This is a genomic window from Mycobacterium neumannii, from assembly GCF_002245615.1.
GTDB classification, from domain to species: domain Bacteria; phylum Actinomycetota; class Actinomycetes; order Mycobacteriales; family Mycobacteriaceae; genus Mycobacterium; species Mycobacterium neumannii_A.
This window is the reverse complement of record NZ_NKCO01000018.1, coordinates 55,445-109,587: the sequence shown is the minus strand read 5'-3', so window position 1 is coordinate 109,587 and position 54,143 is coordinate 55,445. Positions and strand designations below refer to the sequence as shown.

56 protein-coding genes, 4 tRNA genes and 2 pseudogenes (1 of these 62 cut by a window edge) are annotated in these 54,143 nt (G+C 67.1%); 27 read left to right on the top strand and 35 right to left on the bottom strand.

The window, feature by feature from the left end; genetic code table 11:
* Positions 1-177 precede the first annotated feature (177 nt).
* Both CEX88_RS19480 and CEX88_RS19475 read right to left on the bottom strand, forming a co-directional pair.
* Entirely contained in the window at positions 178-2,322 is a 2,145-nt protein-coding gene (locus CEX88_RS19480; protein ID WP_094294718.1) for a 3-hydroxyacyl-CoA dehydrogenase NAD-binding domain-containing protein, read from the bottom strand.
* Positions 2,323-2,350: 28 nt separating this feature from the next.
* Positions 2,351-3,562: an acetyl-CoA C-acetyltransferase gene (locus CEX88_RS19475; protein WP_064425002.1), complete on the bottom strand. Its 1,212-nt coding sequence runs from the start codon at positions 3,560-3,562 to the stop codon at positions 2,351-2,353.
* Between the two features lie 203 nt (positions 3,563-3,765).
* Here CEX88_RS19475 and CEX88_RS19470 point away from each other — a divergent pair, with 203 nt between their 5' ends.
* Together CEX88_RS19470 and CEX88_RS19465 are read left to right on the top strand one after the other, a co-directional pair.
* Positions 3,766-5,247 carry an FGGY-family carbohydrate kinase gene (locus CEX88_RS19470; RefSeq protein ID WP_094294717.1) on the top strand — a complete coding sequence of 494 codons (1,482 nt, stop codon included), beginning with the start codon at positions 3,766-3,768 and terminating at the stop codon, positions 5,245-5,247.
* Between the two features lie 25 nt (positions 5,248-5,272).
* Positions 5,273-6,469 (top strand): pyridoxal phosphate-dependent aminotransferase, encoded by a 1,197-nt coding sequence (locus CEX88_RS19465; protein ID WP_094294716.1) that lies wholly within the window; start codon positions 5,273-5,275, stop codon positions 6,467-6,469.
* Here CEX88_RS19465 and CEX88_RS19460 read toward each other — a convergent pair.
* The 4 genes and pseudogenes from CEX88_RS19460 to CEX88_RS19445 form a co-directional block, all read right to left on the bottom strand.
* A complete protein-coding gene (locus CEX88_RS19460; protein WP_064397507.1) occupies positions 6,462-6,902 on the bottom strand; it encodes an SRPBCC family protein in 441 nt (146 codons plus the stop codon). The genes CEX88_RS19465 and CEX88_RS19460 overlap by 8 nt on opposite strands.
* A 58-nt stretch (positions 6,903-6,960) precedes the next feature.
* Positions 6,961-8,039 (bottom strand): annotated as a pseudogene (locus tag CEX88_RS19455) (CaiB/BaiF CoA transferase family protein).
* A gap of 10 nt (positions 8,040-8,049) precedes the next feature.
* Positions 8,050-8,493 (bottom strand): SRPBCC family protein, encoded by a 444-nt coding sequence (locus CEX88_RS19450; protein ID WP_094294715.1) that lies wholly within the window; start codon positions 8,491-8,493, stop codon positions 8,050-8,052.
* Between the two features lie 38 nt (positions 8,494-8,531).
* Positions 8,532-8,972, bottom strand: coding sequence for an SRPBCC family protein (locus tag CEX88_RS19445; protein ID WP_094294714.1), 441 nt, complete (start codon positions 8,970-8,972; stop codon positions 8,532-8,534).
* 31 nt (positions 8,973-9,003) lie between these two features.
* Here CEX88_RS19445 and CEX88_RS19440 point away from each other — a divergent pair, with 31 nt between their 5' ends.
* The 3 genes and pseudogenes from CEX88_RS19440 (at position 9,004) to CEX88_RS19430 (ending at position 10,086) form a co-directional block, all read left to right on the top strand.
* Positions 9,004-9,447 (top strand): nuclear transport factor 2 family protein, encoded by a 444-nt coding sequence (locus tag CEX88_RS19440; RefSeq protein WP_094294713.1) that lies wholly within the window; start codon positions 9,004-9,006, stop codon positions 9,445-9,447.
* A gap of 66 nt (positions 9,448-9,513) precedes the next feature.
* Positions 9,514-9,868, top strand: a pseudogene (locus CEX88_RS26395) (UBP-type zinc finger domain-containing protein).
* A gap of 29 nt (positions 9,869-9,897) precedes the next feature.
* The gene (locus CEX88_RS19430) at positions 9,898-10,086 is read left to right on the top strand and encodes a hypothetical protein (RefSeq protein ID WP_094294712.1); all 189 of its coding nucleotides are present in this window, start codon (positions 9,898-9,900) and stop codon (positions 10,084-10,086) included.
* Between the two features lies 1 nt (position 10,087).
* Here the strand turns inward: CEX88_RS19430 and CEX88_RS19425 are convergent, their stop codons facing one another.
* The 3 genes from CEX88_RS19425 to CEX88_RS19415 are packed head-to-tail and all read right to left on the bottom strand — an operon-like array spanning position 10,088 to position 13,321.
* A complete protein-coding gene (locus tag CEX88_RS19425; RefSeq protein ID WP_094294711.1) occupies positions 10,088-11,074 on the bottom strand; it encodes an NAD-dependent epimerase/dehydratase family protein in 987 nt (328 codons plus the stop codon).
* Positions 11,075-11,113: 39 nt separating this feature from the next.
* On the bottom strand, positions 11,114-12,676 hold the full coding sequence (locus CEX88_RS19420) for a phytoene desaturase family protein (protein WP_094294710.1): 1,563 nt from the start codon (positions 12,674-12,676) through the stop codon (positions 11,114-11,116).
* A gap of 48 nt (positions 12,677-12,724) precedes the next feature.
* Positions 12,725-13,321: a TetR/AcrR family transcriptional regulator gene (locus tag CEX88_RS19415; protein WP_094294709.1), complete on the bottom strand. Its 597-nt coding sequence runs from the start codon at positions 13,319-13,321 to the stop codon at positions 12,725-12,727.
* Positions 13,322-13,392: 71 nt separating this feature from the next.
* Between CEX88_RS19415 and CEX88_RS19410 the strand changes: the two genes are divergently transcribed.
* From CEX88_RS19410 to CEX88_RS19400, 3 genes are read left to right on the top strand one after another with little or no spacing between them, the layout of a single operon-like run.
* Positions 13,393-13,887 (top strand): DUF2834 domain-containing protein, encoded by a 495-nt coding sequence (locus CEX88_RS19410; protein WP_064397526.1) that lies wholly within the window; start codon positions 13,393-13,395, stop codon positions 13,885-13,887.
* Between the two features lie 25 nt (positions 13,888-13,912).
* Complete coding sequence (locus CEX88_RS19405; RefSeq protein WP_094294708.1) at positions 13,913-14,371, top strand: ester cyclase; 459 nt, start codon at positions 13,913-13,915, stop codon at positions 14,369-14,371.
* Complete coding sequence (locus tag CEX88_RS19400) at positions 14,368-15,156, top strand: MBL fold metallo-hydrolase (protein ID WP_094294707.1); 789 nt, start codon at positions 14,368-14,370, stop codon at positions 15,154-15,156. Before CEX88_RS19405 ends, CEX88_RS19400 begins: the two co-directional genes overlap by 4 nt.
* Here the strand turns inward: CEX88_RS19400 and CEX88_RS19395 are convergent, their stop codons facing one another.
* The 4 genes from CEX88_RS19395 to CEX88_RS19380 all read right to left on the bottom strand — a co-directional run bounded on the left by CEX88_RS19395 (position 15,157) and on the right by CEX88_RS19380 (position 16,502).
* Positions 15,157-15,996: an SDR family NAD(P)-dependent oxidoreductase gene (locus tag CEX88_RS19395; protein WP_094294706.1), complete on the bottom strand. Its 840-nt coding sequence runs from the start codon at positions 15,994-15,996 to the stop codon at positions 15,157-15,159.
* A 202-nt stretch (positions 15,997-16,198) separates the two neighbouring features.
* Positions 16,199-16,275, bottom strand: a tRNA-Phe gene (locus CEX88_RS19390).
* A 44-nt stretch (positions 16,276-16,319) separates the two neighbouring features.
* Positions 16,320-16,396 (bottom strand) — tRNA-Asp (locus CEX88_RS19385).
* A 33-nt stretch (positions 16,397-16,429) separates the two neighbouring features.
* Positions 16,430-16,502 (bottom strand) — tRNA-Glu (locus CEX88_RS19380).
* 122 nt (positions 16,503-16,624) lie between these two features.
* Here CEX88_RS19380 and CEX88_RS19375 point away from each other — a divergent pair.
* Positions 16,625-16,697: transfer RNA gene (locus CEX88_RS19375), tRNA-Lys, on the top strand.
* 464 nt (positions 16,698-17,161) lie between these two features.
* Here the strand turns inward: CEX88_RS19375 and CEX88_RS19365 are convergent.
* Positions 17,162-18,196: an oxygenase MpaB family protein gene (locus CEX88_RS19365; RefSeq protein WP_094294704.1), complete on the bottom strand. Its 1,035-nt coding sequence runs from the start codon at positions 18,194-18,196 to the stop codon at positions 17,162-17,164.
* A 70-nt stretch (positions 18,197-18,266) separates the two neighbouring features.
* On the opposite strand from CEX88_RS19365, the gene CEX88_RS19360 reads away from it, so the two are divergent.
* Entirely contained in the window at positions 18,267-18,851 is a 585-nt protein-coding gene (locus CEX88_RS19360) for a TetR/AcrR family transcriptional regulator (protein ID WP_068198437.1), read from the top strand.
* A 6-nt stretch (positions 18,852-18,857) separates the two neighbouring features.
* Here CEX88_RS19360 and CEX88_RS19355 read toward each other — a convergent pair whose 3' ends face one another.
* The 3 genes from CEX88_RS19355 to CEX88_RS19345 form a co-directional block, all read right to left on the bottom strand.
* The gene (locus CEX88_RS19355; protein ID WP_094294703.1) at positions 18,858-19,274 is read right to left on the bottom strand and encodes a PASTA domain-containing protein; all 417 of its coding nucleotides are present in this window, start codon (positions 19,272-19,274) and stop codon (positions 18,858-18,860) included.
* 158 nt (positions 19,275-19,432) lie between these two features.
* Positions 19,433-19,855 carry a hypothetical protein gene (locus CEX88_RS19350; RefSeq protein WP_231987774.1) on the bottom strand — a complete coding sequence of 141 codons (423 nt, stop codon included), beginning with the start codon at positions 19,853-19,855 and terminating at the stop codon, positions 19,433-19,435.
* A gap of 121 nt (positions 19,856-19,976) precedes the next feature.
* Entirely contained in the window at positions 19,977-20,435 is a 459-nt protein-coding gene (locus CEX88_RS19345) for a PASTA domain-containing protein (protein ID WP_066844245.1), read from the bottom strand.
* Between the two features lie 212 nt (positions 20,436-20,647).
* Here CEX88_RS19345 and CEX88_RS19340 point away from each other — a divergent pair, with 212 nt between their 5' ends.
* The 4 genes from CEX88_RS19340 to phoU all read left to right on the top strand — a co-directional run bounded on the left by CEX88_RS19340 (position 20,648) and on the right by phoU (position 25,869).
* Positions 20,648-21,646: an acyl-ACP desaturase gene (locus tag CEX88_RS19340; protein ID WP_066844248.1), complete on the top strand. Its 999-nt coding sequence runs from the start codon at positions 20,648-20,650 to the stop codon at positions 21,644-21,646.
* Positions 21,643-22,803: a tRNA dihydrouridine synthase DusB gene (gene dusB, locus CEX88_RS19335; RefSeq protein WP_094294702.1), complete on the top strand. Its 1,161-nt coding sequence runs from the start codon at positions 21,643-21,645 to the stop codon at positions 22,801-22,803. Before CEX88_RS19340 ends, dusB begins: the two co-directional genes overlap by 4 nt.
* A 185-nt stretch (positions 22,804-22,988) precedes the next feature.
* On the top strand, positions 22,989-25,106 hold the full coding sequence (locus tag CEX88_RS19330) for an LCP family protein (RefSeq protein WP_094294701.1): 2,118 nt from the start codon (positions 22,989-22,991) through the stop codon (positions 25,104-25,106).
* A gap of 94 nt (positions 25,107-25,200) precedes the next feature.
* Positions 25,201-25,869 (top strand): phosphate signaling complex protein PhoU, encoded by a 669-nt coding sequence (gene phoU / locus CEX88_RS19325; protein ID WP_068198449.1) that lies wholly within the window; start codon positions 25,201-25,203, stop codon positions 25,867-25,869.
* An 18-nt stretch (positions 25,870-25,887) separates the two neighbouring features.
* Here phoU and pstB read toward each other — a convergent pair whose 3' ends face one another.
* The 6 genes from pstB to CEX88_RS19295 form a co-directional block, all read right to left on the bottom strand.
* Positions 25,888-26,664, bottom strand: a complete 777-nt coding sequence (pstB, locus tag CEX88_RS19320; RefSeq protein WP_094294700.1) for a phosphate ABC transporter ATP-binding protein PstB — start codon at positions 26,662-26,664, stop codon at positions 25,888-25,890.
* 9 nt (positions 26,665-26,673) lie between these two features.
* Positions 26,674-27,588 carry a phosphate ABC transporter permease PstA gene (gene pstA / locus CEX88_RS19315; RefSeq protein WP_064397551.1) on the bottom strand — a complete coding sequence of 305 codons (915 nt, stop codon included), beginning with the start codon at positions 27,586-27,588 and terminating at the stop codon, positions 26,674-26,676.
* Positions 27,585-28,628 carry a phosphate ABC transporter permease subunit PstC gene (gene pstC / locus CEX88_RS19310; RefSeq protein ID WP_094294699.1) on the bottom strand — a complete coding sequence of 348 codons (1,044 nt, stop codon included), beginning with the start codon at positions 28,626-28,628 and terminating at the stop codon, positions 27,585-27,587. Before pstC ends, pstA begins: the two co-directional genes overlap by 4 nt.
* A gap of 48 nt (positions 28,629-28,676) precedes the next feature.
* A complete protein-coding gene (gene pstS / locus CEX88_RS19305) occupies positions 28,677-29,810 on the bottom strand; it encodes a phosphate ABC transporter substrate-binding protein PstS (RefSeq protein WP_202931573.1) in 1,134 nt (377 codons plus the stop codon).
* A 124-nt stretch (positions 29,811-29,934) separates the two neighbouring features.
* Positions 29,935-30,828, bottom strand: a complete 894-nt coding sequence (mshD, locus tag CEX88_RS19300; RefSeq protein WP_094294698.1) for a mycothiol synthase — start codon at positions 30,826-30,828, stop codon at positions 29,935-29,937.
* Positions 30,825-31,604 (bottom strand): winged helix-turn-helix transcriptional regulator, encoded by a 780-nt coding sequence (locus CEX88_RS19295; protein WP_066844484.1) that lies wholly within the window; start codon positions 31,602-31,604, stop codon positions 30,825-30,827. Before CEX88_RS19295 ends, mshD begins: the two co-directional genes overlap by 4 nt.
* Before the next feature lie 160 nt (positions 31,605-31,764).
* On the opposite strand from CEX88_RS19295, the gene lmeA reads away from it, so the two are divergent.
* The 8 genes from lmeA to CEX88_RS19255 all read left to right on the top strand — a co-directional run bounded on the left by lmeA (position 31,765) and on the right by CEX88_RS19255 (position 36,042).
* Complete coding sequence (gene lmeA, locus CEX88_RS19290; protein ID WP_238382117.1) at positions 31,765-32,580, top strand: mannan chain length control protein LmeA; 816 nt, start codon at positions 31,765-31,767, stop codon at positions 32,578-32,580.
* Complete coding sequence (locus CEX88_RS19285) at positions 32,577-32,999, top strand: thioredoxin family protein (protein ID WP_066844272.1); 423 nt, start codon at positions 32,577-32,579, stop codon at positions 32,997-32,999. Before lmeA ends, CEX88_RS19285 begins: the two co-directional genes overlap by 4 nt.
* Before the next feature lie 5 nt (positions 33,000-33,004).
* Positions 33,005-33,121 carry an Ms5788A family Cys-rich leader peptide gene (locus tag CEX88_RS26620; protein WP_420799233.1) on the top strand — a complete coding sequence of 39 codons (117 nt, stop codon included), beginning with the start codon at positions 33,005-33,007 and terminating at the stop codon, positions 33,119-33,121.
* A 107-nt stretch (positions 33,122-33,228) separates the two neighbouring features.
* Positions 33,229-33,705, top strand: a complete 477-nt coding sequence (locus CEX88_RS19280) for a DUF4395 domain-containing protein (protein WP_094294697.1) — start codon at positions 33,229-33,231, stop codon at positions 33,703-33,705.
* A gap of 36 nt (positions 33,706-33,741) precedes the next feature.
* A complete protein-coding gene (locus CEX88_RS19275) occupies positions 33,742-34,575 on the top strand; it encodes a sulfurtransferase (RefSeq protein WP_066844278.1) in 834 nt (277 codons plus the stop codon).
* A gap of 1 nt (position 34,576) precedes the next feature.
* The gene (locus CEX88_RS19270) at positions 34,577-34,879 is read left to right on the top strand and encodes a DUF1416 domain-containing protein (RefSeq protein ID WP_059098314.1); all 303 of its coding nucleotides are present in this window, start codon (positions 34,577-34,579) and stop codon (positions 34,877-34,879) included.
* A 225-nt stretch (positions 34,880-35,104) separates the two neighbouring features.
* A complete protein-coding gene (locus CEX88_RS19260; RefSeq protein WP_094294696.1) occupies positions 35,105-35,734 on the top strand; it encodes a heme-binding beta-barrel domain-containing protein in 630 nt (209 codons plus the stop codon).
* Positions 35,734-36,042: a hypothetical protein gene (locus tag CEX88_RS19255; RefSeq protein ID WP_094294695.1), complete on the top strand. Its 309-nt coding sequence runs from the start codon at positions 35,734-35,736 to the stop codon at positions 36,040-36,042. The genes CEX88_RS19260 and CEX88_RS19255 overlap by 1 nt, the downstream gene beginning before the upstream one ends.
* On the opposite strand, the gene CEX88_RS19250 is transcribed toward CEX88_RS19255, so the two are convergent.
* Together CEX88_RS19250 and CEX88_RS19245 are read right to left on the bottom strand one after the other, a co-directional pair.
* A complete protein-coding gene (locus tag CEX88_RS19250) occupies positions 36,039-36,884 on the bottom strand; it encodes an ABC transporter substrate-binding protein (RefSeq protein ID WP_094294728.1) in 846 nt (281 codons plus the stop codon). The two genes, CEX88_RS19255 and CEX88_RS19250, sit on opposite strands and share 4 nt — an antisense overlap.
* Positions 36,885-37,215: 331 nt before the next feature.
* Positions 37,216-38,103, bottom strand: coding sequence for an aminodeoxychorismate lyase (locus CEX88_RS19245; protein ID WP_066844287.1), 888 nt, complete (start codon positions 38,101-38,103; stop codon positions 37,216-37,218).
* Between the two features lie 51 nt (positions 38,104-38,154).
* Here CEX88_RS19245 and ygfZ point away from each other — a divergent pair, with 51 nt between their 5' ends.
* The gene (ygfZ, locus tag CEX88_RS19240; protein WP_094294694.1) at positions 38,155-39,234 is read left to right on the top strand and encodes a CAF17-like 4Fe-4S cluster assembly/insertion protein YgfZ; all 1,080 of its coding nucleotides are present in this window, start codon (positions 38,155-38,157) and stop codon (positions 39,232-39,234) included.
* Between the two features lie 122 nt (positions 39,235-39,356).
* Positions 39,357-39,536 carry a DUF3073 domain-containing protein gene (locus CEX88_RS19235; RefSeq protein WP_064395225.1) on the top strand — a complete coding sequence of 60 codons (180 nt, stop codon included), beginning with the start codon at positions 39,357-39,359 and terminating at the stop codon, positions 39,534-39,536.
* Between the two features lie 3 nt (positions 39,537-39,539).
* Here CEX88_RS19235 and purM read toward each other — a convergent pair whose 3' ends face one another.
* Positions 39,540-40,613 carry a phosphoribosylformylglycinamidine cyclo-ligase gene (purM, locus tag CEX88_RS19230; RefSeq protein WP_064424988.1) on the bottom strand — a complete coding sequence of 358 codons (1,074 nt, stop codon included), beginning with the start codon at positions 40,611-40,613 and terminating at the stop codon, positions 39,540-39,542.
* Between the two features lie 108 nt (positions 40,614-40,721).
* Here purM and CEX88_RS19225 point away from each other — a divergent pair, with 108 nt between their 5' ends.
* Together CEX88_RS19225 and CEX88_RS19220 are read left to right on the top strand one after the other, a co-directional pair.
* Positions 40,722-41,165, top strand: coding sequence for a cupin domain-containing protein (locus CEX88_RS19225; protein ID WP_068198488.1), 444 nt, complete (start codon positions 40,722-40,724; stop codon positions 41,163-41,165).
* Positions 41,166-41,190: 25 nt separating this feature from the next.
* Positions 41,191-42,147, top strand: a complete 957-nt coding sequence (locus tag CEX88_RS19220) for an NAD(P)H-binding protein (protein WP_094294727.1) — start codon at positions 41,191-41,193, stop codon at positions 42,145-42,147.
* 19 nt (positions 42,148-42,166) lie between these two features.
* Here the strand turns inward: CEX88_RS19220 and purF are convergent, their stop codons facing one another.
* Entirely contained in the window at positions 42,167-43,696 is a 1,530-nt protein-coding gene (gene purF / locus CEX88_RS19215) for an amidophosphoribosyltransferase (protein WP_064348064.1), read from the bottom strand.
* A gap of 750 nt (positions 43,697-44,446) precedes the next feature.
* Positions 44,447-44,833, bottom strand: a complete 387-nt coding sequence (locus CEX88_RS19210) for a sterol carrier family protein (protein WP_094294693.1) — start codon at positions 44,831-44,833, stop codon at positions 44,447-44,449.
* A gap of 16 nt (positions 44,834-44,849) precedes the next feature.
* Here CEX88_RS19210 and CEX88_RS19205 point away from each other — a divergent pair, with 16 nt between their 5' ends.
* Positions 44,850-46,058 (top strand): MCE family protein, encoded by a 1,209-nt coding sequence (locus CEX88_RS19205; protein WP_094294692.1) that lies wholly within the window; start codon positions 44,850-44,852, stop codon positions 46,056-46,058.
* A gap of 5 nt (positions 46,059-46,063) precedes the next feature.
* On the opposite strand, the gene CEX88_RS19200 is transcribed toward CEX88_RS19205, so the two are convergent.
* From CEX88_RS19200 to CEX88_RS19170, 7 genes are all read right to left on the bottom strand, one after another.
* Complete coding sequence (locus CEX88_RS19200; protein WP_094294691.1) at positions 46,064-46,855, bottom strand: SDR family NAD(P)-dependent oxidoreductase; 792 nt, start codon at positions 46,853-46,855, stop codon at positions 46,064-46,066.
* Positions 46,852-47,475: an Rv0804 family intramembrane glutamic endopeptidase gene (locus tag CEX88_RS19195; protein WP_094294690.1), complete on the bottom strand. Its 624-nt coding sequence runs from the start codon at positions 47,473-47,475 to the stop codon at positions 46,852-46,854. Before CEX88_RS19195 ends, CEX88_RS19200 begins: the two co-directional genes overlap by 4 nt.
* Positions 47,475-49,199 carry an alpha/beta hydrolase gene (locus tag CEX88_RS19190; protein WP_094294689.1) on the bottom strand — a complete coding sequence of 575 codons (1,725 nt, stop codon included), beginning with the start codon at positions 49,197-49,199 and terminating at the stop codon, positions 47,475-47,477. The genes CEX88_RS19195 and CEX88_RS19190 overlap by 1 nt, the downstream gene beginning before the upstream one ends.
* Positions 49,196-51,490, bottom strand: a complete 2,295-nt coding sequence (gene purL / locus CEX88_RS19185; protein WP_202931577.1) for a phosphoribosylformylglycinamidine synthase subunit PurL — start codon at positions 51,488-51,490, stop codon at positions 49,196-49,198. Before purL ends, CEX88_RS19190 begins: the two co-directional genes overlap by 4 nt.
* Positions 51,491-51,559: 69 nt before the next feature.
* Positions 51,560-52,594: a serine hydrolase domain-containing protein gene (locus tag CEX88_RS19180; RefSeq protein ID WP_094294726.1), complete on the bottom strand. Its 1,035-nt coding sequence runs from the start codon at positions 52,592-52,594 to the stop codon at positions 51,560-51,562.
* Positions 52,595-52,718: 124 nt separating this feature from the next.
* Positions 52,719-53,075: a VOC family protein gene (locus tag CEX88_RS19175; protein ID WP_064395215.1), complete on the bottom strand. Its 357-nt coding sequence runs from the start codon at positions 53,073-53,075 to the stop codon at positions 52,719-52,721.
* A 14-nt stretch (positions 53,076-53,089) separates the two neighbouring features.
* Positions 53,090-54,143, bottom strand: partial view of a M18 family aminopeptidase gene (locus tag CEX88_RS19170; RefSeq protein ID WP_094294687.1) — the 3' portion only. It continues 218 nt past the right edge of the window; the window shows 1,054 of its 1,272 coding nt (coding positions 219-1,272); the start codon falls outside the window, past its right edge; the stop codon is at positions 53,090-53,092.

Sequence of the window (54,143 nt, the reverse complement as noted above, 5' to 3'; positions counted from 1 at the left end):
GGTCCTTCACACCTGATGCCGGCAAAACGCGTGAACGCCAACCAAAGGCGGCAGCCAATCTAAGAGCCAGACACCAGGTGAAAAGGATTCAACCACCGCACTACGCGGCACCTCACCTTCACACTGACGCCAATCTAGCGAATCACCCACCCGTCAAAGCGGCGATGGAGTTATGCGTCAGGTCAGCGACGCCGGCGGGCTGAACCGCTCGCCGTACTTGGCCGCGAGTTCCTTGGCGCGGGCCACGAAGGCCTCCTTGCCGACACCGCCAGGACCCTGGTAGCCGACGATGAACTGCGCCGAACCACCGGTGTAGGGCGGGAAGCCGATACCCATGATCGAGCCGATGTTCGCGTCAGCGGTCGACGTGAGCACGCCCTCGTCAAGGCACTTCTGGGTCTCCAGCGCCTCGGCGAACAGCATGCGATCGATCATGTCCTGCAACGGGATCGACGTGTTGCCGGAGTTGAAGGTCTCCTTCAGACCCGGCCACAGCCCGACGCGCTTGCCGTCGGCGTACTCGTAGAAGCCCGCACCCTTCAGCCGCGACGGCCGTCCGATCTCGATCATCTTCTCGACGACCGCCTCGGCCGGGTGCGGCTCATAAGTGCCGCCCGTGCTCTCGACGCCCTTGCGGGTGGCGACGGCGATCTTGTGCATCAGCTCGAGGTTGAGCTCGTCGGACAGCTGCAGCGGCGGCGCCGGGTAGCCCGCCTGCGAGCCGGCCTGCTCGATGCTCGCGGCCGCAACGCCCTCACCGAGCATCGCCAGCGCCTCGTTGACGAACGTGCCGATGACGCGGCTGGTGAAGAACCCGCGGCTGTCGTTCACCACGATCGGGGTCTTGCCGATGGCCAGCGTGTAGTCGAACACCCGGGCCAACGCCTCGTCAGAGGTCTTCTCGCCCTTGATGATCTCCACCAGCGGCATCTTGTCGACCGGCGAGAAGAAGTGGATGCCGATGAAGTCCTCCTGGCGCTTCACACCGGTCGCCAAACCGGTGATCGGCAGCGTCGAGGTGTTCGATCCCAGCAGCGCGTTGGGCTCGACGATGTCCTCGATCTCCTGGAACACCTTGTGCTTGAGGTCCTGATCCTCGAAGACCGCCTCGACGACGAAGTCGACACCCTTCAGGTCGGCGGGATCGCCCGTCGGCGTGATGCGGGCCAGCAGGGCGTCGGAGCGCTCCTGGGTGGTCTTGCCCCGCTCGAGCGCCTTGGCCTCGAGTTTCTCCGAGTAACCCTTACCCTTTTGGGCGGCTTCGAGGCTGACGTCCTTGAGCACCACGTCGAACCCGGCCTTGGCCGACACGTAGGCGATGCCGGCGCCCATCATGCCCGCGCCCAGCACGCCGATCTTGTTGATCTTGACGGGCTCGATACCGTCGGGCCGCGACGCACCGCCGTTGATGGCCTGCAGGTCCAGGAAGAACGCCTGGATCATGTTCTTGGCGGTCTGGCCCGTGACCAGCTGCGTGAAGTAGCGGCTCTCGATGCGGCTCGCGGTGTCGAAGTCGACCTGCGCGCCCTCGACGGCGGCGTTGAGGATCGCCCGCGGCGCAGGCATCGGCGCACCCTTGAGTTGCTTGCGCAGCAGCGCCGGGAACGACGGCAGAATGCTGGCCAGGCCAGGCGAGGTCGGCGTGCCGCCGGGCATCTTGTAGCCCTTGGCATCCCACGGTTGGGTGTGGCTGTCCGGGTTGGCCTTGATCCAAGCCTTGGCGGCCGGCACGAGTTCGTCGACGCTGCTGACCAGTTCGTCGACCAGGCCGGTGTCCTTGGCCTTGCCCGGCTTGAAGCGGGTGCCCTGGCTGAGCACCTCCATGAACGCCTTCTGGATGCCGAACATCCGCACGGTGCGGGTCACGCCGCCACCGCCGGGCAGCAGACCCAACGTGACCTCGGGCAGACCGATGACCGAGCCCTTGACGTCGGCGGCGATCCGATGATGGCAGGCCAGCGCAATCTCCAGGCCACCGCCCAGCGCGGCGCCGTTGATGGCCGCCACGACCGGCTTACCCAGCGTCTCGAGCTTGCGCAGGTCGGCCTTGATGGACTCGACCTCTTCGAACGCTTCGGCGGCGTTGTCCGGGCCGACGTTCATCATGCCCTTGAGGTCACCGCCGGCGAAGAAGGTCTTCTTCGCGCTGGTGATGACGACGCCGGTAATCGAATCCTTTTCCGCAACAAGGCGTTCGACGGCATTGTGCATGGATTCCTTGTAATGCTCGTTCATCACGTTGGCCGAGCCGGTCGGATCGTCGAGCGTCAGGGTGACGATGCCGTCGGCATCCTTGTCCCACTGAATGGTGTTCTCTGCCATGTTTTTTCCTTAAACCCTCAGACTCGTGCTAGACGCGCTCGATGATGGTGGCCACGCCCATGCCGCCGCCGATGCACAGCGTGATCAGCGCACGCCGTGCGTTGCGACGCTCGAGCTCGTCGACCATGGTTCCGGTGATCATGGCGCCGGTGGCGCCCAGCGGGTGGCCCATCGCGATGGCGCCACCGTTGACGTTGAGCTTCTCGTCGGGGATGTCGAGGTCCTTCTGGAACTTCAGAACCACCGAGGCGAACGCCTCGTTCAGCTCGAACAGGTCGATGTCGTCGACCGTCAGGCCGGCACGGTCGAGCACCTTGCGAGTGGCCGGCGTCGGACCGGTGAGCATGATGACCGGATCGGCGCCACTGGTGGCGGTGGCCACGATGCGTGCCCGCGGGGTCAGGCCCTGCGACTGGCCCGCCTTTTCACTGCCGACGAGCACCAGCGCGGCGCCGTCGACGATGCCGGAGCTGTTGCCGCCGGTGTGGACGTGGTTGATCTTCTCGACGAAGTGATACTTCTGCAGCGCCACGTCGTCGAACCCGCCCATCGCGCCGACGCCGTCGAACGCGGTCTTGAGCTGACCGAGGCCCTCGAGCGTGGTGTCGGGGCGCATGTGCTCGTCGTGGTCGAGAATCACCAGGCCGTTCTGGTCGCGCACCGGCACGACGGACTTGGCGAAGTAGCCGCCCGACCAGGCCGCGGCGGCTTTCTCCTGGCTGCGCAGCGCGTAGCGGTCGACATCCTCGCGGGAGAAGCCCTCGATCGTCGCGATCAGATCGGCGCCGATGCCCTGCGGGACGAATCCGATGCGGTAGTTCGTCTCCGGGTCCGAAGCCCATGCGCCGCCGTCGGAGCCCATCGGCACGCGGCTCATCGACTCGACACCGCCGGCGAGTACCAGGTCGTCCCAGCCGGACCGCACCTTCTGGGCGGCGGTGTTGACGGCCTCCAGACCCGAGGCGCAGAACCGGTTCAGCTGGAACCCGCCGGTGGTCTCGGGCAGCTTGGCCACCAGAGCCGCGGTCCGGGCGATGTCGCCGCCCTGGTCGCCGACGGGGGACACACAACCGAGGATGACGTCGCTGATCAGCGTCTCGTCGAGGTCGGGGTAGCGGCTGCGGATCTCCTCGATCAGGCCGACGACCAGGTTGACGGGCTTGACCTCGTTGAGTGCGCCGTTCTTGTTCTTGCCGCGGGGCGTACGAATCGCCTCGTAGATGAAGGCTTCTTCAGACATGAAGATATTTCCTGTTCAGATTGGGTTGCGGGATGCCTGTCCATCCGGACGGTAGTCCTCTGTTCCGCAGCCTAACAGCCTCGGCCAACCTGTTGGTTGGGCAACCTAGCACCGGTAACCCCGCGGGGCGTACCGCGCGGTCCCCGGCCAGGGCGTGACAGAAGTGCCCGCTCGTCCCCCGAACCGGCAGCTAACGTGACGATGTGGGCGTCCTCCTCGGCATCGACATCGGCACCGGGAGCACGAAAGGCGTCCTGACCGACGCGGCGGGCACGGTACTGGCCGTCGAGACCATGGCGCACTCGATGGACATGCCGCGCCCGGGGTGGGCGGAATTCGACGCAGAAGCCGTATGGTGGCGCGAAGTCTGTGCCATCAGCCGCGCGCTCATCGCACGCATGCCCGCACGCGGGTCGTTGGCGGGCGTCTGCGTCAGCGGCCTTGGACCCTGCCTCGTGCTGTGCGACGACGATTTGCGACCGCTGCGACCCGCGATCCTCTACGGCATCGACACCAGGGCGGTCGCTGAGATCGCATCGCTCACCGAGGAATTCGGCGAACAGAACATCCTCGAACGAGGCGGCAGCCTACTGACCAGCCAGGCCGTCGGCCCGAAACTGGAATGGGTCCGCACTCACGAACCGGAAGTGTTCGCCGACGCGAGAACGTGGTTCAGCTCGAACTCCTACATCGTCGCCAAACTCACCGGCGAATACACCATGGACCACCACACCGCCAGCCAGTGTGACCCGATGTATGCCACACGTGCATTCGAGTGGAATCGCGAATGGGCGGAACGGATCTGCGCACACCTCCCGTTGCCCCGCCTCGCCTGGCCGGCCGAGGTGGTCGGCACGGTCACCGCCGCGGCGGCCCGCATGTCGGGAATCCCGGTCGGGACTCCGGTCATGGCCGGGACCGTCGACGCCTACGCCGAAGCGTTCTCGGTCGGGGTCCGGAAACCCGGCGACCTGATGCTGATGTACGGGTCGACGATGTTCATGGTGCAGATCGTCGCGGACTACCACTGCGACTCGACGCTGTGGACAACCGCCGCAGTGGAACCCGGCAACTACGCGCTGGCCGCGGGCACCGCGACCGCGGGCAGTTTGATCACATGGCTGCAGTCCACGACCGGCAATGCGTCGTTCAAGGAACTCGCCGCAGAAGCTTCGGCGGTGCCACCCGGAAGCGAGGGTCTGCTGATGCTCCCGTACTTCAGCGGCGAGCGGACCCCGATCTTCGATCCGCACGCCCGAGGCATCGTAGCCGGCCTGACGCTGCGGCACGGACGAGGCCACCTGGTCCGGGCCGCCTACGAGGGCATCGGATTCGGTGTGCGCGACGTACTCACGCGCTTCGACGACGCGGCACCCAGCACCCGGCTCGTCGCCGTCGGCGGCGGACTGGACAGCCCGGTCTGGCCGCAAGCGGTCAGCGATATCACCGGCCGTACGCAGTTGACGCCCGAACAGACCATCGGCGCCGGGTTCGGCGACGCGCTCCTGGCGGCGATAGGTCTGGGACTGGTGCCGCCGGACACCGACTGGACCCGGATCGCCGGCCGCATCGAGCCGGATCCAAGGCGTGCTGTGCTCTACGACGACCTCCACCGAACCTGGTGCGAGTTGTACCTGGCCACCAAGACACAAGTGCACCGGTTGGCCGCCATGGACCCGCTGTGATCGCGACCGCATACCCTCGACGGCTATGACGGTTCGCCGGCTGCAGCCGTACGCGGTGACGATCTTCGCCGAGATGTCGGCGCTCGCTGCTCGCATCGGCGCGGTCAACCTCGGACAGGGCTTTCCCGACGAGGACGGCCCGCCCGCCATGCTCGAGATCGCCCAGCGCGCGATCGCCGACGGCACCAACCAGTACCCGCCCGGCCTCGGTATCGCACCGTTGCGCGAAGCGATCGCCGCCCAGCGCAAGCGTGCGCACGGAACCGAATACGACCCCCACACCGAGGTCCTGGTGACCGTCGGCGCGACTGAAGCAATCGCGGCCGCGGTCATCGGGCTCGTCGAACCCGGTTCCGAGGTGCTGCTGATCGAGCCGTTCTACGACTCCTACTCCCCCGTCATCGCGATGGCGGGCTGCCAGCGGCGCGCCGTCCCGATGGTTCAGGACGGCCGCGGCTTCGGTATCGATGTCGACGGGCTGCGAAAGGCCGTCACACAAAACACCAAAGCGCTGATCGTCAACTCGCCGCACAACCCCACCGGGATGGTGGCCGGCGACAACGAACTGCGCGCGCTGGCCGAACTGGCCGTCGAGGCCGACCTGCTCGTGATCACCGACGAGGTCTACGAGCACCTCGTGTACTCCGACTTCCCCGGCCGCCGGCATCTGCCGCTGGCCAACTACCCCGGCATGGCCGAGCGCACGATCACGATCTCGAGCGCGGCCAAAATGTTCAACGTCACCGGCTGGAAGATCGGATGGGCATGCGGCCCAGCCGATCTCATCGCCGGCGTGCGCGCAGCCAAGCAGTACCTGTCTTACGTCGGCGGCGCACCGTTCCAGCCCGCGGTGGCGCACGCCCTGAACAACGAGGACGCGTGGGTCGACAAGCTGCGGGAGTCCTTGCAGCGCAAGCGAGACCGATTGGGTGGGGCGCTGTCCGACCTCGGCTTCGAGGTGCACGAGAGCTTCGGCACCTACTTCCTGTGTGCCGACCCGCGTCCGCTCGGATTCAGCGACAGCGCCGCGTTCTGCTCCGAGCTGCCTCATCGTGCGGGTGTGGCAGCGATTCCGATGTCGGCGTTCTGCGACCCGGGCGCCGAGCACGCCGGTGCATGGAACCACCTGGTGCGCTTCGCCTTCTGCAAACGCGACGAGACCCTCGACGAGGCGATCCGTCGGCTCGCGGTGCTGCGGGCGGGCGGGCGAGAAACTATGTAACCGCGGCCATCACCCGGCGCCGCAGATTCTCGGTCGCGACGTCGAGCACCATCTTCTTGGCGCGGCGAAGCAGGAACTCCGGAATCGGCGCCGCCAGGTCGATGATGATGTCGAAGCGGACCCGGGTGCGGTCCTCGCCGATGGGGGTGAGGTTGTACTCGCCGTGCTGCCCGCGTTGTTGCATCGTCGCCTTGGCGTCCCAGACCACCCAGTCCTCGCCCCAGTGGTACTCGAGGAACTCCTTGTCGGTGACGCCCATGATTTTGAACGTCGCCTTGACGTGATGCGGGCGGCCGTCGGGATGACGGTCGAGCACCTCGGCGTGCTTGTGAACGGGCGACCACGTGGGCACGGCATCGATATCGGCGAGTGCGTCCATGATCGCGTCTTTGGGCGCCTCGAAGACCACTTCCCTCGATGCCTGCACAGCCATGCGGCAAATCGTAGCTAACTCCACTGCCTAGCGCATAGGCTTTTCCAGCAAATTAGTATTACCAGTCAATATCAATTAGGTCAGTCGCATCCTGCGGAGGTGCCCCGACGGGACCCGCTGGGGTGCGCGAAAACCGAGGCGCCGGCGCGGCCTGGTCTACCCCGTTGGCCTGCACCAACGTTGACCGCGCACGCAAATGGTTGCTGCGCGCTGCCTCGGTCCACGTCAGCACCGGCGTGACGCACGCGTCGGTACCCGTAAAGATCGCCGTCCATTCGTCGCGGGTCTTGCGCGCAAAGCGCTCAGCGAACAGCCTGTGCATTTCTGGAAACGACTCGCGGTCCATTTGCGGTGGGAGCTCGTCGGCGCCGAGCCCGAGCCCGGCCACCAGTTGCGCGTAGAACTGCGGTTCGATTGCGCCGACGGCTACGTGCATGCCGTCGGCGGTCTCGTAGGTGCGGTAGAACGGGGCGCTGCCGTCGAGCAGGAACGACTCGCGTTCGTCGCGCAAGACGCCCGTCGACTTCATCGTCCACGCGACCTGCGTCAGCACGGCCACGCCGTCGACCATCGCCGCGTCGACCACCTGACCCACACCGGAGTGCTCGCGTTCGTACAGCGCGGTCACGATGCCCAGCAGCGCGAACATCGAGCCGCCGCCGAAGTCGGCGACCAGGTTCAGCGGCACGACCGGCGGCCGGTCGCGGTATCCGATCGCCGACAGCGCACCGCTCTGCGACAAGTAGTTGATGTCGTGACCCGCGGTCTGCGCCAGCGGTCCGTGCTGACCCCAGCCCGTGATCCTGGCGAAGATCAGCCTGGAGTTGACCTCCGCGCAGTCGTCGGGGCCGATGCCGAGCCGTTCACACGTCCCCGGCCGAAATGCATCGATGAGGACGTCGGCCTTGGCTGCGAGGTTCAGCAGCGCGCCGGGATCCTCTTGACGTCCAGGTCGACGACGCGCTTGCCGCGGTGCAACAGGTCGACGTTCTCGGGCGGCATCTGCAGCCCGCCGGGGCGGCGCACGCGCACCACGTCGGCGCCGAGATCGGCCAGCACCATTCCTGCGTGGGGTCCGGGGCCGATGCCGCCCAGTTCGATGACCTTCACTCCCGCAAGGGGTCCCGCAGTCGCCATGCGGGGCAGACTATCGGCGGCTCTTGACCTGGCGTACTCGTTTACGCAGCCCGTCGGTCGCCGTCTCCATCAATCCTTTGGCGCCCTTCTTGATCAGGAAGCCGGGCAACGGCACCAGCGGGTCGACCATGAGCTCGAAGCGAACCTTCGTCGAATCGCCGTCGGGGATGAGCGTGTACCGACCTTGCTGCGCGCGTTGCTGTTTCGAACTCTCCAACGTCCAGCTCACCCCGTCGTCGTGCACGGTGTAATTGAGCACCTGCTCGTCAGAGACGCCGACGATCTTGACGACCTGACGTGACTTGCTGGGGCGACCCTCGTCGTCGCGTTCGAGGACCTCGACCTTCTGATGCGCCGAGGACCACTCGGTCAGCGACTCGAGGTCGGTCAGAACGTCGAGGATCTCCTGCGGTGTCGCCTCGATGACGACCTCGCGAGTTTCGGTGACAGCCATGCCGGTTTCATTGCCAACCCGACGGGCGTCGAAACCGGTCAGCTCCGCTTGAGCTTGAGGACCTGCTTGCGCAGACCGTCGGTGGCAGCCTCCAGACCGCCTTTCATCGCACGCTTCATCACGAACCCGGGAATCGGCACCGCGGGGTCGACGGTGATCTCGAAGCGGACCTTGGTCTTGTCGCCGTCGGGGGTGAGCGTGTACGTCGCGCTCTGCGTCTTGAGCTGGCTGGACTCCAATAGCGTCCAGCCCGCCGTGTTTTCACCCCAGGTGTATTGCACGACCTGTTCGTCGGAGATGCCCATGGTCTTCAACTTCAGCCGCACGCGGCCGGGCCGCCCGTCGGCGTCCCTGTCGAGGACCTCGGCGCCCTGGTGCTGGGGGGACCACTCCGGTGCGGACTCGACGTCAGCGATGACGTCGAGGATTTCGGCCGGGCTCGCGTCGATCACGACCTCACGGGAATCGCTGGTAGCCATGGCGCGACATTAACCCCGTTAGGTTGTCTGCATGGAGCTTTGGGAGCTTTGCGCACGGGAACGCATCAGGGACACCCTCGCCCGGTACAACTGGTCGGGCGACGCGCTGCGGCTGCCCGAACTCGCCGCCACCTTCTGCGAAGACGGCGTCCTGGAGGTGCGCGGCACCGAACCTGCACGGGGCCGTGCCGCGATCGTGGACTATCTGGGCGGTGCCGTCGCGGCGCCGAACGCGGCCGCATCCGCGTCGGACGTCAAGCGCATCGTGCGCCACAACGTGACGAACATCCGCTTCACCGAGGTGACGCCCGAGGAAGCGCGGGTCTCGTGTTATTTCACGGTGTTCACCGAGATCGGCCTCGACCACTACGGCCGCTACCGCGACGTGTTCGCGCCGGTCGGCGACGACTGGTTGATCCGCCACCGGTTCGTCTCCACCGACTGGAGCGCACCGAATTCCACGATGGCGCGGTAGAAATCGGCAGAACCTCAAGACAATTCGGCTCCTACGAGCCCGCGGTCATAGGTAGGCTCGCCGGCTATGGACGCTGCAGTGGACCCGTCCGTCCCACCGAGCGGGACCGGATGCGCCGAGTGTGACGCGGTGGGGGGCTGGTGGGTGCATCTGCGCCGATGTGCGGCATGCGGTCACATCGGGTGCTGCGACGACTCGTTGGCGCGGCACGCCTCGGCACACTGGGCGTGAGACGGGGCATCCGGTCATCCGCTCGTTCGAACCGGGTGAGGATTGGTTCTGGAACTACGCCACGAACGCCTACTACGACGGACCACAGCTCACCGCGCCCGAGTCCCGTCCCGAGGGCCAGCCCTCTCCCGGTCCTCGCGGCAGGGTGCCTGCGGATTGGGCGGCGCAGTTGCGCGCTCGCAGAGACTGAAACGCCCGCTCGGCGGGTATATAGCGCCGGTGAGCGATGACAAGAAGGACAATCCCGGCACCGTCGAAACCGACGCCGGACCCTCGAACGCCGACGACGACGTGCAGAGCGACCCGGCACGGGGCACCGACGCCACTGACGAAGAAGGCGTCGACTGGTCGGACGAGGGTGGTGCGACACCGACCGGCCCGGCCGACACCGGCGATCAGACGCAGTGACTCAGCGCAGCGAGTCGGCCAACTCCGTGAGCGTCTGCGCGGAGGTGTATTTCGGCTCCCAGCCGAGCTGAGCCTTCGCCTTGCTCGTATCCATGACCACCGACGTGCGGCCGATGTGCAACCACTCCAGCGCCGACGGGACGAACGGCAACCGGGCGACGACTCCTGCCGCCGCGGTGACGGCTACCTTGGGCACCGGTATCGGCCGAGCGCCCAGTTCGCGGGCGACATCGGAGACGGTGATCAGCCCGTCGCCCGCGATGTTGTAAGCGCCCGGCGGCGCCGACGTTGTGGTGGCCGCGGCGGCGATGGCGGCCGCGACATCGTCATGATGCACCAGCTGCAACGGTATGCCCGGATCGGGGACGGGCACCTTGAGCAGCGGAAGCGCGTCGGACATGCGCTTGACCGGGCCGGGCAGATGCGTCCACGGCATGGCGTCGGCCAGCGCCGGCGCCTTGGGACCGGCGACGATGCAGGGCCGCAGCACGTACACCTCCAGCGATGTGCCGCCGACGATGTCGGCGAGCGCCGCCTCGCACTCGGCCTTCTGCTCGGAGTAGTAGTGCTCGGGTGACCCCCGAGGCGGCACGTCTTCGGTGAGCGGAACCGGGTTGTCGCTGTGATAGCCGTAAGCGGCGACCGACGACGTGTACACCAGCCGCTGCGGACGTTCGGCGGCCACCGTCGCCTCGAAGACGTTGCGGGTGCCGGCCAGGTTGATGCGGGCGCTTTCCTCCCGTGACCCCATGATGATGAAGGCCAGATGGACTACGACGTCGGCGCGTCCGACGAGCGCGTCGACAGCCTCGCGGTCGAGGATGTCGCCCTGGAGGTAACTCGTCTTCGACCAACCGTGCTCGGCCGGGTCGAAGGGGCGACGAGCCATTCCGATGATCTCGTCGACCGCCGCGACGCTTTCGAGCGCTTCTACTGCCGATTTGCCGATCTCCCCCGTGGGCCCCGTGACGGCCACCGTGATTCCCATGCACGCCGCATTCCCGGTGCGGGCCGGTGAGAAACGGGCTCAGCGCATATCGGCCAGCGCCTGCTTGGCCGCGTTGTAGCCGGGGACGAACGTGATGCCCGGGCCGCCGTGGCAGCCGGCGCTGCCGAGGTACAGCCCGCCGATCGGAATCGGTTGGTCCACATAGCCTTTGGGGCTCGGTCGGTTCGGCCCCATCTGGTCGGGATGGATCAGCCCGTGGCAGTAGTCCCCGCCGGGAGCGCCGAACATGGTGCCCATGTGTTTGGGCGTGAACGTCGTGTGCCGGAGGATGAGGCTCTCGAAGTTGGGGGCCAGCCGCGTGATCTTGTCGATCACCCGCCGGCCCATTTCGACTTTCATCTCGCCGTAGCCGTGTTCGCCCTCCTGGATGGGGAACCACAGCGAGAACGCCGAGGCCGCATGCTTGCCCGGAGGTGCCAGCCCGGGGTCGTTCACCGACGGGATCTGCAACGCGATCGCCGGGTCCGCGGGCACGACTCCGCGCCTGGCGTCCTCCCACTGTTGTTGGAGTTCCTCTGGGGTGCTGAAGATTCCGATGTTGGACTGCATCGCGGGGTCGTTGAGCAGCTCGTAGGGCGGCGCGAACTCCGGAATGCCGTCGAGCGCGAAGTGCATCTGCAGATAGCTGCCCCGGTGGTCCAGCCGTGAGAAGCGGTCCCGCACATCCGCGGGCACCGCGTTGGGGTCGACGAGGCCGTTGACCGTCAGATCGGGAGCGACGCCGGAGATGACGATCGGGGCCGACAGCGCTGTGCCGTCCTCGAGCCGAACTCCGGTGACATTGCCGTCGGCGACGGTGACCTCCGCGACCTTGCTTCGCAACCGCAGTTCTCCGCCGTTGGCAGTGAACACCTCGCACAGATGCGACGTGAGGGCTCCGATGCCGCCTCGCAGTTTCTTGACCAGTAGCGCGTTCTCGTCGGGGACGGCGAAGCCGTAGGCGAGTGCGGCGGCCGTGCCCGGCGTGGCCGGTCCCCGATAAGTGGTGTTGCATGCCAGCAGCGACAGCATGCCGCGCAACGCACCGTTCTTCTCCTTGTCCGGCAGGTAGCGGTCGAGCACGTCGGTGACCGAGCCGAACAGCAGGTCGGTGATCGTCGATCGCTCGAATTCGTTTGTCGCGCAGGCATACATCTCGTCGAGTGACTTCGGGGGCTGGCCCGCGTCGAACCGGCCCAACGCCCGAGTGGGAGCCTGACACCACGCCATCAACCCGGCCATGCCGTTGACGGCCTCTGCACCGTGCACCTCGTTGATGTGGGTCAGGAGCTTCACCGGGTCGGTGTAGTAGACCAACGGTTCGTCACCCACGCCTCGCAGCGACACCGACATCACGTCGAGGTCGACTGTGGGCAGCGAGTCGAGTCCGAGTTCGCGGCTGACCACCGCCGAGGTCGGGATCTGGACCGAGCCGGCGATCTCGAACTTGAACCCGTCGAACAATTCGACCGTGGAGGCCATGCCGCCGGCGTAGAGCTTCGCGTCCAGGCAGAGGGTGCGCACACCGGCCTTCTGAAGCACGGTCGCCGCGGTCAACCCGTTGTGCCCGGCACCGATGACGATGGCGTCGAAGTCGCTCATGGGCTGAGGCTGACAGCTGTCCCAAGTTTTGTCAATAATGACAAAACGTCATCCGGCGATGCCTTCGGCCAGCGCGCGAAGGGCCTCGCCGGTGAGCCGGGACAGCTCGGGAAGCGAGCGCTCATCACCGAGCATCCACACCTCCATCGCGCCGAACACCGCGGCGGCGATGCACCGGGCGGTGACCGTGATCCGCATCCGCTCGTCGGTGTTGTCATCGGATGGAAGGGCCTCGGCGAGGTGTTCGGCGATCACCTCGGCGAAGTCGGCCTCCACCTGACGCATGTGCCGCACCACCCGCCCGGGTTCGAGCTCCTGCGCGCGCAGCGCGGCGGTTTGCGCGACAGCCCAGTCGTCATACGGGCGGGCCATGATCGCGCTGTGCACCGCTTCGACGATCGGCTCCTGGGGATCGCGGGCGGCCAGCGCCGAACGGAACCAGTCCAGGCCGGCGTAGTCGGCGAACAGCAGATCGTGCTTGGACGCGAAGTGGCGATAGAACGTCCGCAACGAGACACCGGCGTCGGCCGCGATCTGTTCGGCCGACGTGTCCTCGACTCCCTGAGCTAGGAACCGTACGACCGCCGCTTTCCGCAGCGCTTCGCGAGTGCGCTCGCTGCGCGCGGTCTGGGCCGGACGGGGCATGTGCTGAAAGTACCCGAAACAAGTTATGTCAATATTGACAAAACTCCGCCTTGTGGTGAGAAACTCCAATCATGGTTTCGTTGATCATTCACCTTGTCCTCGGGTTCGCGACGCTGGCCGTCATCGTCAAGGCGAACCCTGCGATCTTCGCGCGCTACGCCTCGGGTCCGCGCGTCACCAAGCTCGAGTTGTTCTACTACGTCGCCGGAATTGCCTCGGTCATCCTCGGCTACTACTTCAACAACCAGTTCGTGGCCGAGTACGCGCCGGCAGGTGGGCTGCACAACTTCGTATGGGGTCCGGGCAGCTGGTCGGAGTTCATCGCGCTCGGCTACGACAACCCGGCCGCCAGTTCCGCCAGCCAGGACTACACGATCATGAGCCTGCTGTTGTTCCCCGCGTGGTTGCTCGTCGACGGCCGCAGACGCGACGTCAAACACGCCTGGCTGTATCTGGGCTTCATCCTGTTCGCCAGTTCGGCATTCGCCTGGGCGTTCTATCTCGCGACGATCGAGCGGCAGCACCGGCATCAGTCGATCGCCGCGGAGGTCACGTCACCGGCCTGACAACGCCCGGTCGTACAGTGCGTTCATGACCACCGACGCGCTGCGCCAACGCCGACTCGAGGTGATCCGTGTGCACATGGACACCGAGGTCACCAAGGAGTTCGACGCCACCCTCGCGACGTTCAAGAACGAGTCCGGGGGACGGCCCCACTACGAGATCATGGCCACCGGCCAAGTCTTCGACGGCGACGACGAGGTCATGGCCTACTACCGGAGCACGCGCACCGCGTTCCCCGATCAGCGCCACGACAACGTCCGGTTCCACGTCGCCGATGACGCCGTGATCGTCGAATTCGATTTGCTGGGAACAAATCTGGGCGAGTTCTACGGACTGCCGCCGACAGGTATGGCCTTCCGCGTGCCGGTGGCCGCAGTGTTCTTCTTCGAGGACGACCGCATCGTCAACGAGCGGATCTACTTCGACTCCGCGAGCCTCGTGACACAGATCGGCCGCACCGAGTTGCTCACCGGAGCCGCCCCGTGAAGGTTCACCATCTCAACTGCGGATCGATGCATCCGTGGGGCGTCCCCGTCCTGGTCTGCCATGTCCTTCTCGTCGAGACCGACAACGGGCTGGTGCTCGTCGACAGTGGATACGGGTTGGCCGACTGTGCGGAGCCGGCGCGCCGAACAGGTCCGACCCGCCGCCTGTTCCGGCCGTTCTTCGACCCCGACGAGACCGCCGTGCGGCAGGTCGAACGGCTGGGCTTTCGCCCCGAAGACGTCCGCCACATCGTGGTCACGCATTTCGACATCGACCACATCGGCGGAATCTCCGACTTCCCCCACGCCGAAATCCACTGCACCGCCGCGGAAGTAATCGGAGCAATGCACCCGCCGACTCGGGGTGAACGCTTCCGGTTCCGATCGGCCCAGTGGGAGCACGGTCCCAAGATCGTCGAGCACACTCCCGCCGGCGAGAGATGGCGCGGGTTCGCCGCGGCCAAGGAGCTGACCGAAGTCTCGCCGGGCATCGTGCTGATGTCGCTGCCCGGCCACACCCGCGGGCATGCCTGCGTGGCCGTCGACGCGGGCCATCGCTGGCTTCTGCACTGTGGGGACGCCTTCTACCATCCCGACACGATCGGCGGCCCGCCGCGGATCGCACCGGTGCTCAGCGCGTTCGAGAAGGTCGCGGCGTTCGACCGTAAACAGGTGCGCGACAACCACGCTCGGCTGACTGAGCTGTACCGACGCCGCGAACCCGATCTGCTTCTGCTGTGCTCGCACGATCCGGGACTTCTGCAGTTCGCGAAGGAGACCGCGTAGCTACCTCGCGGCGCGCTTGCGCAGCGATGCCTGCACGCGCTCGAGCACGTCGAAGTAGCGCGTCGGTGCGATCCGGGCCAGGGCGTCGAACATGTAGGAGTCGGGCCCGACGAGGATTCGGGCCTTACCCGCCTCCACGCCGCGGTGGATGATCTCCGCCGCCTTGTCGGGCTGGGTTCGGGTCATCGCCGCGAACTCCTCGACCACCTGGTCCTTGGTGGGTCCGCCCGGCTCTTCGCGGAACCGGCCGTTGCGCACGATATTGGTGTTCACACCTCCGGGGTGCACGTTGACGGCCGACACGCCGGTCCCCCGCAGCTCCTGGCGCAGCGAATCTGTGAATCCGCGGACCGCGAATTTCGCTGAACAGTAGGCGCTTTGGCCCGGCATGCCGACCAAACCGAAGACGCTCGAGGTATTGACGATCACGCCCTCGTCCTGCTCGACCAGGATGGGCAGAAACGCCCTGGTGCCGTTCACCACGCCGTGAAAGTTGATGTTCCACAACCAGTCGTCGTCGACAATGACGGCGTCGAGCACCGTGGAGCCCAGCGCGACACCGGCGTTGTTGAACACCGCCCCGATCGGCCGGGGCGCCCACGCGCGCACCTCGGCGGCGAAGTCGCGTTGCGCCTCGGCGTGGCTCACATCCAGGACCCTCAGCAGTGCCGGGCCACGCAGCGACGCCTCGGTCTCCTTGAGCCCCTGTTCGTTGACATCGGCGATGGCCACCGGGCAGCTGTACGACGAGAGCCGCTGCGCCAGTGCGCGTCCGATGCCGGATGCCGCGCCGGTGATGACCGCGGTCCGACCGCTGATCGTCCTACGCTGCTTGCTCATGGCGACTCCCTGCTCTGGTGGTACACGAAGGTACCGATACGGTACGCGTTGGTACCGCGTATGACAAGGGCGCTTCAGTCCATTCGGGAACCATATTGAACTCACGCCGTCCACAACGGGTGTGACAGCGAACGGATGAGTCGGCGGGTTCGAGAAGCCGCAGCCTCCGGGAGCGCGTAGTGCGGCGGAACCGACGAGATTGTGGTGGCCAGGGCCGGGATCGAACCGGCGACCTTCCGCTTTTCAGGCGGACGCTCGTACCAACTGAGCTACCTGGCCCGGAAGGCACCGCTCGGGCGTAACCCACAGATGCCTCGCCGCAATGGCGACCCTGACGGGACTCGAACCCGCGACCTCCGCCGTGACAGGGCGGCGCGCTAACCAACTGCGCCACAGGGCCTTGCTTGCGTCCCATCGTACGGGTCGCTGCGCGTACCCCCTACGGGATTCGAACCCGCGCTACCGCCTTGAAAGGGCGGCGTCCTAGGCCGCTAGACGAAGGGGGCCCAGCCGAATCTCTCCGGGGTACTCGCAACGCGATGACGTTGGGAGCTTCGATAGCTTAGGTTATCGGCACCCGAATCCTCAAACGAGGCCGACGCGGGTCACCCAGTATCCTGTCCATCGCGCCCCTATAGCTCAGTTGGTAGAGCTACGGACTTTTAATCCGCAGGTCCCAGGTTCGAGCCCTGGTGGGGGCACAGCTGTCGGACACCGACGGTAGAAACGCAGCGTGACATCCAGTCGCTGTCCGCGCTGCCGCCAGGATCGCCCCGCATTCAGGGGCACGTACTGTCCCGGCTGCCGACGCGAATACAACCGGGCGTACTACCGGCGAACACCGGAGAAGAATTCGTCACGTCGCGAAGGCAAACAGAAGGCGATCGCAGGCGCCAAGGCATACGTTCTGCAGTATTTGCTGACCCACCCATGCTCTGACTGCGGCGAGGATGACGTCGTGGTGCTCGAGTTCGACCACGTGACAGGAAACAAACTTCGCGACGTCGGATCCATGGCGCGCGGCGGTTGGAATCTCGCCGCCATACAAGACGAGATCGCGAAGTGTGAAGTTCGCTGCGCCAACTGCCATCGACGGGTAACGGCTCGGCGGCGACGTGACCGAACTGCCTGACCGAAAGTGCGCCCCGCGCTCACAGCGGCCGAATCAGACCTGCGGGCAATAGAACTGCGGCTGACCGCGGTACTCGACCGGCGGGAGGTTGCGCGCCGGCGTCTCGACCAGCGGCGCGTCTGCAGGCAGCCGACCCGCGGCGCGATCCATCGCCGAGCGCTTGCGCGGATGCATCAGCCAGCGCTTGGGCAACACCTTGGTCGCCAGCGTCACGACATCGCAGAAGCGCCGGTGCAACCACTCCTGTCGAGGCGACCAGGTGTAACCCATCAACTCCCGAACCGGCGGATCGTAGAGGGCGACGGTCATGAACGTCAGAAAGCGCTGCATCACTTTAAGGTTCAGCCGCCACAAGGGATCCGGAACCCACTCCAGCGAAGGGTGTTTGGGCATCGTCGAGAGATCCATCACCTCGCGGGCGGCCCAGTTGTTCTCCAAGACGTTGTTGCACATGTGATCCCAGTACTCCTGGAATTCTTCCCACGTCTTGGGCACGGGCCGCATGCTCATCCCGTACATCCGGTACCAGGTGATGTGTTCGTCGAACAATTGCCGCGTCTGGTCCTCGGTCAGCCCGCCACCGAACTTCTCGGCGGCCAGCAGGGTCGACTTGAAGAACGTCGCGTGCGCCCAGTAGAAGACGTCGGGGTTGAGCGCGCTGTACCGTCGGCCGCGCTCGTCGGTGCCCTTGATGCCGATGTGGTAGTCGCGGACCTCCGCGCCCGTCTTCGGTGCGCGATCACCGTCGAACACCACGCCGCCGATGGGGTAGATCGAACGCAGCAGCCGCGGAATCCGCTCCAGGAAGAAGATCGAGTGCTCCTGCACCGCGGCGCCCAACTGCGGGTGCATGTTCTGCATCGAGCCCGCCCAGGTGCCCTGGAACAGGCCGGTCCACTGACCGAAGTACCGCCACGTCAGCGAGTCGGGGCCCAGCGGCAGCGGCGGTGCGTCGTAGCCGCCGGAGGTCACCGGACAGCCCGCAGCCAGCGAGAAAGCGTCGTCCTGCCCTCCCGAGGGGTGGCGCTCCCGGGACACGGGGCACGTTTCAGACGTATCTTGAGTCACTGGTGTACTTCCGTCCGGAGGTAGCAGGATTTCTGACTACGGGCGTTGTCATAGCGAGCTTAGGAGGGATGTGCCTTCGGGTCAAAGACGGGGCCGATGGTCGGGCGTGCCGTTGCAGGACCGTCAGGTGCTTCGCCGCGACGAACTCATCGCCGCGGGAGTGGAGCTTCTCGGTGCCGCCGAGGGCTCGTCCCTCACTGTCCGCGCCGTATGCCGGGCGGCCGGGTTGACCGAGCGCTACTTCTACGAAAGTTTCACCGACCGCGACGAATTCGTCCGCGCCGTGTACGACGACGTCTGCGCCAAAGCCATGTCCACTTTGACCTCGGCCGAAACCCCGCGCGACGCCGTCGAGCGGTTCGTCGCCTTGATGGTCGACGACCCGACCCGGGGCCGGGTGCTGCTGCTCGCGCCGGCCAGCGAACCGGTGCTGACGCGGTCGGGCGCCGAGTGGATGCCGAGCTTCATCGAGCTACTGCAGCGCAAACTCACCCGCATCACCGATCCCGAACGCGCGGCGATGACCGCCACCGGGCTGATCGGGGCCCTGACCGCGCTGTTCACCGCCTACCTCAACGGCAGGCTGGCCGCCACGCGAGAGCACTTCATCGACTACTGCGTCGAGATGCTGCTCGGCCGGGTGTCGAGCTACTAGACCGGCCTACTCGTCGGGCGTGACCGGTGCTTCCAGCTCTTCCTGCTCCTCGTTGGCGGCTTCCTCTTCGGCCTTGGACTTGGCCTCCCGACCGAGCGGATTGGCAACCGACGCACCGGGATTCGTCGCCGTCGCATAACCTCCCGCACAGTTCAGCGCGAGGTGAACCTGGCTGCCTGAAGCGTCGATGCGAAGAAACGACGCGTCCCAGGCGTTGGTGACGATGCAGTCGCCTTGATCGAGTTTGTCCCCCACGCGGGCGGCGACGACCGCCGTGCTGCCCTCCTCCTCGATCGCCGAGACCGCGTCGGAGTAGGTCTGGCCCACGACGTCCGGTGCGGCTGCTGCCATCGCCGTGCCGAACAGCGCCATCGCCGACATCGCGGCGCCGACCGCGCCGATCCCCAACATTCGCATTCGCATCGTCTGCTCGCCTCCCTGAGTGTGCTCCGGGGCGGCGCTGACGCGCAGCCGTCTACCCCGGGGCGTGGATTCCACGCCACCCTCACGGGGCGGTGTGAACGTAGCGATGCGTCGAGGTTGACGGCGGGTGAAAACCGTTGCGGACTATGAAGAGTGCGTTAATTGTCTGGCGTGACGGGCGATTCCAGCTCGCTCAGTTCCTGCTTGGCAGCTTCCTGCTCGGCCTTGGACTTGGCCGCTCGCCCGAGCGGATTGGCAACGGAGGCACCGGGATTGGTGGCGGTCGCGTATTCGCCGGCGCAGTTCAGCGCGACAGACATTTCGTTCGAGTCGGCCTCGCTGATCCGCAGGAACGATGAGTCCCAGATGTTGGTGACGATGCAATCGCCGAGGTCGAGCTTGTCGCCGACCCGGGAGGCGACCACTGCCGTCCCGCCGGCGTTCTCGATCTGTTCCTGAGCGTCGGAATACTTCATGCCCACGACGCTGGGAGCGGCCGAGGCAACACCCGAACCCAAGACGACAGCCGACGCCGCAAGGCTCATCGCCGACATGAAGCCGATGGAGAGGATCTTCTTCACGTGCCCCAACCTCCGTGTCCAGGCGATGACCGCCGTGTAAAAGCTGGTGGCAGTCTATTGCGGTTCGGTATACACCGCCACCGGAGCAAGCGCCGGTTGTGGAGGTCGGACGGGCGAGAACTCAGTTGTCCGGCGTGACGGGTGCGGCCAGTTCCTGCTCTTCCAACATCGCCGCCTCGCGCGCGGCTTTCGCCTGCTGACGTTGCTGCGCGGCCTTGGCGTCGCGGCCGACGGGGCTCATCGCGGAGTTGCCCGGCGCGCCGGGCGCGGCGACCGCGGCATTGCAGTTCAGGGCCACCATGACATCGCTGTTGGAGACCGGGCGCCCCCGCGAGTTCGGGCGGCGAACAGCGGCATCCCACGCGTTCGTCACCAGGCAGTTGCCTTCGTCGGCGCTGCTCCCGACCCGCGTTGCGACCACGGCGTTGCCGCCGTACTGCTGGATGATCTTCTTGGCGTCCTTATAGGGGCGGTCGACGACGTCGGGCACCGCGGCGGCCTGGCCCGCTCCCATGAGCGCGGTACCCGCCGCTACCGCGGCGACGGCCGCGCCTGCCCACAGATGCCGCAACTTGAGCAACGCCCGTCCTCCGTGTCTCCGGTGATGCCGAATTCAGGGCGTAAGTGTTTGCCCGACGGGGATACTACATCGACGGATGCGTCTCATGAGGCGGTTGTGACACTGTTGCGCGGAACTTGATGTCACCGGGGGACACAGATATATTGAGTGCAACCAACGGGTACAGATATCTAATGGGTGGGGCTCTCGCACGCGAGAAGGAGTAAGGATCAATGCACGAGAATTTGACTGACCTACATCTGCTGCATGAGCTCGAACCTGTCGTCGAGAAGTACCTGAACCGGCACTTGTCGATGCGCAAGGACTGGAATCCGCACGACTACATCCCGTGGTCGGACGGCAAGAACTACTACGCACTTGGCGGCCAGGATTGGGACCCCGAGCAGTCGCAACTGTCGGAAGTCGCCCAGGTGGCGATGATCCAGAACCTGCTGACCGAGGACAACCTGCCGTCGTATCACCGCGAGATCGCGATGAACATGGGCATGGACGGCGCATGGGGCCAGTGGGTCAACCGGTGGACCGCCGAGGAGAACCGGCACGGCATCGCACTGCGCGACTACCTCGTCGTCACCCGGTCGGTCGACCCCGTGCAGCTGGAACAGCTGCGCGTCGAGCAGGTCACCCGAGGCTTCTCCCCGGGCCAGAACCAGCAGGGCGACCTCTTCGCGGAGAGCCTCTTCGACTCGGTCATCTACGTGACCTTCCAGGAGTTGGCGACCCGCGTCTCGCACCGCAACACCGGCAAGGCGTGCAACGAGACCGTGGCTGACCAGCTGCTGGCTCGGGTGTCGGCCGATGAGAACCTGCACATGATCTTCTACCGGGACGTCTCCGAAGCCGGCTTCGACATCGCGCCCGACCAGGCGATGCACTGTCTTCACCGCGTGCTGCGCAACTTCAAGATGCCCGGTTACACGGTTCCCGAGTTCCGCCGCAAGGCCGTCATCATCGCCGTCGGCGGTGTCTACGATCCGCGTATCCACCTCGACGATGTGGTGATGCCGGTGCTCAAGAAGTGGCGGATCTTCGAACGCGAAGACTTCACCGGTGAGGCCGCGCGCATGCGCGACGACCTCGGTGTGCTGGTCGAGGAGCTGGAGGAGGCCTCGCAGAAGTTCGAGGAATCCAAGCAGCGTCGCCTCGAGCGCGAGGCGCGCAAGGCCGAGAAGCTCTCCGCGAAGAAGGTTCTGGCCGCCTCGCCCTCATGACGGTCCTGGCCGACGAGCGCGAACTGCTGATCGGCCCGATAGGGCTCCGCAGCCCGGTCGTACTGGCGCCGATGGCCGGTGTGACCAACGTCGCGTTCCGCACCCTGTGCCGCGAACTCGAGCTGGCCAAAGCGGGCACGGTCAGCGGCTTGTACGTGTGCGAGATGGTCACAGCGCGAGCTCTGGTCGAGCGGCATCCGGGAACCATGCACATGGTGACGTTCGCGCCCGACGAGACCCCGCGTTCGCTGCAGCTGTACTCGGTCGATCCTCAGAACACCTACGCCGCGGCGAAGATGATCGTCGACGAAGGTCTGGCCGACCACATCGACATGAACTTCGGCTGCCCGGTGCCCAAGGTCACCCGGCGCGGCGGGGGTGCTGCCCTGCCGTACAAGCGCAGGCTGTTCGGGCAGATCGTCGCCGCGGCGGTCCGCGCGACCGAGGGCACCGAGGTCCCCGTGACGGTGAAGTTCCGCATCGGGATCGACGACGGGCACCGCACCCATCTGGACGCCGGCAGGATCGCCGCCGAGGAGGGCGCCGCAGCGGTGGCCCTGCACGCGCGGACCGCGGCTCAGCGCTACTCCGGCAAGGCGGACTGGGATCAGATCGCGGCGCTCAAAGCGCACGTCACGGGCGTACCCGTGCTGGGCAACGGCGACATCTTCGAAGCCTCCGACGCGCTGGCGATGATGTCGGCCACCGGATGTGACGGTGTGGTGATCGGTCGCGGCTGTCTGGGCAGGCCCTGGTTGTTCGCCGAACTGTCGGCCGCGTTCACGGGGCGTCCCGCACCCCCACCGCCCACGCTCGGCGAGGTGGCGTCGATCATCGTGCGTCACGGTGAATTGTTGGCAGCCCATTTCGGTGAGGACAAGGGCATGCGCGACATCCGCAAGCATGTCGCCTGGTACCTGCACGGATTCCCCGCCGGCGCCGACCTGCGACGGGCGTTGGCGCTGGTCAAATCCCTTTCCGAGCTCGAGGAACTGCTCAGTAGGCTCGATGCCGACGTGCCATTCCCCGACGCCGCAACCGGTCCACGCGGCCGCCAGGGTTCTGCTGCCTCGGTGGCATTGCCCGAGGGCTGGCTGGCCGATCCCGACGACTGCACGGTGCCCGCCGGTGCCGAGGTCATGCACTCCGGTGGGTAGCCGTCTCCCAGTCGTCTCCGTCCTGAGACGACTCTGACATCACATCTCTCAGGATGTCTCAGTACGATATGAGTCTCGTTCGTAATGCGCTCCCGTCGCGGAGTCACCCAAGTGCCGTTGCAATGGCGCGCGGTGCCGTGTTCGCCCCTGAGCTGCACATGTCGAGAGTCGGAGGCCGGTAGGACATGAGTGACGGCGATAACGCCACTCCTGGCCCTCCCGACCCCACCGACGGTGACAACCGGTGGCTCACCCGCAGCCAACGGCCCGCGCCGGGCGCTGCGCCCTGGGAGCGTGCGGACCTTCCTCGCCGGCAGGAGCCGTCGGAGGCCGAAGCTGCCGAACCCGAGTCCACGGGTAACCACACCGACGGCGTGACCGTCGCCGACCTCATCGCCAAGTTGTCCGGTGACGGCGCGGTGCCCCCCGAACTGCGGCGTCGGCGCCGCCGCGCACCAGAGCCTCCCGAGCCGCCGGCACCGCCCACCGAGATCATCGCGGCGGTGCCCGACGCACCGGCGGGGCCGGACTCACCGGATGACCCCGGCGAACCAGCCGGACTGTACGAATCGGAGCCGTCCGCTTCCAGCGAGGACAACGACTGCGACACGGAGATCCTGCCAGTCGTCCGCGCCGGTGCGGAGCTGCCCGACCTCGCTCTCATTCGCAGGCCCAGCCGGGTGCCCGCGGCGCATGCGGCCACCGCCGGCAGGCCGGCGAAGCCCCGCAAGCGTCGGCGCCGCACGCTCATCGCCGGACGCGCGATCGCCGCGCTGATCGCCGTGCTCGCACTCGCGATGACCGGCGGGGCATGGCAGTGGCAGTCGGCGAAGAACAACATGATGAACCGGATCTCCGCGCTGGACCCCGATTCTCGCGACATCCTGGACCCCAACGCGCAATTCGGTGACGAGAACTTCCTGATCGTCGGTGTCGATAGCCGGCTCGGCGAGAACAGCGACATGGGCGCGGGCACCACCGAGGACGCCGCGGGCGCGCGCTCGGACACCGTCATGCTGGTGAACATTCCGGCGAACCGGGAACGTGTTGTGGCGGTGTCGTTTCCGCGGGACCTCGCGATCGAGCCGATGAAGTGCGAGCCGTGGGATCCCAAGACCGGCAACTACGGTCCGATCACCGACTCCGAGTCGCCGATGTACGGCGCCGAGGAGGTCTACACCGAGTACAAGCTGAACTCGGCGTACGCCGTCGGCGGCCCCAAGTGCCTGGTCAAGGTCATCCAGAAGATGTCCGGCCTTTCGATAAACCGTTTCATGGCAGTCGATTTCGCGGGGTTCTCGAAGATGGTGGACGCCCTCGGTGGAGTCGAGGTGTGTAGCACCACGCCGCTCGAAGACTACGAGCTCGGAACGGTGCTTCCCCACGCGGGTCGGCAGATGGTCGACGGACACACGGCTCTTCAGTACGTGCGCGCCCGCCAGGTGACCACCGAGACCAATGGCGACTATGGGCGGATCAAACGCCAGCAGCTGTTCTTGTCGTCGCTGATGCGCTCGATGATCTCCAAAGAGGTGTTCTTCTCGCTGTCCAAGCTCAACAACGTGGTCAACATGTTCATCAACGACAGCTATGTCGACAACATGGACACCAAGGACCTCGTGACGCTCGGCCAGTCGATCCAGGGCATCGCCGCCGGCCGGATCACGTTCTTGACTGTGCCGACGACGGGCTACATGGACGAGTACGGCAACGAGCACCTGCGGGAGGAGGACACCCGGGCGATCTTCGACGCGATCATCAACGACGATCCGCTGCCTGAGGAGAAGAACGCCGACAACACCCCGGTGCCCGGGACGCCCGAGTCGTCGACCCGCGCCCAGCCCGAGTCGGCCGCGCCGACCCATGACGCCGCGCCGTCGGGTGAGCTCGTGGACGCGATCACCACCGATCCGGCCGACATCACGGTCCAGGTATCGAACTCCACCGGGGAGAACGGTCTCGCCGCGACGGCGGCGAGCGAACTGCAGACCCACGGTTTCAACGTCACCTCCCCCGACGACTACCCGGGTCCGCTGGATTCGACGACGGTGTTCTTCTCACCGGGCAACGAAGAGGCGGCGGCCACGGTGGCGTCCTCCTTCGCCAACGCCAAGGTGGAGCGAACGACGGGGATGGGTGACACCGTGCGCGTGGTGTTGGGCAGCGACTTCCACACCGTCACCCCGCCGTCACCGAGCGGCTCCCCGGTCCAGGTGCACGTCGTTCGCGGGTCCAAGAGCACCCCGACGCAGCTCCCGGAGGATCTCGCGGTCACGAACGCAGCCGACACCAGCTGCGAGTAATCGCGCCGGTCACGGCGTTTCAGCAGGTGGGGTTCACCTTTCGTTCACCGCTCGCTTCATGCCGTTTCGGTCGCGATGCCCGTAGGGTGGAGACATGCGTACTGCGTATCACGAGCAGTTGGAGGCTCTGACCACCCAGCTCGGAGAGATGTGCGGGCTGGCGGGCGCGGCGATGGAGCGCGCCACCCAGGCCCTGCTGCAAGCCGATCTCGTGCTGGCCGAACAGGTCATCACCGACCACGAACAGATCGCCCAGATGAGCGCACGGGCCGAGGAGTCGGCGTTCGTGCTGCTCGCCTTGCAGGCGCCGGTGGCGGGCGACCTTCGGGCCATCGTCGGTTCGATCCAGATCGTCGCCGACGTGGACCGTATGGGTGCCCTCGCGCTGCACGTCGCCAAGATCGCCCGTCGCCGCCACCCCCAGCATGCGCTGCCCGAAGAGGTGAACGGATACTTCGCCGAGATGGGCCGTCTCGCGGTGGAATTGGGCAACAGCGCCCAGGAGGTCCTGGTGACCCGCGACCCCGAGAAGGCCGCGCGCATCGGAGAAGAAGACGATGCGATGGACGACCTGCACCGCCACTTGTTCACGGTGTTGATGGATCGGGAGTGGAAGCACGGCGTGGCGGCCGCAGTGGATGTGACCCTGCTCGGTCGCTTCTACGAGCGGTTCGCCGACCACGCCGTCGAAGTCGCCCGGCGGGTGATCTTCCAGGTCACCGGTAAGCACCCCACCGAAGTGGATATGCCCGCGTCGCGGTGACGCGGGCGTTCGGGCGGCTCAGCCGAAGCGCCCTGAGATGTAGTCCTCGGTCGCCTTCTGGGACGGGTTCGAGAAGATCTTCTCGGTGTCGTCGATCTCGATGAGCCGGCCGGGCTTACCTGTGGCCTCGAGGTTGAAGAACGCGGTCTGATCGCTCACCCGTGCCGCCTGTTGCATGTTGTGCGTGACGATGACGATCGTGAACTCCTGCTTGAGCGTGGCGATCAGATCCTCGATCGCCAGCGTCGAGATCGGGTCGAGTGCCGAGCACGGCTCGTCCATCAGCAGCACGTCAGGCTCAACGGCGATCGCGCGAGCGATGCACAGCCGCTGCTGCTGCCCACCGGACAGTCCGCCGCCGGGCTTGTCCAACCGGTCCTTGACCTCGTTCCACAGGTTGGCGCCGCGCAGCGACCGCTCGGCCACCTCGTCCAGTGTCTTCTTGTTGCGCACGCCTTGAAGCTTGAGTCCGGCGACCACGTTGTCGCGAATCGACATGGTGGGGAAGGGGTTTGGCCGCTGGAACACCATGCCGATGGTCTTGCGCACACCGACCGGGTCGACTCCCGCGCCGTAGATGTTCTCACCGTCGAGCAGCACCGAGCCCTCGACGCGCGCACCCGGGATGACCTCGTGCATGCGATTCAGTGTCCGCAGCACAGTGGATTTACCGCAGCCCGACGGGCCGATGAAGGCGGTCACGTTGCGGGGCGGCACCGCCAGCGAGACATCGGCCACGGCGTGAAACGCGCCGTAGAAGATGTTGACGTCCTTGAGATCTAAGCGCTTGGCCATCGAAATCTCCTAAACCTTTTTGGGGGCGAAGACCTTCGCGAGGAATCGCGCCCCGACGTTGAGTAAGGCGATCAGCAGGATCAAGGTCAGGGCGGCGCCCCACAACCGATCCGTGGGGACGGGATTCGCACCCGCACCCGCCGAGGTCTGGTCGTACATCATGCCGGGCAGCGAGCCCATGAAGCCGTCGAACATGTCGAAGTTCATCGCCTGCGAGTAGCCGACGAGGACCAGCAGCGGTGCGGTCTCACCCATGACGCGCGCCAGCGCCAACATGACTCCCGTGACGATGCCGGATAGTGCGGTTGGAATCACAATGCGGACAATGGTTTTCCACTTCGGCACGCCGAGGGCATAGCTAGCCTCACGCAGGTCCATCGGCACGATACGCAGCATCTCCTCGGTCGCGCGCACGATGACCGGGATCATCAGCAGCACCAGGGACAGCGACACCGCGAAGCCGGACCGCGGGAAGCCGAACGTCGCCACCCACAGTGCGTAGATGAACAGCGCTGCGACGATCGACGGTACGCCGGTGAGGATGTCGACCATGAACGTGGTCACCTTGCCGAATCGTGTTCCGCCGCCGTACTCGACGAGATAAATCCCGACAAACACACCGATCGGAATGGAGATGGCTGCACACACCAAACCCTGCAGCAGCGTGCCCACGATGGCGTGGTACGCCCCTCCGCCCGCCTGGAACGCCGTCATACCCGCTTGTGAGTGCCAGAACCACTGCGGCGAGGTCAGCGAGTTGAAACCCTTGACGACCACCGAGTAAAGCACCCACAGCAGGGGAACCAGGGCGATCAGAACGCTCAGTGTGACCAGAATCGTCGCGACGTTGTTGGTCATCTTGCGGCGAAGGCTCACCCCTTGGAAGGTGGTCGCCTTGACCGGCCGGTCCAGTGTCGACGTCACTTTGCACCCTTCCCGGCGACCGCCGCACGTGCCAGCGAGTTCACCACGAACGTCAGCACGAACAGCACCAGGCCGGCGGCGATATAGGCGCCCGCCTTGTACTGGTCGTTGAATTCGCTTGCGGTGGCTGCGATCAGGCTCGCAAAGGTGTAGCCACCGTCAAACAGCGACCACCCGAACGCCTGCTGTGTTCCGCGCAGGATGATCAGCAGCGCGATGGTCTCGCCCAGCGCACGGCCGAGGCCGAGCATCGCCCCGCTGATGTAACCGGACATGCCGAACGGCAGTACGGTCGTGCGCACCACTTCCCAGCGGGTGGCACCCAGGGCCAGCGCCGCCTCGATCTGGCCCCGCGGTGTCTGGATGAACACCTCGCGCGTGACCGCGGTGATGATCGGAAGGATCATCACCGCCAGCACGATTCCCGCCGTGAAGATCGTCCCGCCGCCTGCCACCGACGCCGTCCCGGTCTTGAAGAGGAACAGCCAGCCGACGTTCTCGTTCAGCCACAACGCAACCGGCTTCAGCACCGGGGCCAGGACGTAGAGCCCCCACACGCCGTAGATGATCGACGGCACCGCGGCCAACAGGTCGACCATGTACGCCAGCGGACCCGCGACCCGACGCGGCGCGTACTGGGTCAGAAAGATCGCGATGCCAAGGGCCACAGGCATCGCCAGAACGAGCGCGAACACCGACACGAATACCGTCACCTGTAGCAGATCGAGGATGCCGAAATGCATCGCCGACGTGTCGGTGGTCTTCCAAGTGCCGCCGTAGAGGAAGAAGTTCTCCTCGTTGCGCGCCAACGCCGGGATCGCCCGCCACAGCAGGAACGCCCCGATGGCCGCGATCAGTGCGACGATGAAGGCGCCCGAGCCCTCCGCCAGCCCGCGGAAGATCCGGTCGCCGACACGCTCTTTGGCGTTCCTCGACGGGTTGCTGCTTATCGGGGTCGGCTCGGGAAAGGGTGAAGCGAGCGCTTCACCCGATCCCGCGTCGGACGGATTGGGGATTGTCACCTCGAGCCTATCGGTCATCGGTCCCAGGACCCATCCTCACCGTATCCTCGGCCGTGCGCCACGAAACTAGGCAATCGCGTCGATGGATGTCAGGAGTCGTTGTTTGAAGCGGTCCGGCAGCGGCACATAGCCCGCGGGCGAAAGGTTCTGCTGACCGTCGTTCGCCGAGATCGTCAGGAACGACTTGACCGCCGCAGCGGTTTCGGGGTCGTAGCCCTTCGAGCAGACGATCTCGTACGTGGCGAGCACCAAGGGGTAGGCGCCGGGCTCCTTCGTCCCGTACAACGAGTTCAAGTCGAGCGTCAGGTCGTTGCCTTCCGCGACGAACGTCGCAACGTCGATCGCCTTCTTGGCAGACTCATCGGTCAGCTCGACCGCGCCTGCGCCACTGTCGATTTGGGCGAACGGCACCCCACCCTGTTCGGCGAAGCCCTTCTCCACGTAGCCGATCGATCCGCCGGTCGCCTGCACGGCCTGCACGACGCCTGCCGACTTCTGGGCGCCTTCGCCGGCACCGCCCTGGAACTCGCTGCCAGCACCCTTGGTCCAACTCTGGGGGGCGGCGGTGGCGAGGTACTTCTGGAAGTTGTCGGTGGTGCCCGAGGAGTCCGACCGGTAGATCGGCGTGATGTCGCTGTCTGGCAGGTTGGTTCCGTCGTTGAGCGCAGCGATCGCGGGATCGTTCCACTTGGTGATCTGTCCCTGGAAGATCTTCGCGAGCAGGTCGGCGTTGAGAATCAGCTTGTCGACGCCTTCGATGTTGTAGGCCAACGCGACTGGGCCGAAGACCAGCGGAAGGTTCCATGCCGGGTTGCCGTCGCAGCGCTGCGCGGCCTGCTGGACCTGATCGCCCGACAGAGCCGAATCCGATCCCGCGAAATCGACCTGACCGGCGATGAACTGCTCGCGTCCGGCGCCGGATCCGGTGGGGTTGTACGACAGGTTCTTACCCGGGCAGTGCTGGCCCCAGACCTTGTTGAACTCGGCGATCGCGTTCTGTTGAGCCGTCGAACCTTCGGCCGTGACGGAGTTCTTGCCGCCGCACTCGACCGATGACGCCGCCCCGTCACCGCCCGTGGTCGCAGTGGTCCCGGCGTTGTTGTCGCTGCCACACGCCGACAAGGTCAACGCCACGATCGCGGCCACCGAGAACGTGGTCAGCAGCGGGCTGCAGGTGGTCTTGCCAAGGTTGAACTTCACGAATCCCACTTTCGAATCGGACGGCTTGAACTCCCTGGCAACGTATGCGGCGCCGGTGGACGAATCGCGGATGACAGGTGAACGGGCGGTGAACACGTTCAGTTAGTTGGCCGTGCTTTCCCAGCTAGCGGTCGGCACGCTGCGCATAAGCGGCATCGACGGAGAACACCGTGAAGCCGAGCCTTCGGTAGGTGTTCACCGCCGCGGAGTTATCTGCTTCCACGTAAAGCATCACGGCGGAATCCGCACTCCCCGACAGTCGCTCGGCGAGGTGATGGAGACCGGTCAGGGTCAGCACTGCGCCGAGGCCGCGACCCTGGGCCGCTGGATCGACGCCGACGACATAGACCTCGCCGAGGTCGGCGTCGTGGATTTTCGTCCAGTGAAATCCGAGCAACTCATCGGTGTCCTCATCGACGGCCAGGAACAAACCGTCGGGGTCGAACCACGGTTCGCCACGGCGCTCGTCGATGTCCGCCTCGGTCCATCCACCCTGCTCGGGATGCCAGACGAAGGCCGCGTTGTTGACGCGCAGCAACGCGGCGTCGTCTGCCGGGCCTGAGTAGGTGGTGATGCGGACACCGTCGGGTGTCGGTGTCGGAGGCAGATCGGTCAGCGGACGCCGCATCTGCAGGAGTTCGCGCACCACCGTCAGCCCGAGCGAGGCGGCGGTCGCGCGTGCCGCCTCCAGGTTGCCGTGCGCCCACACGCGGGCGTCGTCGCCGCCCTCGGCGAGGCCCGCCCGCACCAGCGCCGCGCCGATCCCGCGACGTCGCGAGCGCGGGTGCACGACCGCTTCGGCCATCACCGACTCATCGTCCCCGGCGAGGTTCAGATAGCCGACGATGTCCTCGTCGTCGCGGGCCACCAGGTGGCGGGTGCGGTCGTGCGGCAGTTCCCGCAGCACCTGCTCGCCGACCGGGGCGACGCCGTCCGCGGAGGTGGCGGCCTCGATCAGTTCATGGATGCGACGCTGCTCGTCGCCGGAGAGTTCGGTGCGCCAGAGAAGTTCCGTCACGGGCTTCGCAGCGGGTCGGCCAACGCTTCGGCGATACCGTCCGGCGTCTCGAGGTCCACGCCGTCGATGTCGTCGGGGACCGCGGCTTCGGGGGCGGACGCGCGCCCGCGAGCCGGTCGGACCGCCTTGTAGCCGACGTTGCGCACCGTGCCGATCAGCGATTCGTACTCGGGACCGAGCTTGGCGCGCAACCGTCGCACGTGCACATCCACCGTGCGGGTGCCGCCGAAGAAGTCGTAACCCCAGACCTCCTGCAACAGCTGCGCGCGGGTGAAGACCCGGCCGGCGTGCTGGGCCAGGTACTTGAGCAGCTCGAATTCCTTGTAGGTCAGGTCGAGGGGGCGACCGCGAAGGCGGGCGGTGTAGGTGCCCTCGTCGATCACCAGTTCGCCGAGGCTGATCTTGCCGACGTTCTCCTGGTTGGCCACTCCGCCGCGGCGTCCGACGAGCAGCCGCAGCCGCGCATCGATCTCGGCGGGCCCGGTGCTGGGCAGCAGGATCTCGTCAAGACCCCACTCGACGTTGACGGCCACCAGACCGCCTTCGTTGACGACGGCCACCACCGGCACCGAGGTGCCGGTCGTGCCCAGGAGCCTGCACAACCCGCGAGCCGCGGCGAGGTCGGTACGTGCGTCGACGATCGCGACGTCGGCGCTGCCCGCCTCCAGAAGCGACGACACCTCGGTCGGCGCGGTGCGCACCGTGTGAGCGAGAAGCGACAGCGACGGCAGCACCGCCTCAGGGTGTGGGTCGACTGTCAATAGCAGTAGATCCAACTGGCCCTCCAACAGCCATAGGGACCTCGCCTGGACATCTTTGTCGGTCGGTGACTTCCCAGATTCATGCTCGACATGCGCCCGTTACCGGGGCGATGGTTTTCTAACGATAGCGTGCAACCCGCTCTTCAGCTGCGTCGAACGAAGCGTTGAGCCCGCCGTGGGCCAGAATGTGCGGGTGCGCAAGCTGGTGCTCGGGGTGTTGGCGACGGTGCTGGCGGTCGCCCTGTGCGCCGTCGGAGCCGATTTCGGAGCGGCGATCTACGCCGAATATCGGCTGGCCAGAAGCGTGCGCACCGCCGCTGACCTGCAACACGACCCGTCGGTGGCGATCCTCGGGTTCCCGTTCACCACCCAGGCGGCCGACCGTCATTACGACGAGGTCGAGATCAGGGCGAACGGCGTCGGCAACCGGGTGGTCGGCAAGGCGTCGTTGGAGGCGACGCTGCACGACATCGATCTGCCGGGCGATTCGTGGCTCGTCGAACCCGACGCCACGCTGCGGGTCGGCAAGGCCGAGAGCCGCATCATCATCGACTCGACGCATCTGGGCCGGTTCATGGACATCCCGGATCTGCTGGTCGAGGCGCCGACGGGAGAGAGCAACGACGCCACGGGCGGCACCACCGAATCGGGTATCTCCAGTAACAAGGGCGTGGTGTTCACGGGAACGCCGACGAAAGCCGACTTCCACGAGAGGGTGAGCATCGCGGTGGACCTCGAGGTCGCCGGACCGGACCAGACGACGTTGGTGATGACGGCCACCGGCGTGCTGACCGGCCCCGGCACGGCCGATCAGGAGGTGCCCGACGACAAGGAGGACGCCGTGCTGGCCGCGTTCACCGCGAGCCTGCCCGGACAGAAGTTGCCGTTCGCGCTGGCGCCGACCGCGCAGGGTGCCCGAGGCTCGGACATCATCATCGAGGGCATCGCCGAGGGAGTATCCGTCGCGCTCACCGAGTTCCATCTGTCATGAACTCTTCCTGGGTCTTGGCGATCACCGTGCTCATCGCGGCGCTCGGCGTGGCTTTCGTGATCGGGCGGCTGCTCACGCTTCGAGCGGGCTTGCGCGCGGCGAGTGAGGACGCGGCCAACGTCGACACCAGCGACCTCGGGCTGTCGACGACCGGACCGACGGTCGTGCACTTCTCTGCCGAGTGGTGCGGGCCGTGCGCTGCGGTGCGCACGGTGGTCGACGCGGTCTGTGCCGAGCTACCCGCGGTCGCCCACATCGAGATCGACATCGACGCCAACCCGGAGGCGGCGCGGCGTCTTTCGGTGCTCTCGCTTCCCACCACCATCCTGTTCGACAGGGACGGTCGGCCCCGCTATCGGACTCACGGTGTCCCCAAGGCCGCTGACCTGCGCTCGGCTCTGGAACCGCTGTTGGCTTGATCACCGTGTCGATTGGTAAGCTGTCCGGCGTGTCCGCCCGCCTCGAGCCGATGCTCACCAAGCGCCGCGCAGTCGATCTGTGCCGCGTTGCGGGTTCTTGCTGTTGTTGTCGCAGCTGCTGAGTAGCCGCGCCCTTCTTCGCGCCGCACTCGGGAGCGACCCCTGTGGTCCTTCCCAGCCCAGTCCAGCCCATGACCGCAACAGGAGCGCACGAATGCCAACGACAGATATGTCGACAACACGAAGCCGGACATCTGACCAGGTGGACGTGCGCGGGCCGCGGTTCGCCGCCTGGATCACGACCGTCGTGCTGGTGGCAACTCTGCTGCTGTGGCCGGTGAGTCCGGTGGCCTCGGCGGTCGTGCTGGGCCTGCAGGCGGCGGTGTTCGCCGTCGGGGCATGGCGGGGGCCGCGTTCATATCCCTACGGCCTGATCTTCGCTCGGCTCGTGGCCCCGCGGCTGGGATCCGTGAGCGAGAAGGAGCCGGTGGCGCCGCTGATGTTCGCGCAGTTCGTCGGGCTGGTCTTCGCGGTGGCCGGCGCCGTCGGGTTCGCGACCGGCCTCGGGCTGCTCGGTCTCATCGCCACCGGCCTTGCGCTGGTGGCGGCGTTCCTCAATGCGGCCTTCGGCATCTGCCTGGGTTGTCAGCTCTACCCGCTCGTCGCGCGCGTTCGAAAGAACACAAGCGCACCGTCACCCGCATAGAACTTCAAACCTGAAGCAACCGAAAGGATTTCCTCTATGGCACGCTCCGACGTCCTGGTCACGGCCGACTGGGCCGAGAGCAATCTCAACGCACCGAACATCGTGTTCGTCGAGGTCGACGAAGACACCAGCGCCTACGACGACGGCCACATCGAGGGCGCGGTCAAGATCGACTGGAAGACCGACCTCCAAGACCCGGTGCGTCGCGATTTCGTTGACCAGGAACAGTTTTCGAAACTGCTGAGCGAGCGCGGCATCTCGAACGACGACACCGTGGTCCTGTACGGCGGCAACAACAACTGGTTCGCCGCGTACGCCTACTGGTACTTCAAGCTGTACGGGCACCAGGACGTCAAGCTGCTCGACGGCGGCCGCAAGAAGTGGGAGCTCGACGGACGTCCGCTGTCCACCGAGGTGGTCAAGCGACCCGCGACCAGCTACACCGCCAAGGCCCCCGACAACAGCATCCGCGCCTTCCGCGACGAGGTGATCGCGGCGATCGACAGCAAGAACCTCGTCGACGTGCGCTCCCCCGACGAGTTCTCCGGCAAGATCCTGGCTCCTGCGCACCTGCCCCAGGAGCAGAGCCAGCGACCCGGGCATATCCCCGGCGCCATCAATGTTCCGTGGAGCAAGGCGGCCAACGACGACGGCACCTTCAAATCCGATGAGGCGCTGGAGAAGCTGTACGCCGAGGCCGGGCTGGACGGCGAGAAGGAGACCATCGCTTACTGCCGAATCGGTGAGCGCTCGTCGCACACCTGGTTCGTGCTGCAGGAACTGCTCGGACACAAGAACGTCAAGAACTACGACGGCAGTTGGACCGAATACGGCTCCCTGGTGGGGGCCCCGATCGAGTTGGGAAATTGATATGTGCTCTGCCCCGAAACAAGGCCTGACGTTGCCCGCCAGCGTCGACTTGGAGAAGGAGACGGTGATCACCGGCCGCGTCGTTGACGGGTCGGGACAGGCCGTCGGCGGCGCGTTCGTGCGCCTTCTGGACAGCTCTGACGAGTTCACCGCCGAGGTGGTCGCGTCGGCCACCGGCGATTTTCGGTTCTTCGCCGCGCCTGGCACGTGGACGCTGCGTGCGCTGTCGAAGGTCGGCAACGGTGACGCCGTCGTCGCGCCCTCCGGCGCGGGCATCCACGAGGTCGACGTCAAGGTCGCCTGAGCGTTTCAGCTCGAAACTGAACTTGTGTGCGAAGATCCGCGCGGACCCCGCACACAAGTTCAGTTTCGGCGCACGAGGCCAGGCGGAGGCTGGTGCACTCTGCCTTCGACCGCCCACTAGACTCGTGCCCGTGGTGCTGTTCTTCGAACTCCTGCTCGTAGCCGCGACCCTGGTGATCACCTGGTTCGCGTTGTACGCGGTGTACCGGCTGATCACCGACGAGTCGTGACGTCCGGAGACGACGCAGTAGCGGCCGCCGCAGAACGAGCGAAAACGACCGCCGCGCGCAACATCCCGGCTTTCGGCGATCTTCCCGCACCTGCCGACACCGCCAATCTCCGCGAGGGCGCGAACCTCGACGACGCGCTGCTGGCGCTGCTGCCGCTCGTCGGTGTCTGGCGCGGCGAAGGCGAGGGCCGCGGCGCCGACGGTGACTACCGGTTCGGCCAGCAGATCGTGGCCTCCCATGACGGCAGCGACTACCTGATCTGGGAAGCGCGCTCGTGGCGCCTCAGCGAGTCGGGCGACTTCGAGGGGCACACGCTGCGCGAGTCCGGCTTCTGGCGCTTCGTCAACGATCCGGCCGACCCTTCTGAATCGCAGGCCATCGAACTGCTGCTGGCCCACTCCGCGGGCTATATCGAGCTGTTCTACGGCCGCCCCCTGTCCCAGTCGTCGTGGGAACTGGTCACCGATGCGTTGGCGCGCAGCAAGTCCGGGATGCTGGTCGGTGGCGCCAAACGGCTGTACGGCATCGTCGAGGGTGGTGATCTGGCCTACGTCGAGGAGCGCGTCGACGCCGACGGCGGCCTGGTCCCCCACCTGTCGGCCCGGCTGTCGAGGTTCGCCGGCTGATGCGCGCGAGCATGTTCTTCGCCGGCATCGCCGCGGCCGCAGCGCTCGCAGGTTGTGCGTCCGAACCACCGGGCGAGCAGCAGCCCACCACCTCACCAGCTCCGGCGCAGACCACCACGTCCGAAGCCCCCGTCCAGACCACCACGTCCGAGACCCCAGCCGGTCACGGTTCACTGGCGCAGTGTCTGAGCGACCACGGCGTACCCGCTGCGCCAGGACCTGCCGGCCCGCCACCCGGTGTCGACGCCGAGGCCTGGAACGAGGCCATGCAGGCGTGCGCCACGTTCGCGCCCGGGCCCGCCGGCTAAGCCAGTTGCGGGGCCTTACCCGCATCCGCCAACCATTCGCCGCGCAATTGCGCCAGCGTGCCGTCGTCGCGTAGCGAGTCCACGACCGAGGAGATGCACGCGGTCAACCCGCTGCGTTTGGCGAGCACCAAACCGAACTGCTCCGCGGCTTGGTCCCCTGCGGGCAGCTGGCCGACCATCATTCCGTCGCGCAACTCGCCGACGATCGCGAACGCGGTCGGCAGATCGGCGATCAACGCGTCGATCTCGCCGTCGGAGAGCGCGAGTTTCGCGTCGCCGTTGGTGTTGTACACCGTGACCGCGCTGCTCTTGCCGACTGCCAGCGCGGCGGTGTGGCTGGTGCTGCCGACCTGCGCTCCGAGCCGCAGCATTTTGAGGTCATCGAGACTTTTGACGCCGGCCGCAGGCGAACCCTTGACGGTGACGACGGCTTGGTTCACATCGAAGTACGGCGTCGAGAAGTCGACGGCGGCCCTGCGCTGTTCGGTGATGGAGAACTGGGTCAGGTTGGCGTCGAACGATTTCGCGCCCGCGGCGATGGCTTCTCCGAATGGCACCCGCACCCATCGCACGTCGGTCGCGGCGTAACCGAGCCGGTTCGCGATGGCGTACGCGAGCGCCGATTCGAAGCCTTCCCCGTTGGCCGGGTTGTCGCCCATGTACCACGGCGGGTACACCGGCCGATCGGTTCCGAAGGTGAAGATGCCCTTGTACAGGGTCGCCAGCTTGTCTTTATGACAGTCCCGCAGGCCCGGCGAGCTGTAGGGCTCAGCGGTGGGCGCACAGGCCGTCACGGCCGCGAGGGCGGTCAGCAGCACGCCGAGCTTCTTGACGATGCGCATGGGCCGCATCATCGCCCGGCGCACGTGGGAAGCGCGAGTCCAGGCGTGCAACGGTTCGCTACCGATTCGGCCATCAGATATGGGGCGGCCCCCGAGCCGTGTGTTCCTGGCGGACAAGACCGAGGGGCTCGGGGGCCGGGTGACTGCGGGGAATTCGCCAGCGCGCGCAGGACGCGAAGAGCCGTCAGCTCATTCCCCTGGCGCTGCTAGCTCGCAGCCACCTCACAAGTCCATAAGTCACTCAAAATTCCGGACCACCTCCTCTCCTGTGTACGAGCGACGCTACCCGCGCGTGCAAGAGGCGACAACCGGATTACGGGCCATTCAGCGCTCAGCGATCACACACGATCGCGGCGTCGACGAGTTCGGCGAACTCGGCCGCCAGCGGGCTAAGCGTCAGCGGTGTCCCGTCCAGGGTGTGCACCCGCGCGGCCAACGTGATGCTCGACACCAGCCAAACACCCTGTGCGGTATGCAGATCCGCTGGTCGCAGCGAGCGGTAGTCGCAGTCGTAGCCCTTGTCGCGGGCGACGTCGAACAGCGCCTGCTGCGTGGTGCCGCGCAGGATCGGAAACCACGGCGGTGGTGTGAAGAACGCGATATCGCCCGCACCGGGCTCGGACTCCGCGGCGATCACGACCGTCGAGCGCGGACCCTCGAGGATGAACCCGTCGGTGCCGACGAAGATCACGTCGCCCGCGCCGCTGCGTTCGGCATGTCGCAACGCGGCCATGTTCACCGCGTACGACAGCGTCTTGGCACCGGCGAGCAGCCACGGCATCTCATCCGCGCCGTCGGAGGCGAGTCCGCGCGCCAGCGTCAGCGCGGCAAGGCCGTTGCGGCGCACCTCGGTCACTCGCGCGGGTAACGACCCGACCGTCGCGAATGCCGTCGGGGGCGAACCGCCTTCCCGTCCCCTGCTGTACACCAGCCGCAGCACGCCCTCCTCGCCGGTCTGCGACGTCCATTGGGCCACGGCCGCGGACACCGCGGAGCGCCAGCGCGGCAGGTCGGGGTCGGGCAGGTCGATCATCCGCGCCGACTGGGTGAGCCGGGACAGGTGGGCTTCGAGCAGGCATGGCCGACCATCGCGGATCAGCAGTGTCTCGAAGACGCCGTCGCCGCGCACAGCCGCGAGGTCGTCGGCGTGCAGCAGCGGCGCCGCGGGGTCGTGCAGTCGCCCGTCAAGGGTCACCACGACCCCGGGTTCGCCAGCCATGGGCCCACAGCGTAGCCGTGGGCCGTCGCGCGCCGAACGTAGAGTTGACCTGTGACATCTTCTGGACCCGCCGTCCCTGCTCCCGACACCGGACCCGATGCAGGCGCCGTATGGCATTACGGCGATCCGCTGGGTGAACAACGCGCCGCCGCCGACGCCGCCGTCGTGGTGGACCGCTCGCATCGCGCCGTACTCACGCTCACGGGCGCTGACCGCAAGGCGTGGCTGCACAACCTCACCACCCAGCACGTCAGCGAGCTGCCCGACGGCGCGGTCACCGAGAATCTCAGCCTCGACGGGCAGGGCCGTGTCGAAGATCACTGGGTGCAGACCGAACTCGGCGACATCACCTATCTCGACACCGAACCGTCGCGCGGCGAGCCGCTGCTGGGCTACCTGCGCAAGATGGTGTTCTGGTCCGACGTCGCGGTCGAACCTGCCGATCTGGCGGTGTTGTCCCTGCTCGGGCCGCGGTTGGGTGATGGTGGGGTGCTCGGCGCGCTGGGTGTCGATTCGCTTCCCGCGCAGCAGACGGCTGTCGCGCTCACCGAGGGCGGCTTTCTACGTCGTCTCCGCGGCGACGGAGTCGAACTCGACCTGGTTATCCCCCGTGACCAGGTGCAGCCGTGGCTGCGGCGGCTCACCGACCCCGGGGTCCGGCCCGCCGGGGTCTGGGCGTACGAGGCGCACCGTGTCGCCGCGCTGCGGGCACGCCTGGGGGTGGACACCGATGAGCGCACGATCCCGCACGAGGTGGGCTGGATCGGCCCCGCCGTGCATTTGGACAAGGGCTGCTACCGCGGACAGGAGACGGTCGCGCGGGTGCACAACCTGGGCAAACCGCCCCGAATGCTGGTCCGGCTGCACCTGGACGGTTCCAGCGACCGACCGGCCACCGGCGACCCGGTGCTGGCCGGTGGCCGGACCGTCGGGCGTCTCGGCACCGTCGTCGACCACGTCGACGAGGGGCCGGTGGCGCTGGCGCTGCTCAAGCGCGGCCTGCCCGCGGACACCGAATTGACCGTCGACGGCGTGCCGGCCGTCATCGACGCGGACTCGCTTCCGCCACCCGACGTCGCAGGTGCCGGGCGGCGCGCGGTCGAGCAGCTCCGCGGCGGGGCGCGGCCGTGACGAGGCCCTGCCAGCGCCGCGAGGCCAAGCACGCTAAAGTGTTGGCAGGACGATAAAAAACAGATCAGATCGGAGCCGCCTAACAATTGGGCCGCTCCGTTATTGCGCGAGGGGGTCCCCCCATGGGCCGCGGCCGGGCGAAGGCAAAGCAGACCAAGGTTGCTCGTGAGCTTAAGTACAGCTCACCACAGACCGACTTAAAGCGGCTTCAGCAAGAGCTGTCGGGCGCTTCCGAGAACGACCTGAACGGCACCGATCCGGTGGCCGACGAGTGGGTCGACGAGGACGACTGGCGTCGCTGACCCCTAAAAGCGCGGGTGCTGCCCGACGAGCTCGGCTCGTGGGCCGTCCTTTCCGCCCTTTTTGACCGTTCCCAGCGTCCAGCAGTTCAGGTGGCGCGCGGTCAGGATCGCCAGGGCGCGGTCGGTGTCTTCGGGCGCGACAATCGCGACCATGCCGACGCCCATGTTGAAGGTCCGCTCCATCTCGACGCGCTCGACCCGTCCGCGCTGCCCGATCATCGCGAACACCGGTGCCGGAGTCCACGTGCCACGGTCGATTTCGGCGACCAGACCATGCGGGATCACGCGCTCGAGGTTTCCGGCCAACCCGCCGCCGGTGACATGGCAGAACGTGCGAACCTGGGTTTCGGCGGCCAGCGCCAGACAATCCTTGGCATAGATCCGGGTCGGCTCCAGAAGCTCCTCGCCCAGAGTGCGGCCGAACTCTTCGACATGGCCGGCCAGGTTCATCCGGTCGATCTCGAGCAGCACCTTGCGCGCCAGCGAGTATCCGTTCGAGTGCAAGCCCGTCGAGGCCATCGCGATCAGCACGTCGCCGGGCTTGACCCGATCAGGGCCGAGCACGTCATCGGCCTCGACCACGCCCACCCCGGTCGCCGAGATGTCGTAGTGGTCGGGCGCCATCAGACCGGGATGTTCGGCCGTCTCACCGCCGAGCAGTGCGCAACCGGCCTGCAGGCAGCCATTGGCGATGCCTGCCACTAGTTCGCTGATCCGCTCGGGAACCGTGCGGCCCACCGCGATGTAGTCCTGTAGGAACAGCGGTTCGGCACCGCAGACGACCAGATCGTCGACGACCATCGCGACCAGGTCGATTCCGACGGTGTCGTGCTTGTCCATGGCCTGGGCCACCACCAGCTTGGTGCCGACTCCGTCGGTGGAGGAGGCCAGCACCGGCTCCCGGTAGCCGCCGCGCAGCGCGAACAGTCCGGCGAAGCCGCCGATACCGCCGCGCACCTCGGGTCGGGTCGCCTTCTCGGCGAGCGGTTTGAGGAGTTCGACAGCGCGGTCACCGGCTTCGATGTCGACCCCGGCCGACGCGTAGGAGATGCCGGCAGGTTCGGCGCGTTCGGTCATCGCGGTAAAGGCTACCGGTGTTCGCCGCGCCGCGGTAACCGCCTACGGCGGTCCCCACTCCGGCCGAGATGTCGCGCGGTTGCCCACGGTGTGCCAATCTGACCGCTCATGACAACAGTTCGCTGGTCCGCCTCTGCCCTGTGCGCGTCGGTGACGGTCGCCATCGCGTTGTTCGGCCAGGCCGAAGCGGCCGCGACGCCGTCGTCCGGCGTGCAAGCAAGGACGCTCTCGGAGGCCACGGTCGACGGAATCGACTACGTCACCCGCGAGATCACCATCGCGCCCGGCGGCAGCACCGGCTGGCACTATCACGACGGCCGGGTGTACGGGGTGATCCGCGAGGGCACGCTCACCCATGACGCCGCGGCCAACTGCGCGCCCGACGGCGTCTATCCGCCGGGCGCACCGATCACCGAGGCCACCGGTCCTGGCAACGTGCACATCGGCCGCAACCTGGGCCCGGCGCCGCTGGTGATGTGGGTGCTCTACATCAAGCCCACTGGCACACCGCTGTCGGTTGACATGCCCGATCCCGGTTGCGGGTTTGCCTGACGCCCAAACCGGCGATCCCGGCGGGGTGACTGACGAGATCCGTTGCTTGGTGACCGGAGCGACCGGCTACATCGGTGGCCGGTTGGTGCCCGCGTTGCTCGACCGCGGCCACACGGTACGTGCGCTGGCGCGCAACCCCGACAAACTCGACGCTGTGCCGTGGCGCGACCGGGTCGAGGTGGCACGCGGCGACCTCGGGGACGCCGACTCGCTGCGAGAAGCGTTCGCCGGCAGCGACGTCGTCTACTACCTGGTGCATTCGATGGGCAGCTCGTCCAATTTCGTCGACGAGGAGGCCCGCTCGGCCCGCAACGTCGTTGCCGCCGCCCGCGATGTGGGCGTCAAGCGACTGGTGTACCTGAGCGGACTGCACCCCTCGGGAGCCGACCTCTCCCCGCACCTTCAGTCCCGGACCGACGTCGGCGAGATCCTGCTCGAGTCCGGGATCGAGACCGTGGTCTTGCAGGCCGGCATCGTGATCGGTGCGGGTTCGGCGTCGTTCGAGATGATCCGCCACCTGACCAACCGGCTGCCGCTGATGACCACGCCGAAGTGGGTGCACAACAAGATCCAGCCCATCGCGATCGACGATGCATTGCACTATCTGGCGGAGGCCGCCACGGCGCCGGTACCCACGTCGCGCACGTGGGACATTGGCGGGCCGGACGTCTTCGAGTACGGCGAGGCGATGCAGGTGTACGCCGAGGTTGCGGGACGCCGACGCCGCATGATGGTCGTATTGCCTTGGCTCACACCGACAATCGCGAGCTGGTGGATCGGGTTGGTGACCCCGCTCCCCGGCGGGCTGGCGCGGCCGCTGGTGGAGTCGCTGGAGTGTGACGCGGTGATGGCCGACCACGACATCGACGCCGTCATCGCGCCGCCTGACGGCGGTCTCACCGGTTACCGGGAGGCGGTGGCCAAAGCCCTGAAGAGGGGACCGTTACCGACCGACCCGCACTGGGCGCACGTGGGGACGTAGTCACGGGCGTCGGTTGCAGCTACGGACGACGAAGCGCCGAGACGTTGTCGTTGCCGGACTGCAGCGGGATACCGCTCTTGGCGGCGGTCGAGAGCATGTGTTCGATCACGTTCTTGCCCAACGCCGATTCGCCCGGCAACTCGATCGGGTACTTGCCGTCGAAGCATGCGCTGCACAACCGCGATGCAGGCTGCTCGGTGGCCGCGATCATGCCCTGCTTGGAGATGTAGCCGAGTGTGTCGGCGCCGATCGCGTGGCGCACCGCCTCGAGCATCTCGTTCTCGTCGTCGACGGCGTTGGCGATCAGCTCGGCCGGGGTGGCGAAGTCGATGCCGTAGAAGCACGGCCACTTCACGGGCGGGGATGCGATGCGCACGTGCACCTCGACCGCCCCCGCCTCCCGCAGCATCCGGATCAGGGCGCGCTGGGTGTTGCCGCGGACGATCGAATCGTCGACGACGATCAGGCGCCGCCCGCGGATCACTTCCTTGAGCGGGTTGAGCTTGAGCCGGATGCCCAGTTGGCGGATGGTCTGGGACGGCTGGATGAAGGTGCGCCCGACATAGGCGTTCTTCATCAGGCCCTGGCCGTACGGGATTCCGGACTCCTGCGCGTAGCCCACCGCGGCGGGTGTGCCCGACTCCGGCACGCCGATCACCAGGTCGGCCTCGACCGGCATCTCCCTGGCCAGCCGGCGCCCGATGTCGACGCGCGTCGCGTGCACCGATCGCCCGGCCAGCGTGCTGTCGGGCCGCGCGAGATAGACGTATTCGAAGACGCAGCCCTTGGGCTCGGGGCTGGCGAAGCGGGTGGATCGCACCCCGTCGGCGTCGATCGCCAGCAGCTCGCCCGGTTCGATGTCGCGAACGAAGGACGCGCCGACGATATCGAGCGCCGCGGTCTCCGAGGCGACGACCCAGCCGCGGTCCAACCGCCCCAGCGCCAGCGGCCGCACTCCGTACGGGTCGCGGGCCGCATACAGGGTGTTTTCGTCCATCCACGTCAGACAGAACGCGCCGCGCACCGTGGGCAGCAGTTCGAGGGCGGCCTGCTCGAGCGTCGAATCGGCCGCACCGTGGGCCAGCAGGGCGCCGAGGATGTCGGAGTCGGTGGTCGCCACCGGAGCGCCCCTGGTGTCGAGCAGCCCGGCCTCACGGGCCCGGGCCGCCAACTCGGCGGCGTTCACGAGGTTGCCGTTGTGTCCCAGGGCCACGCCGGTACCGGCCGAGGTGTTGCGGAATACCGGCTGGGCGTTCTCCCACGTGGTCGACCCGGTGGTCGAATAGCGACAGTGCCCGATCGCGACGTGACCTTCCATCGCGGCCAGCGTCTGCTCGTCGAACACCTGGCTCACCAGGCCCAGATCCTTGAAGACCAGCACCTGAGAGCCGTCGGCGACGGCGATGCCCGCCGCCTCCTGCCCGCGGTGTTGCAGGGCGTACAAGCCGTAGTACGTGAGCTTGGCGACCTCTTCACCCGGCGCCCAGACGCCGAATACGCCGCACTCTTCGCGGGGTTCGTTATCCGTATCCGTCTGCTCGCCGGTCACGATAGGGCTGCTCCGAGGGGAGGGTGGCTGATGCCACGAGTCTACGGGCATTCCTGAACAGCTTCGCACCTGCGGGGCGTGTCGTGGGACACGTTCAGAACGGCCGTCGATAGTCACTTTCACGGCCGCACCCCACGCCTATCGCGACCCCCTGAACATCCGGGCCGACAATTGGTGCGACCGTGTCCACGACCGACGTGGCAGTTCTCGAATGCGTGACTACCCAGGAGAGCGACGATGCCGCGCGCCCGTGGTGGCAACTGCGCACCCGCATCGCGGCAGTGGTGCAGGCCCTGCTGGGGGCTGGGTACCGATCGGATGCGTGGCGCTGAACTGGCAGGGCTGGCAGTCGTACGGCGGCGGACGCGCCAAGCACGACGCATACGGCATCTGGTCGGTCACCGAATTTCACCTCGACGGCGCCTTGCACCCACCGATGACCACCGACGAGCAACGTTGGCAGCGTGTGGTCTTCGACCAACCCGAGCTGGTGACGTATCAACGCATGAACGGCGAGTTAGTCTCGGCGCCTGCGCTTTTCGACGACACGGCGGGCACGCTCGAAGTGTCCGGCACCGCCACCCTAACGGTCGAGCGGCTCACCCCGGACCAGCTGCGTCTTCACGGGCACCTCCGACGGCAGGCCGGTCGCCATGTCGTTGCGGCGAATGGACCACAACAGCTTTCCGCTGCGCACCCGCGGCTTCAACTGAGTTCAGGACTATCCGTACTTCCGGTGACCGTCGCCGGTCAGAGTCGCAGTATCGGTAGCCAGTCGGCGATCTCAGCGGCGCGTGAGCCCGACATGACCAGCGTGCCGTCTGCTGCGGCGTCGGCCATGGTGGCCAGGCCGGTCGCCAAAAGCAGCCACGTCCGCGGATCGGTTTCGACCACGTTGGGCGGGTTACCGCGCCGGTGCGCCGGGCCTTCGATGCACTGCACCGCGACGAACGGCGGCACGCGAACCTCGACGCTGGAACCCGGCGCCGACGCCGCGAGCGTGCGCGCCGTCAACCGGACCGCCTCGCCGAGTTGGGTGCGCGACGGTGCCGCCTGCGAGTCATCGCGCAGCCAGTCGGCGAGCGCTTCCACCGCGGCGCGGGTCTTCGCCGGATCGGCTGTGTGACGGGCGGCCATAACCTACTGTCTCAAAGTGTTTGTCGACCGTCACAAGCCGCCGTACAAGGTGGCCGGTGCGGTGCTGTTGATCGTCGCGACCGTTGCGGCGAGCCTGCTCTACCTCCAGTTCCGCGGCGACCTGAGCCGCAAGGCGCAGCTGACCGTGCTGTCGCCGCGCGCGGGTCTGGTGGTCGAACGGGGAGCCAAAGTGACCTACAACGGAGTCGAAATCGGCCGGGTCAGCGCAATCTCCCATGTCCACAATGCCGCAGGGAAGCCGGCGGAGTTGTCGTTGAACGTCAATCCGCGCTATCTGGAACGCATTCCGGCAAACGTGACGGCCGAGATTCGGGCCACCACCGTATTCGGCAACAAGTACGTCTCGCTGGAGTCTCCGGACGACGCCTCGGCACAACATATCTCGGCCGGGGCTGTGATCGAGGCATCCGCAGTGACGACCGAGTTCAACACCGTTTTCGAGACGGTCATCGCGCTCGCCGAGAAGGTCGACCCGATCAAGCTGAACCAGACGTTGGCGGCGACGGCCGAAGCGCTGAGCGGGCTGGGCGGCAGCGGTTTCGGCGACTCGCTGGTGAACGGCGACCGGATCCTTGACGACCTCAACGCACGGATGCCGGCCATCCGCACCGACACTCGCCTGCTGGCCGATCTCGCCGAGGTCTACGCCGACGCGTCGGCGGACCTGTGGGACGGATTGCGGAACGCCGCGGCCTCCGCCCGCACGTTCAACGAGCACCGCACCGACATCGACACCGCCCTGATGGCAGCACTCGGTTTCGCCGACGTCGCGGCCGACACCATCGAACGCGGCGGCCCCTATCTCGTGCGCGGCGCCGCAGACCTGGTGCCGACGGCACAGCTGTTCGACCACCACAGCCCCGCGATCGTGTGCACCATCCGCAAGTACGCCGAAGTGCAGCCCCGAGTGGCGAAGACGTTGGGCGGCAACGGGTATTCGCTGACAGGCGGTGGCGGCATCCTGGCCGGCGCAGGCAACCCGTACATCTACCCGGACAACCTGCCGCGGGTCAACGCGAGGGGCGGGCCGGAAGGCCGGCCGGGCTGCTGGCAGGACATCACCCGTGACCTGTATCCGACGCCGTACCTGGTGATGGACACCGGTGCCAGCATCGCCCCGTACAACCACCTCGAACTCGGCCAGCCGATGTTCATCGAGTACGTGTGGGGCCGCCAGATCGGCGAGCTGACCATCAATCCCTGAGAGCCTCAGTCGGGGAAGCCGAACAGTTTCACCACGCCGTGGTCGCGCCCGGCGGTGTAACCGCCGTCGACCGCGATCGCCTGACCGGTGACGAACGACGCATCGGGTGAGACGAGAAACGCTGCGACCGACGCGATCTCGTCCGGCCTGCCGCGCCTCTGCAAAGCATGTTCTTCGGTGATGGACTGCAGCGGGCCCTCCATACCCTCCAGTCCCATCACGCTTTCCAGCATCGGGGTGTCGATGAAACCGGGGCAGATGGCGTTGGCGCGGATACCGCTGGGGCCGTAGTCGACTGCGATGTTCTTGGTCAGGATCACGACACCCCCTTTGGCGGCGTTGTAGCTGCTGCCGCCTGCCGTGCCCTCGAGCCCTTCGACGCTGGCCAGCGTGACGATCGCCCCGCGCTCACCGTCTGCCCGCGGTTGTTGGATCATCTTCGCCAGGGCGGCCTTGACCACCAGGAACGTCCCGGTGAGGTTGACCGCGATGACGCGGTCCCACTCTGCGCGCTCGAGCAGGTGTACCGGCCCGCCGCCGGCCACCCCCGCGGCGTGCACGACACCGTCGAGGCGACCACGCACCGCGGCGAAGACGGAGGCGACCGCGGTCTCGTCGGTGACGTCGGCGCTGACGAACTCGAAACCGTCGCCCGGGTTCTCGCGTGGCTCGACCACGTCCGCGCCGATCACGGTGCCGCCCTCGGCGAGCAGGCGCCTCGCGGTAGCCAGGCCGATACCCGATGCCGCACCGGTCACGACGAAGGTGCGCGAACGGGCTCGCCCTGCTGTGCTCATGACCGGGACTCTATGCGCCGCTGCACGGCCAGCGCCGCCAATGCCGCGGCTTCGTTGGCGGCCAGATGGGCCAGCATCGGCGCCACGACGCTGCCCGACCGCGCGTGCAACCACCCGAACAACCAGCCCGCGACGCCGGTGAACAGCACGGTGCCCAGCACCGGGTTGCGCGTGATGCGGGCGTCCATGATGTGCCAGAGACCGAACGCCGCCGCTTGCAGCAGGCGCCCGCCCGCCGGCTGGAACGCGGTCTCGGCGGTGTGGCCCAACGTGGCGCGGTAGGCGACCTCCTCGGGCCAGACGGTACCGATCGGGATGTCGAGCGCCATCCACCGCACGGGATGGTCGGGCAGTTCTCGGGCGGCCATTCCGCGCCGCACCGACGGGATCGCGGTGCCGACGGCGACTCCCAACGCGATCGGCGCGGCGGCGGCCAGCCCGTAGCGCAGGCCCGACCACAGCGCCGGTGGGCGCAACCCGAGCGGAGGACGCGCGAGCGCGTAGACGCCTGCGCCCAACGCGGCATTCCACATCGGATGGAACCGCACCCGGGGCGCGATGAAGCTCCATCCCACCAACGCGACCGCAACGGCGAGCGCCCGAAACCTCCCCGCTCCCATCAGTATTCGGGCCCGTCCTCGGACTCGGTCTTGCTCAGGGCGGTGCGGATCCGTTCGGTGTCCTCGGGAGTCCACCCTGGCGGCGGCGCGACCGCGGCCCACCCGTCGAGCACCAGGTCGCCGTAGTTGTGGCCGTGGCCGCCCGGCACCGAACTCGCATTCGTCATATCGGCGGCGACCTGTCCGAAGGTGACGATCGGATACCACCGCATCGATGCGGTGCGGTCGATGCCGGGCGGTTCGCGCAACCAGTCCGGCCGGGTGAACAGAAGGTCGGTCGACCACCACACGACCGGATCGGAGGGGTGCTGCAGGAACAACACACGCGTACCCTCCCACGGCGTGGCGGCCACCTTCGCGATCTGCGCGGGATCGGTGGCCTGCGAGAAGCGCACGGTGCGGCCGTTGTCGTAGCGAGGTTCGACTTCGGGGGTTCGGGGATCACGCCGCGCGGTGATCGCGCTCCACAGCGGGCTCGCGTTCGGCGGGCCCACCCACAGCACCGACGAGAAGCCCATCCGCGAGATGTCGGGCAGCCAGTCGAACGCACCCTGGCCCGCCATCGAGCCGAGGCTCTCCCCGTAGAGCACGAGCTTGGGTCGCCGGTCCCGCGGAAGTTGTTCCCAACGTTGATGGATGGCGTCGATCATCATGCGCCCGGATTTCATCGACTTCTGCTGGTCGCCGAGGAAGGAGATCCAACTCGGCAGGAAGGAATACTGCGAACCCACCAGAGCGGTGTCGCCGTTGTACATCATCTCCAGCGATCGCGCCGCAACGGGATTGATCCAGCCGGTGCCGGTGGTGGGAACGATCACCAGCAACTCGCGTTCGAACGCGCCCGTACGCTCGAGTTCGCTGAGCAACACCGCCATCCGCTGCTCGTCGGTGTCGGCGGTCTGCAGGCCGACGTACACGCGGATGGGCTCCTTGGCGGGTGTGCCGTTCAGCTCGGACAGTTCCTCGGCGTCCGGTCCGGTCGCCACGAAGTTGCGACCCTGATAACCCAGGGTGTCCCAGGCTGCGAACGACTCCGGGCTGCCCGACTTCTCGGGTTCGAGCGGCTGGACGACGCCTGCCCTGGTCGTGGTGTTCTGCGGCTGGAACACGCGGTTGGCACCGGCGAGGAATCCGCGAACCAGCACACCGTTGATCAGCATGATGGCGAGCACCACGACGATCGCGGTGCCGATGAACAATGCCACTTCGTCGTGTAGATGCCACCGGCGGATGAAGAACCGGGCCATCGTCTTGATGATGTCGAGCAGCACGCGGGCGGTGGCCACGCACGCCGCGCCGACGAACGCCGCGAGCACCAGCGTGCGCAGATATCCGAACGTGGTGGGACCTTCCATGCCCATTACCGCCGACACCTGCCGCTGCCAGGCGGCGGCGGGGATCACCATGAGGATGCTGGCCCCGAGCGCCAGCACAACCGTGGCACTCTTGGCCACCCACAGCACCCGCTTCGGCGGAGGCCACCAGTTGACCCGTCGTAACACGAAGCGGCGCAACATCTTTGCGATGAAGACGCCGATACCGTAGCCGATGGCGGCGTTGATGCCGCCGATCAGGCCCGCGAACAGCCAGTCCCGGGGTAACAGCGAGGGGGTCAGCGACAGGCAGAAGAACAGCGCGCTGAACGCGATTCCGACGAAGTCGAGGCGGAGCAGGCGCCACGCCCAGACATATATGGGGTGTTGGTGTCGGGTGGTTTCACTCACCCGAACAACCTGGGCAGCACGCTCTCCGACGTGCTGCGCAGGTCCTCCAGAGTGACGGTGAACAGGCCCTGAACCTCGATCGCCTCGCTGGCCTGGTCCACCACGCCAGTGCGCGTGGCCGGCAGTCCGCGAGCCTCGCACATCGCGCGGAAGCGGCTCTCCTCGGTGCGCGGCACCGCGACAAGGACCCGTCCCGCCGATTCGGAGAACAGGAACGTGAACGGATCTGTGCCGTCCTGCCATTCCTCGGGAACCACGATGCGACAACCGGTTTCGCCGCGAAGCGCGGCCTCGACGACGGCCTGGATCAGGCCGCCCTCGGACAGGTCGTGCGCCGCGGAGACCAGGCCGTCGCGCGACGCGGCGGTGAGCACCTCGGCGAGCAGTTTCTCGCGCGCGAGGTCCACCTTCGGCGGCAACCCGCCCAGGTGATCGGCGATGACCTGCGCCCAGATCGACCCGTCGAACTCGTCGCGGGTGTCGCCCAGCAGCATCAACGTCTCGCCGGGTTCATCGCCGAAGCCGGTCGGAATGCGACGTCTGACGTCGTCGATCACCCCGAGCACACCGACCACCGGGGTGGGCAGGATCGCGGTGGTGCCGGTCTGGTTGTAGAAGCTCACATTGCCGCCGGTCACTGGAATCGCCAGCGCCGCAGCGCCGTCGGCCAACCCGCGCACGGCCTGGCTGAACTGCCACATGACGCCGGGATCCTCCGGTGAGCCGAAGTTCAGGCAGTTGGTCACCGCGACCGGTGTCGCGCCGGTGACCGCGACGTTGCGGTAGGCCTCGGCCAGCGCCAGCTGCGCGCCGGTGTAGGGGTCGAGCGCGGTGTAACGACCCGACGCATCGGTCGAGAGAGCGATGCCGCGGCCCGTGGTCTCGTCGACACGCAGCAGGCCACCGTCGGCGTCTTCGGCCAGCACGGTGTTGCCCCGCACGTAGCGGTCGTACTGCTCGGTGATGAACGCGCGGCTGCACAGGTGTGGACTGCCAAGCAGCGCAAGCAGAGTCGCCTTGAGCTCGTCACCCGTCGAAGGCCGCGGCAGCTTGGCGGTGGTGTCGGCGTTGAGCGCGTCCTGTGTCTCGGGCCGCTGCACCGGCCGCTCGTAGACCGGGCCTTCGTGCGCGACGGTGCGCGGCGGTACGTCGACGACGGTCTCGCCGTGCCAGGTGATCTGCAGGCGATCGCCGTCGGTGACCTCGCCGATGACCGTGGCCAGCACCTCCCACTTACGGCAGACGGCCATGAACGCCTCGACGTTCTCGGGCGTGACGACAGCACACATGCGTTCCTGCGACTCGCTCGACAGGATCTCGGCGGGCGTCATGTTCGCCGCGCGCAACGGCACCGCATCCAACTCGATGCGCATACCACCGTCACCGGCCGAAGCGAGTTCAGATGTGGCGCAAGATAATCCGGCTCCCCCGAGGTCCTGGATGCCGACCACGAGGCCACCTGCGTACAGCTCGAGACAGCACTCGATGAGCACCTTCTCCATGAACGGGTCGCCCACCTGGACACTGGGCAGCTTCTTGCGTCCCGCAGCACCGCTCTCGTCCCCGCCGAACGTCTCGGACGCCAGCACGCTCACGCCGCCGATGCCGTCGAGGCCGGTGCGGGCACCGAACAGGATGATCTTGTTGCCGGTGCCGGACGCGAACGCCAGGTGCAGATCCTCTTTGCGCAGCACCCCCACACACAGCGCGTTGACCAACGGGTTGCCGCCGTAGGACGCGTCGAACACGGTCTCGCCGCCGATGTTGGGCAGTCCCAACGAGTTGCCGTAGCCGCCGATGCCGCGTACCACCCCGTCGACGACGCGGCGGGTGTCGGGTGCGTCGGGCGCGCCGAAGCGCAACTGGTCCATCACCGCGACCGGGCGCGCGCCCATGGCCATGATGTCGCGGACGATGCCGCCGACGCCGGTGGCCGCGCCCTGGTAGGGCTCGATGTAGGACGGGTGGTTGTGTGACTCCACCTTGAAGGTGGCGGCCCAGCCGTCACCGATGTCGACGACGCCGGCGTTCTCGCCGATGCCGGCCAGCATTGTCTTGCGCATTTCGTCGGTGGTGGTCTCGCCGAAGTAGCGCAGGTGCACCTTCGACGACTTGTACGAACAGTGTTCGCTCCACATCACCGAATACATCGCCAGTTCGGCGTCGGTCGGCCTGCGGCCCAGGATCTCGCGGATCCGCTGATACTCGTCGTCCTTGAGGCCGAGTTCGCGGAAGGGCTGGGGATGGTCGGGGGTGGCGGCGGCTCTGTCGACGGTGTCTACAGTGTTCAAGGCATGGGTTAGCTCCGACGTCACGAGGCCATTCTAGGTTGTCCGCCGTCTCAGGCACCCGACACGCGCTCAGCCCCAGATCCGGGCGAGCGCGTCGGCGAGAGCGCTCGGATCCTGCGTGTCGCTGTTGCAGCTCACCGCCACCGACGTACGACGGTCGCGATCGATCCGGAAGTCGGTGACAAAGCCGCCCCAGGCTCCGTCGTGGCCGAGCGCGCCGTTGGCGTACTCGTAGATGCCCGCACCGTACCGGTCGCCGTCTCCGGTCTCGACCGCCCCGGCGAGCTGGGCGTCGAGCAACGTCCGGCCGCCGACTTCGCCGGTGCGGTAATTGTCCGCCCAGCGCACCAGCTGGCTCGGCGCGGTCTGGATCGATCCGTCACCGACCTGCAGCCATGCGGTGCGCGCTGGCGTGAATTCGCCGTCTGCGCCCGTATCAGGGACCGCGGCGCCGGGGACCGGAGCGGCGGGGTCGAGGACCATGTCCAGCTCGAGCGGCCAGAAGATCCGCGCCGACAGAAATGCCGAGAGCGGTTGCCGCGCCGTCCGTTCGACGATCTCGGCCAGCAGCACGTAGTTCGAGTTCGAGTACTCGAACTCCGTGCCGGGCTCGAAATCGAGTTCGGTCACGGCCCCCAGCGCCCTCAGGGTGTCGGCGTTCGTGGTGCGGTCGGTCAATGTGAAACCGGCGTCTTCGAGCAGCCCCATGTAATCGGGGATCCCGCTGGTCTGATGCATCAGCTGCCCGATGGTGACGCCGGCGGCCCACGGCGGAAGTCCCGCCACGTGCGTCGCCAAAGTGTCGTCGAGCGCGAGCTGGTGCCGGTCCACCAGCAGCAGGACGGCGGTCGCCGTGAACTGTTTAGAGACCGAGGCGATGTCGAACGCGGTGTCAGTTGTCAGATCGGCGCCAGTGGCGATGTCCGCGAGGCCGCGGGCCCCGGCCCAGACCACGGCGCCCTCGACCCCCACCGCCGCGGAGCACCCCGGCTGCCCGTCTGCGACACCGTCGACCAGCACTCCCTGGCTGCGGGCGGGGCGATCGTCGGATTCGACCGCTGTCTCGGCGGGGGGTTCGGGCGCTTCGGCTGCGCAGGCGCTCATCAGCAGCGCGGCCGCGAGAGCCGCCGTCGCCGCACGGACCGGTCGCGTCACAGGATCGACGTTAGGGGGCGCGCCTGGTTTACACCCGCAAAACATTCAGCGGTCCCGCTTACCGAGCGTGCGATCAGGGGTGGTCGGCCGAGCCGATGCAGAACTGGTTGCCGTCCGGATCGGCCAGCACCACCCATCCGAAATCACCCATGCTGTGCCGCCCGAGTTCGGTGGCCCCGAGGTCGACGAGCCGCTTGACCTCCGGCTCGATGTCGTCGGCGCCGAGGTCGAGATGGAGACGATTCTTACCCGGGGTGGGATCGTCGACCTTTTGGAAGCCGAGGCCGGTAGCGCTGCCCGGCTGCGAGACCGTCACGAAAAAACCTGGCGCCATTGGGTTTACCTCGCCGCCCAGCGCACGGGCCCACCACTCGGCGAGCCGGTCTGGATCGGTGCTGTCGAAGGTGACGTTGAACACGGCGAGGGTCATGCGCCGACCCTAGATCACCGCGGTGACAGAAACGCCGTCAACGCCGCGGCATAGGCGGTGACGTCGCCGGCGCCCATCACCTCCCGAGCGGAATGCATGGCCAGCTGCGGAGCACCGACGTCGACGGTCGGGATGCCGGTGCGCGCCGCGGTCATCGGCCCGACCGTCGACCCGCACGGCAGGTCGGCCCGGTGTTCGTAGCGCTGCAGCGGCACCCCGGCTTGCGCGCACGCCAGCGCGAACGCCGCGGCGGTGCGCCCGTCGGTGGCGTACCGAAGGTTCGGCTGCACCTTGAGCACCGGTCCCGCATTGACCTCGATCAGGTGTCCCGGTTCGTGGCGCTCCGGGTAGTTCGGGTGCGTGGCGTGCGCCATGTCGCCGGACGCCACCATCGAGCCGGGCAGGCGCCGCAGGAAGTCCTCGCGCCCGCCGCCCGCGCTGAGCGTGAGGCGCTCGAGCACGGTCAACAACAGGTCGGACTGGGCGCCGTGGTCGGACTGCGAGCCGACCTCCTCGTGGTCGAAGAGCACCAGCACCGGCGAATATCCGCTCGGCTCGGCCGCCAGGAACGCCTCGAGCCCCGCGTAGCAGGTCACCTGGTTGTCCAGCCGCGGGGCGCTCACCAGGTCGCGGTCGGCGCCGACGAGCCGCGACGGGGCCAGGTCATGGGTCATCAGGTCGGCGCCCAGCACGTCGTCGGCCGCCACCTCTGCATGCTCGGCCACGTGTTCGAGGAAGGACCTCGGTCCCTTCTGGCCTGCAGGGTCCGCGCCCCACACCGCGTTGACGTGGCGCTGCGGGTTCAGCTCGACGGCCTTGCGGTCCTCGGCGAGGTGGATGGCCAGTTGCGGCACCCGCAGGATCGGTTCGTCGATCCGGATGAGCCGGTGCACCAGTCCACTGCCGGTGCGCACCGACAACCGGCCGCTGATCCCCAGATCGCGGTCGAGCCACGAGTTCAGCCACGCGCCGCCGTAAGGCTGCAGCGCGACCACCCGCCAGCCGGCGACGAACCGGTCAGGGTGCTGTTTGACCCGAAGGTTCGGGCTGTCGGTGTGGGCGCCGACG

Coding starts and splice junctions, on each gene's coding strand:
- CEX88_RS19340 (WP_066844248.1), top strand. CDS start 20,648: ATGCACGAGAATTTGACTGACCTACATCTGCTGCATGAGCTCGAACCT.
- CEX88_RS19420 (WP_094294710.1), bottom strand. CDS start 12,676: ATGAGCGACTTCGACGCCATCGTCATCGGTGCCGGGCACAACGGGTTG.
- CEX88_RS19225 (WP_068198488.1), top strand. CDS start 40,722: ATGACAACAGTTCGCTGGTCCGCCTCTGCCCTGTGCGCGTCGGTGACG.
- CEX88_RS19180 (WP_094294726.1), bottom strand. CDS start 52,594: ATGAGCGCCTGCGCAGCCGAAGCGCCCGAACCCCCCGCCGAGACAGCG.
- CEX88_RS19280 (WP_094294697.1), top strand. CDS start 33,229: ATGTCGACAACACGAAGCCGGACATCTGACCAGGTGGACGTGCGCGGG.
- CEX88_RS19175 (WP_064395215.1), bottom strand. CDS start 53,075: ATGACCCTCGCCGTGTTCAACGTCACCTTCGACAGCACCGATCCAGAC.
- CEX88_RS19270 (WP_059098314.1), top strand. CDS start 34,577: ATGTGCTCTGCCCCGAAACAAGGCCTGACGTTGCCCGCCAGCGTCGAC.
- CEX88_RS19410 (WP_064397526.1), top strand. CDS start 13,393: ATGGTTTCGTTGATCATTCACCTTGTCCTCGGGTTCGCGACGCTGGCC.
- CEX88_RS19445 (WP_094294714.1), bottom strand. CDS start 8,972: ATGGCTACCAGCGATTCCCGTGAGGTCGTGATCGACGCGAGCCCGGCC.
- CEX88_RS19415 (WP_094294709.1), bottom strand. CDS start 13,321: ATGCCCCGTCCGGCCCAGACCGCGCGCAGCGAGCGCACTCGCGAAGCG.
- dusB (WP_094294702.1), top strand. CDS start 21,643: ATGACGGTCCTGGCCGACGAGCGCGAACTGCTGATCGGCCCGATAGGG.
- CEX88_RS19200 (WP_094294691.1), bottom strand. CDS start 46,855: ATGAGCACAGCAGGGCGAGCCCGTTCGCGCACCTTCGTCGTGACCGGT.
- CEX88_RS19465 (WP_094294716.1), top strand. CDS start 5,273: ATGACGGTTCGCCGGCTGCAGCCGTACGCGGTGACGATCTTCGCCGAG.
- CEX88_RS19405 (WP_094294708.1), top strand. CDS start 13,913: ATGACCACCGACGCGCTGCGCCAACGCCGACTCGAGGTGATCCGTGTG.
- CEX88_RS19210 (WP_094294693.1), bottom strand. CDS start 44,833: ATGGCCGCCCGTCACACAGCCGATCCGGCGAAGACCCGCGCCGCGGTG.
- CEX88_RS19250 (WP_094294728.1), bottom strand. CDS start 36,884: ATGCGCATCGTCAAGAAGCTCGGCGTGCTGCTGACCGCCCTCGCGGCC.
- CEX88_RS19355 (WP_094294703.1), bottom strand. CDS start 19,274: ATGCGAATGCGAATGTTGGGGATCGGCGCGGTCGGCGCCGCGATGTCG.
- CEX88_RS19440 (WP_094294713.1), top strand. CDS start 9,004: ATGGAGCTTTGGGAGCTTTGCGCACGGGAACGCATCAGGGACACCCTC.
- CEX88_RS19480 (WP_094294718.1), bottom strand. CDS start 2,322: ATGGCAGAGAACACCATTCAGTGGGACAAGGATGCCGACGGCATCGTC.
- pstC (WP_094294699.1), bottom strand. CDS start 28,628: ATGACCGATAGGCTCGAGGTGACAATCCCCAATCCGTCCGACGCGGGA.
- CEX88_RS19425 (WP_094294711.1), bottom strand. CDS start 11,074: ATGGGAATCACGGTGGCCGTCACGGGGCCCACGGGGGAGATCGGCAAA.
- CEX88_RS19395 (WP_094294706.1), bottom strand. CDS start 15,996: ATGAGCAAGCAGCGTAGGACGATCAGCGGTCGGACCGCGGTCATCACC.
- CEX88_RS19255 (WP_094294695.1), top strand. CDS start 35,734: ATGCGCGCGAGCATGTTCTTCGCCGGCATCGCCGCGGCCGCAGCGCTC.
- CEX88_RS19195 (WP_094294690.1), bottom strand. CDS start 47,475: ATGGGAGCGGGGAGGTTTCGGGCGCTCGCCGTTGCGGTCGCGTTGGTG.
- CEX88_RS19285 (WP_066844272.1), top strand. CDS start 32,577: ATGAACTCTTCCTGGGTCTTGGCGATCACCGTGCTCATCGCGGCGCTC.
- CEX88_RS19275 (WP_066844278.1), top strand. CDS start 33,742: ATGGCACGCTCCGACGTCCTGGTCACGGCCGACTGGGCCGAGAGCAAT.
- CEX88_RS19450 (WP_094294715.1), bottom strand. CDS start 8,493: ATGGCTGTCACCGAAACTCGCGAGGTCGTCATCGAGGCGACACCGCAG.
- CEX88_RS19330 (WP_094294701.1), top strand. CDS start 22,989: ATGAGTGACGGCGATAACGCCACTCCTGGCCCTCCCGACCCCACCGAC.
- pstB (WP_094294700.1), bottom strand. CDS start 26,664: ATGGCCAAGCGCTTAGATCTCAAGGACGTCAACATCTTCTACGGCGCG.
- CEX88_RS19245 (WP_066844287.1), bottom strand. CDS start 38,103: ATGGCTGGCGAACCCGGGGTCGTGGTGACCCTTGACGGGCGACTGCAC.
- purM (WP_064424988.1), bottom strand. CDS start 40,613: ATGACCGAACGCGCCGAACCTGCCGGCATCTCCTACGCGTCGGCCGGG.
- CEX88_RS19235 (WP_064395225.1), top strand. CDS start 39,357: ATGGGCCGCGGCCGGGCGAAGGCAAAGCAGACCAAGGTTGCTCGTGAG.
- phoU (WP_068198449.1), top strand. CDS start 25,201: ATGCGTACTGCGTATCACGAGCAGTTGGAGGCTCTGACCACCCAGCTC.
- CEX88_RS19475 (WP_064425002.1), bottom strand. CDS start 3,562: ATGTCTGAAGAAGCCTTCATCTACGAGGCGATTCGTACGCCCCGCGGC.
- CEX88_RS19460 (WP_064397507.1), bottom strand. CDS start 6,902: ATGGCTGTGCAGGCATCGAGGGAAGTGGTCTTCGAGGCGCCCAAAGAC.